This is a genomic window from Amycolatopsis sp. NPDC049688 (genome assembly GCF_040674975.1).
GTDB lineage: Bacteria > Actinomycetota > Actinomycetes > Mycobacteriales > Pseudonocardiaceae > Amycolatopsis.
Genome location: NZ_JBFANY010000001.1, coordinates 1238400 through 1293293, shown reverse-complemented (window position 1 = coordinate 1293293; position 54894 = coordinate 1238400). Strand labels below are relative to the sequence as shown.

Here is a 54894-nt window from a genome sequence, read left to right as displayed (position 1 = left end):
CCGCGGGCGGCGTGGTGCCGTACCGGATGGGCAACGCCCACCCGAGCGTCTTCCCCTACGAGCCGCTGCCGACCGCCGATGCCGACCTGATCGTCGCCGCGGCCAACGACGGGCAGTTCCGCCGGCTGTGCGAAGTCCTCGACCTCCCCGGCGTCCCGGACGATCCGCGGTTCGCCCGCAACGCCGACCGGACGGCCAACCGCGAGCAGCTGCGGCCGATCCTCGTCGAGCGGCTGGCGAAACGCGGCGCGGTGGAGTGGTTCGACGCGCTGACGAAGGTCGGTGTCCCGTGTGGACCGATCAACACGATCGACGGCGGGTTCGCGATGGCCGAGCGCTTCGGGCTCGACCCGGTCGTCGAGGTCGGCGACGGCGACCGCGCGGTCCCCACGACCCGCCACCCGATCCGGTTTTCCGCGACACCGGCGGGCTACCGGCTGCCGCCGCCGGAGCTCGACGAGCACGGCGCCGAGCTGCGGGCGTGGCTGACGGAGGCCGCCGATGGGTGAGCCGGTCTACGAAACCGCCCTCGGTTCGTCCACAAAGGACACCATCACCCTGCTCGGCCGGGACCTGGCCGAAGACGTGATGGGCACGGTCGGGTTCGGCGAACTCGCGTTCTGGCTGGCGACGCAGCGACGTCCGGCCGAAGGGGAAACCCGGGTCTTCGAAGCGGTGCTGGCCGCCTTGGCCGACCACGGCTTCACCCCGACGGCGATCGTGACGCGGCTGACCTACCTGTCGGCACCGGACTCGATCCAGGGCGCGCTGGCGGCCGGCCTGCTGGGCGGCGGGTCGCGATTCCTGGGGGTCACCGAGGACTGCGGCCGGTTCCTGCACGACGTCCTGTCCGAAGTGGACCCGCTGCCCGACGGCGACGAGGGCTGGGACGCACTCGCGCTCGCCACCGTCGAAAAGCGCCGCGCGGAAGGGAAGTTCATCCCCGGGCTCGGGCACCACGTGCACAAGGACGGCGACCCGCGCACGCGGCGGCTGTTCGCGATCGCCGCCGAGGAGGGCCTGCGCGGTCCGCACCTGGAGCTGTTCGCCGCGATCGGCCGGGTGCACCCGCGGGTGCTGGGCAAGACGCTGCCGCTCAACGGCGCCGGCGTCTGCGGCGCCGCACTGGCCGACCTGGGGCTGCCGCTGGAGCTGCTGCGCGGGTTCGCGCTGCTGGCCCGGACGGCCGGGCTGATCGGCCAGCTCGCCGAGGAGCTGCGCCACCCGGTCGCCAACGACATCTTCCTGTCGGTCGACCTGAACAACCGGCCGGTCCCGCCGGATCCGCACGCGTGAGAGGAACGCCGATGCAGCTGGTCACCGAGGACAACATCACCGAGCTCGCCGCGCAGCGCTGGGCGAGCGCGCACGATCCGCGGACGGCGGAGGTGATGGCGGCACTCGTCCGTCACCTGCACGCCTTCGCCCGTGAGGTGCGGCTGAGCGAGACCGAGTGGATGGCCGCCGTGCGGTGGCTCACCGAGACCGGGCAGATCAGCGACGAGAAGCGGGAGGAGTTCATCCTCGCCTCCGACGTGCTCGGCCTGAGCATGCTGGTGGTGCAGATGAACCACGCCTTCGACGCGAAGGCGACCCCGGCGACCGTCCTGGGTCCCTTCCACATCGAAGGATCGCCGGAGAAGGAGTTCGGCGGCGACATGTCCGACGGCCTGCCGGGGACGCCGCTGTACCTCACCGGTTCGGTCCGCGACCTCGACGGCTCGCCGGTCACCGGCGCGGTCCTCGACGTGTGGCAGGCCGACGAGGAAGGCGCCTACGAGTCGCAGATCCCCGACGTCGACGAGGCGCGGCTGCGCGCGAAGTACACCACGCGGGCCGACGGGTCCTACTGCCTGCGGACCATCGCGCCGAAGGGGTATTCGATCCCGATGGACGGCCCGGTCGGCGCGCTCATCCGCGGCACCGACATCAGCCACTTCCGGCCCGCCCACGTGCACTTCCTGATCAACGCCGCCGGGTACGAACCACTGATCACGCACCTGTTCCAGGAGGGCGCGCAGTACCTGGACAGCGACGTCGTGTTCGGCACCAAGCAGGAACTGGTCGTCGCCTTCGAGCCACGCGAGCCCGGGCCGACGCCGGACGGCGGCGAGTCGGCCGAGCCGTGGCTCGAGGCGCGGTACGACTTCGTCCTGCAGCCGGTGTGACCGCCGGTGCGCGCGGCTGAGATCCGCACGCCCGGGCAGCCGCCGGTGGTGGCGGGCCGGGCCGCACCCGAGCCGGGGCCCGGCCAGGTCGCCGTGCGGGTCACGGCGGCGCCGATCACCCCGCTCGATCTGCTCTGCGCGTCCGGCACGTCCTACTTCGGCGTCCCCGCGACGCCGTACGTGCCCGGCGTGCAGGGGGTGGGGGTGCTGGCGGGGACGCCGGTCTGGTTCGCGACGGCGGCGGGCATGCGGCCCGGCGACGGCAGCATGGCCGAACACGCGATGGCCGCGGCCGACGACGTGGTCGCCCTGCCGGAGGGGGCCGATCCCGCGCTGGTCGCGGCGCTCGGGCTGTCGGCCGTCGCGGCGTGGCGGTGCCTGACGGGCACGGGAAAGCTGGCCGGCGGCGAGACCGTGCTGGTGCTCGGGGCCGGTGGTGTGGTCGGGCAGTCGGCCGTGCAGCTGGCGCGGGTGGCCGGGGCCGGGCGGGTCGTGGCCTGCGCGCGGTCGGCCGCCGCGCTGGAGCGGGCCGGGCGGCTCGGCGCCGACGCCGTCGTCCGGCTCGGCGAGGACGACGTCGAATCCCTGGCCCGGCGGCTGGCGGACGCGGCCGGGCCGGTCGACCTGGTGCTGGACCCGGTGTGCGGGGTCCCGGCCGCGGCAGCGCTGCGCACCCTGCGCCCGGGCGGGCGGCTGGTCAACCTCGGCAGCGCGGCCGGCGAGGAGTTCGCGGTCCCGTCGGCGCTGCTGCGCAGCCGGTCGCTGCGGATCCTCGGCTACACGAACAACGAGCTCTCCGCCGACGAGCGCCGCGAAGCGCTCCTGACGGTCGTCGGGCACGCGATGGCGGGCGACCTCGCCGTCGGCTACGAGTGCGTCCCGCTGCACGACGCGGCCCGGGCGTGGGACCGCCCGGGCCGCGTCGTCCTGGTCCCCTAGTTCACTGGCCCCCAGGCCCGGGCTTCGGCACATCGCCGATGTAGGGACCGCTTCCCACCCCGCCGACGGGCGACGGGTCGCTCGGCGGACCGCTCACCGCGGACGCCGCGGGGGCGAGCACGGCGAGCGCGGCCGCGGTGAGCAGAGCGGCAGCTACAGCACGTTTCATCGATGGACTCCTTCGCGTTCCCCCGTATTGTGGCCGCCCCGGCTTCCAAACCGCTTCCGCGGTCACCGACCGGCACCGCCGCTCGTCCGTTCGGGTCCTGTTCGGGCGGATGCCGTGGTCGATGCCGGTCATCCTGTCGTTGGATGTCCGGGGACGAATCCGAGGGGGCCGGGGTGGAGGAACCGAAGTTCCGCGTCGTCGACACGCGACAGCGGTTCCTGTCCTGGTTCCTGCCGCCGGCCGGGGTCTTCGTGCTCGGGTTCGTCGCGCTGCTCGCCGCCGGGCACGTGACCGGGCCGCTGCAGCACATCACCGTGGTGCGCGCGATGATCGCGTCCAAACGGGACTTCTTCGCCGACGAGCAGGTCAAGCGGATCCTGCTGGGCCACGGTTACCGGGTGCAGGTGACGCCGGCCGGGTCGTTCGAGCTGGCCGAGACCGCCGATCTGGACAGCTACCAGTTCGTCTTCCCCTCCGGGCAGGCCGCGGGCGACCGGGTCTACGAGCGCCGCCGCGGCAAGCACGCCATCGGGTACAAGCCGTTCTTCACGCCCCTGGTGCTGGGCACGTTCCGCGACTACGCCCAGGCGCTGGTGGCGGCGAAGGTGGCCCGGCCCCAGTACCCCGGGGACAAGCCGCTGTACTACAGCGTCGAGGTGGACAAGCTGCTGGCGCTCGTCGCCGGCGAGAAGCGCTGGAAGGACTACGACCCCCGGCTGAGCGCGAACCGGCTGCTCGTCCAGTCCCCCGACCCGTGCCGCAGCTACTCGGGTGCCGCGTACGTCGGGCTGGTCGCCTTCGCGCGGTACGCGCAGCCTGCGGCAACGGAAGCCGAGGCGGTCGAGCAGGCCCACGGGATCAAGCCGATGCTGGACGCCGAAGGCCAGCACAGCGACGACATGGCGCCGAAGTTCTTCGTGCCGGAGGGCCGCAGTTTCGCGACGGTCGCCGTCATCTACGAGCACCAGTACCTCACCTACCAGAACCGGCGGCTGGACAACGGCGCCGGGCTCGACACCGACCGGGTGCTGCTGTACCCGAGCGCCCAGCACGAGACCGCGCCTGACCTGATCTCGTTCAGCCCGGAGGGCGACGCCATCGGGTCGCTGCTGATGGCCGACCCCGCGCTGCGCCGGCGGGCCGTGGAGCTGGGGTTCCACGTCTACTCGGCCGACACCGCCCAGTTCGACTTCGCCGGTTACCTGACCCAGCGGCACATCCCGGAGCCGGCGACCGCGACCACCGACACCGAGACCTGGCTGCCCAGGGACGCCCAGTTCCGCCGGATGATCGACGAGATCGGCGACTGCCGGTGGTGAGGGCCGCGCTGGTGCTGCTCCTGCTGCTCGCCGCGTGCAGCCCGGACGAGCCCGGCGGCACGAAGCTGACCGTGCTGGCCGCGAGCGAACTCGCCGACCTGGGCCCGGTGCTGGCCGACCTGCGCCGCGACACCGGCGTCGAGCTGGTCATGGACCACCGCGACACGCTGGCCGCCGAACCGGGCCACGACCTCGCCTGGCCGGCCACCGCCCGGTTCCTGCGGCTGCGCGGGACCGAACCGGGAACGGCGACGTCGATCATGCTCTCGCCGCTGGTGCTCGGGGTGAAGGCGGGCGAGGCGGCGAAGCTGGGCGCGCAGCCGACGTGGGCGGACATCGCCGATCGCGCCGCCGGCGGCGAGCTGCGGTTCGGCATGGCGGATCCGCACGTCTCCGGCAGCGGGATGGCCGCACTGATCGGCGTGGCCACCGCGGCGGCGGGGACCGGCGCGGCCCTGCGCCCGGAGGACGTCCGGTGCGACCGCATCCAGGGCTTCCTCGCCGGCCGGGCGTTCGGCGTGCCCGACGTCGGCGGGGAGTACGTGCGCCGCCAGCACGAGGCCGGCGGCATCATCGCGCCGGAGTCGACGGTGCTGGCGCTCAACGCGTCGGGGCGGCTGCGCGAGCCGCTTGCCGTCGTGTACCCGCGGGACGGGATCGTGCTCGCGGACTACCCGCTGATCCTGCTGAACGCGGACAAGCGTGCCGCCTACGACACGGTCGTGCAGTGGCTGCGCACGCCGTCGGCGCAGCGGGCGATCATGGACCGCACGTTCCGCCGCCCGGCCGACCCGGCGGTGCCGCGCACCGGACCGCTCGCCGCGCCGGTCGGGAATCCGCTGTACTTCCCGGACCGCCAGGAAGTCGTCGACCGGCTGCTGCAGGCCTACGACCGCGCGGGCACCAGCCGTCAGGTGATCTTCGTGCTGGACTACTCGCTGTCCATGGCCGGTCCGCGGGTGGCGGCGCTGCGCCGGGCGTTCGCCGCGCTGAACGGGTTCGCCCGGTTTTCCGTCGGCGAGCAGGTGACGATCATCCGGTTCGCCGGCGAGGTGCTGGAGGAACGCACGGTCACGGTGTCGCGCCGGGAGGACGCCGACGGGCTGCAGGCGGTGGTGGCGTCGGCGGACCTGCGGCCGCGCACGGCGATCTGGGCCGCGCTCGGGGAGGCGTACCGGATCGCGCGGCCGGGGGCGGCGATCGTGCTGATGACCGACGGCGAGAACAACACCGGCCCGGGCCTGGCGGCCTTCCTCGCCGGACGGCACGACGCCGGCCCGACGTACGCGATCCGGTTCGGCGAGGCGAACCCGGCCGAGCTGGGCCGGGCCACCGCCGCGACGGGCGGGCGGGTCGTCGACGGCGACGCGGAATCGTTGACAGAGGCGGTGAAAGAGCTTCGTGGATGCCGATAGGGCGATGCTGTGGTCGGTGCTGGGCTGGTGGGGCTGGGTCTGGGTGGTGACCGCGCTGGCCGCCGTGCTGACGCTGGTGGTGCTGGTGCTCGGCGTGCTGCGGCGCAGCCGTCCGGTGATCCTGCCGGGGCTGCCGTTCTACCTGGACGAGCCGCGGGTGATCGAGATCTGCCAGCAGGGCGGCTACGGCGACATCGCGGAGAAGACCATCCGGGAGTTCGTCAAGCGGAACACCGACGGCTCGTTCGGGTTCACCAGCCAGTGGTTCAAGCTCGGCCGCGGCGCCAATCGCGGGCACGAGACGGAGACGAGCTACGACGTGCACGTCACCGCGAACACCCTGTTGGGCCTGGCGCTGAAGTCCTTGGAGGCCCAGCACGGCGTCGTGCACGCGAACCTGCCGGCCGGGGTGGTGCAGGGCGACCGGGCGTGGCGGCGGACGCGGTCGCCGCTGCTGTCGGAGGTCCACGACGGGTACGTGGTGGTGCAGGGCCGGTTCACCGTCGCCGAGGAGTCCGGCGACGAGGTCGTGCTGCACGCGCGGATCGGCGCGCACGACGCCCGGGTGCGGGTGGCCTGTCCGGACGGCCACCTGCGCCGCCGGGAGGTGCCGGAGGGGCAGTTCAACGCGCGGTGCCTGGGCAAGAGCCAGGCGTGGCGGCCGGACACCGGTGAGCTGGTCATCCTGCCGGTCGCGGTGCTGCAGTAGGCCGTCCGTCCCCGCGGCGCAGGAGCTGGTCAGCGGCCGTAGCCTTCGGCGGCGAGCACCTTCCCGATCTGGTCGTAGACCGCCGGGTCCTCCGGGGCGACCGAGGCCAGGCCGTCGACGTACCGGTTGTACATGCAGAACGCGGCGGCGATCAGCACCGTGTCGTGCAGTTCGACGTCGGTCGCGCCTTCCGCGCGGGCCGCCGCGATCAGCTCCGGGGTCACCGCGCGGCCGGTTTCGCGGACCGCCAGCGCGATCCGCAGCAGGGCCTTGAGCTTCTCCCCCACCGGCGCGTCGTCGACCCCGGCGCAGGCTGCGTCGACCACCGCGCGGCCGCCGTCGAGGGTTTCGGCCGCCGCGGCGGCGTGGCTGCCGTGGCAGAACCGGCACTCGTTGCCGTTCGACACCACCGCCGCGATGAGCTCCCGCTCGCCGACGGTCAGGCTGCTCGGACCGCGCAGGAGGGTCTGCGCCAGGTGGTTGAGCGGGACGGCGGTCTCGGGCCGGAACGCCATCAGGGACCGGATCCCGGGCAGCTGCGGGTCGAGCGGGATGTGCGGCATCGGTTACTCCTCGCGGGGGCGGAAAGATCGTCCCCGCGCAGTCTTTCGGCCTGCGGCGGCCCGGCCAACCTCCGTCTTGCCCAACCGGGCCGCCGCCGAAAGTGCTAGCCGATCGCGAAATCGTCCGCGTAGACGGCACTTTGGCCGTACCAGCCGTGGACGTACACGGTCACCGCCCCCGATGCGCCGGTCGTGAACGGCACCGACAGCTTCGTCCAGCCGCTGCCGGAGGTCCAGGCGCTGGCCGTGGCGCCGCCCCGGACGCCGACGTAGGCGTAGCTGCCCTGCACCCACGCGGTGAGGGTGTACGTGTGGTTGGGGGCCAGCGTCACGTTCTGCGCGGCTTCGCCGGTCGCCGACGCCGAGGGCACGACCTGCAGCGCGTGGGTGCCCGAGTGCGCCGGGGAGGCGACGACCGCGTCACCGGGGGCGCTCCAGGGGCTCAGCGCGCCGGTTTCGAAGCCGCCGTTGACGACGCCGCCGGCGGGCGGGGTGCCCTTGACGGTGAGGGTGAAGGTCGCGCTGTGGCTGCCGGAGGCCGCGGCGCCGGTCACCGTCAGCGGGTAGACGCCGGGAACGGCGGCCGCGGTGGTGCTCACCGACAGGGTCGCGCTGCCGCCCGCGGTCACTGAGCCCGGGCTGACGGAGGCGGTGACGCCGGCGGGGGCGCCGGTGACCGAGAGCGTCACCTGCTGGGCGGAGCCGGACGTCACCGCCGTGCTGACCGTCGCGGAGGCCGAGCCGCCCGGGTCCACCGAGGCCGACGCGGGGTTCGTGGCGAGCGAGAAGTCGTTGCCGGGCACGGAGGTGCCGCCGGTGAAGGGTTCGAAGGCGTGGCTGAAGAACCAGGTGTCCTGGGCGATGCCGGAGCAGTTGTCCGCGGCCGCGCCGCCGGGGCAGCTGCCGTTGTCGCGCTGCAGAGCCCAGAACGACAGGGTGTTGATGCCCTTGGCCACGGCCCAGTTGTAGACCGTGCCGGCGTCGGCGGTGGTGAACGTCTCGGCGGGGCCGAAGTCGTCGACGCCGATCATCTCGGTGACCCCGACCATCGCCCACAGCTGCGCCTGGGTCCTGCCCGGGTAGAGGGAAGCGAGCTGGGAGACCAGGCCGCTCGCGGCGGTCTGGGTGTCGGTGGCCATCTGGTGGGCGGCGTTGTCGTAGTAGTCGAAGGTCATCAGGTTGACCACGTCGACGCGGGTGCCGTTGGTGACGGCGTTGCGCAGCACGGCCAGGCCGCTGTCGGCGAGGCCGTGGGTAGTGGTGGGCAGAGTGTAGGAGATCTGCAGGGAGCGGCCGGAGGCGGCGGCCCAGTCCTGGACCTTCTTGATGGCCTTGTTGCGGCGGTCGATCCCGGCGGAGTTGGTCAGCGAGTTGTCCTCGATGTCCATGTCGAGGCGCGGGACGTCGTAGGTGGTGAGCACCGATTCGTAGGCCGCGGCGATGGAGTCCACGTTGGTGCAGCTGTCGGCGATCTCGGTGCCGGTGTTGTCGGCGGTGTAGCCGCCGAAGGACGGGATGACGTCGCCGCCGCGGGAGCGGATGGTGGCGATGTCGGCGCCGAAGGTGCTGCCGGCGATCGGCATGCCGGTGTCGCCGTTCCAGTAGACGGTGCACGAGCCCTTGGTGGCGGCCTGGATGAACGCCATGGTCAGGTGCTTGGCCCCGGACTGCTGTGCCAGCGCGGCCGGGCTTTCGCCGGTCCAGGCTTCGAAGTAGGGCGCGAAGACGTGGGCGGGCAGCGGGGTGGCGGCCTGCGCGGTGCCGGCCGCGGCGACCAGCGAGCCGGCCGAAACGGCGGTCAGGGCCAGGAAAACGGACATTCGGGCGAACGGTCTGCGTCGACGCATCTGCGCTCCAGTGCCGGCGGGGAGCCGTGCGGCGGCGGTGCACGGCGGGTCGCCTTCAGGATTGGATCAGACCAATCTGTCCGTCAAGGTCTAGACCACTAAACCGGCCGGATGGCCGCCGCGGTTGGTCGGCGACGCAACCGGGGGCGAACACACGGGGTGAGCAACGATCGTGACAAAAACGTTCCAACTGTCGCGGCAGGCCGGTAGCGTCTGCGGCCATGCGGGTGAAGTGGGGGAAGATTGGACAACGCAGAGTGACCAAGCCGTGGCGAGCGGCCCCGAAGGCCGCCCTCTCCAGCCCGCTGACGCTGGTCGTGGCGGCGGTGACGTCGCTGCTGGCCTGTTTCCTCGGCACGGCGGCGGTCCTGCAGGCATCCGCGGCCGGCGGCGCCGCGGTGGCCTACCAGACCGGGATCACCTGCCCCGACAGCTACGGCCCGATGTTCGGCAAGGGCAACATCCCGGTCGCCGACATCCCGGTGCTGACCGGCGCGGTGCAGCGGCACGCCGCCGCACACGGGTTCGGCACGCCGGTGGTGAGCCAGTACACGAACGTGCTGCGTGGCACCGAGTTCAACGGCGACCCGCACTACAAGGTCCGGCTCGCCTACCGCGACCAGGCCGGCCTGGACAACCTGACGCTGCAGCAGGGCACGCGCGCGCCCGGGCTCTGGCTGGGCAACGTCGTGGCCGACGCCGAGCACATCGGAGTCGGGACGAAGCCGAGCATCGGGGGCGCGGCGCTGCCACCGGTCACCGGGATCTACCGCGACCTGCTCGACCCGCCGCCGCGGTGGTGGTGCTCGCAGCAGTCCGGCGCGGTGATCGACCGGCTGGTCGACGACCCGATCGACTCGATCGTGTTCGCCACCGACCGCAGGACCTTCGACGACGCGATCACCGCGATCGGCCTGCCGACGATCCAGTACTTCCACATCTCGTTCTACGAGCCGCCGCCGGCCACCCTCAGCGCCGCGGAGGACCTGCTGCAGCGCAGCCGCGACCTCGTCGCCGACGTCCGCGCCGACCTGACCGCGCAGGGCCGAGGCGCGCTGGTCGCCGCCGACGTCCCGACGTTCGAGCGCTCGGTGCAGATCGCCCGCCAGGCGCAGGACAACGTGTTCGTCTCGATCCTGCCGCTGGCGCTGATCAGCGTCCTGGTCGGCTGCGCCGGCCTCGGCACAGTCGCCCTGCAGTGGTACCAGCGGCGGCACGCGCAGCTGCGGCTGCTCTCCGCACGCGGCAGCGGCCCGGCGGCGCTCGGCGGCCTCGCCGTCGCGGAGCTGGGCCTGCCGATCCTGCTCGGCGGCGCGGCCGGTGCGGTCGCGGCGCGGCTGCTGCTCGGCGTCTACGGACCGCCGGGCGCACCCGATCCGGGCGCGGTGCTGCGCGCGGCCGGGGTCGCGGCGGGGACGCTGGTGGTGTCCCTGGCGTTGCTGGCGCTGGTCGTGGCGGTGCGGGTGCACCGGGAGTTCGAGCTGGGCCGGGTGCGCCGCGGCGCCCGGCGGGTGCGGCTGCTGGCGTACTTCCCGTGGGAGCTGGCGACGGCGGGGATGGCGTGGCTGGGCTGGACGCGGCTGGCGCGCTACGGCACGACGTCGCGGCTGGGCAACCCGCTGCCGCAGGTGGACCCGCTGGCCCTGACCTACCCGGTGTTCGTGGTGCTGACCGTGGGCCTGCTGACCGCGCGGCTGGCGTGGCTGGCGCTGCACGCCTCGCACCGGGCCCGGTTCTGGTCGCGCCCGGCGCTGCAGCTGGCGATCCGGCGGCTGGCCGGGGCCCGTGCCCCGGTGACCGGGGTGCTGGTGATCGGCACCCTCGCGATCGGGACGCTGGCCACCGGCATCGGCATCGCCGACGGCCAGGAGGAGGCGCTCGAAACCAAGTCGGCGATCTTCGTCGGCAGCAACGCCCGCCTCGACACCGACAGCCCGATCGGCATGGGCGACGTGGCGATGCCCGCGTCGCTGGCCGGCACCAGCACGGTGGTCGGCGAGCTGACCGGGACCGGCAGCGTGGTGCTGGTGGTCGACCCGGCGACGTTCGCCCGCGGTGCCGCGGTGGACCGCGTCCCGGACGGCGACCTGGCCGGGCTGCTGCGGAAGATCTCGCAGCCGGACCCGCGCGGCACGCCGGTGATCCGGGTCGGGCACACGGCCAAGCAGGACGCCAAGCTGCCGGACGGCCTGCCCGACGCGGTCGTCGCCGGGGACCTGCCGGTGTTCCCGATGATCGGCACCTCCCCCGGGTACGTCGTCTCCCGCACGGTGCTCAGCCGCGCGCAGCTGGACGGCATTCCGAAGTGGAGCGTGCTGACGACGTCGCCGATGGCGGAGGCGACCACCGCGTTGCGCGCGGCGGGGGTGTTCATCCCGAACCGGATCAGCCGCGAGTCCGCTTTGGACGGCCTGCCGTTCTTCGTGGTGTCGTGGACGTTCTCGTTCGTGGCGCTGCTGGGTGCGGTGCTCGGGGTGGTGGCGGTCCTGGCGCTGCTGGTGGCGGTGGAGGTCCGGCGGCGGCAGAACGCGCTGGCCGGGGCGCTGGTGCTGCGGATGGGCATGCGGCCGCGGACGCTGCTGGCCAGTCACCTGATGGAGCTGGGCGCGCTGAGCGGGCTGGCGATCGTCGTCGGGGTCGTGTGCGGGGTTTCGGTGGCGGGGCTGTCGGTGCCGCGGTTCGACCCGGCGACGTTCCTGGCGCCGCGCTCGGAGCTGCCGGATCCGCTGCCGTTCGTGCTGACCGTCGTGGTGATCGGCGCGGCGGTGGTCGCGCTGGCCGGCTGGATCGCGGTGCGCTCGGTGCGCACCGCCCGGACCGCGGAGCTGATCCGTGCCTGAGAAGCCCATTTTTTCGTTGCGCGGCATCGGGGTCGACTACCAGACCCCGGCCGGGGTGGTCACCGGGGTCGACGACGTCAGCCTCGACGTGCCCGCGCGCGGGCTGACCGTGCTCGCCGGGCCGTCGGGGTCGGGGAAGTCGACGCTGCTGCGGGTGCTGGGGCTGTTCGAGCAGCCCGCGCGCGGCACGCTGACGTTCCAGGGCGCCGACGTCCGCAAGCTGAAGCACCGGGAGCGGCGGGCGTTGCGGCGCCACCACCTGGGGCTGGTGTTCCAGAACCCGGCCGACAACCTGCTGGGCTACCTGAACGTGGCCGAGAACCTGCACGCCGCGGCCGAGGCCGCCGGCGTCGACTGCAACGCCGAGGACATCCTCGGGCAGCTGGGCCTGCACGGAACGGGCGGCTGGAAGATCTCCGCGTTGTCGGGCGGGCAGCAGCAGCGGCTGGCGTTCGGCTGCGTGCTGGCCGCGCAGTCGACGGTGATCCTGGCCGACGAGCCGACGTCGCAGCTGGACGAGGCGTCGGCCGACCTGGTCCTGGACACCCTGCGGTACCTGGTGGACCAGGACTTCGCGGTGCTGGCCGCCTCGCACGACGAACGCCTCATCGACCTCGGCGCGCGGGTGGCCCGGCTGCACAAGGGTTCGCTCGAAGGCGTCGAAGAACGGGAGCCGCTGCCATGACCCTGGTGGAAGCCGTCGGGCTGCGCCGCAGTTTCGCCCACCCCAGCGGGGACATCGAGGTGCTGCGCGGGCTGGAGCTGCGCGTCGGCGCGGGTGAGCTGGTGACGGTGTCGGGCCGGTCGGGGTCGGGCAAGAGCGCGCTGCTGGCCCTGCTGTGCGGGTTCGACTCCCCCGACTCCGGCTGCGTCCTGCTGGACGGCGTCCCGATCACCGGCGCGCCGCCGTGGCACACCTGCGCGGTGCTGCCCCAGGCGCTGGGGCTGGCCAACGAGCTGACGATCGCGGAGAACGTCGCCCTGCCGCTGCGGCTGCGTTCGGACGTGCCGCGCCCGTCGCGCTCGGCGATCGCCGAGCGGGTGACCGAGCTGCTGGAGGAGCTGGGCATCGGCGAGCTCGGCGACCGCTACCCCCTGGAGGTCTCGTTCGGGCAGCAGCAGCGGGTGGCGCTGGCCCGCGCGGTCGCCGGCCGGCCACGGGTGCTGCTGACCGACGAGCCGACCGCGCACCTGGACGCCGGCTCGACCCCGCGGGTCCTGCGGCTGCTGCGCCGGTGCGCCTCGGAGGGAGCGGCGGTGATCGTGGCGACCCACGACGAGGAGGTCCACCGCATCGCCGACCGCCGGGTCCGGCTGCTCGACGGGGTGCTCACCGCGCGGCCGGCCTGACCGGCTCGAACCGATCAGGAATCGAGAAGCGCTGGTCAGCGGGCCGGGAATAGCGTTGCCGACGTACCGCAGACCACGACTTCAGGAGCACCGAAGATGAGCACCCAGGGGATCAAGACCGTCCTGCACCCCGTCACCGACCTGGCCGCGGCCAAGGCCGTCTACACCGCCCTGCTGGGCACCGAGCCGCAGGCCGACGCGCCCTACTACGTCGGCTACGACGCCGAGGGCCAGCACATCGGGCTGGTGCCGAACGGCGCGCAGCAGGGCATGACCGGGCCGGTGACGTACTGGCACGTCGCCGACATCGAGGCGAAGCTCGCCGAGGTGACCGCGGCGGGCGGGAAGGTCAAGGACGAGCCGAAGGACGTCGGCAACGGGCGCCTGGTGGCGACCTTCACCGACCCCGACGGCAACGTCCTCGGTGTGCTGCAGGATCCGCAGGCCTAGGTTCTCAGCCGAGCGCGGTGGCCCGGCTGACCTCCTCCCAGGCGGCCAGGTCCGCCGCGAGGGCCTCGTGGTGGGCGCGGATCGCTTCGACGGCGTCCGCGCCCAGCGCGAGCCGCAGCGGGGCGTCGTCGTCCCCCACCGCGCGGACGATCGCCGCGGCCGCCTTGGCCGGGTCGCCGGGCTGCGTGCCGTCCATGTTCTCGACCGCTTCGCGGGTTCCGCCGGTCGACACGGCGTAGGCGTCGATCGTGCGGGAGCGGTGCATGCGGCCGCCGCCGAACTCGGTGCGGAACGCGCCCGGCTCGACGATCAGCACCCGCACCCCGAACGGCGCCACCTCCGCCGCGAGCGCCTCGGAGAGGCCTTCCAGGGCGAACTTCGCCGCGCAGTAGGCCCCGAAGCCCGGCATGGACAGCTGCCCGCCCATCGAGCTGATCTGCACGACCGTGCCGCTGCCCTGCGCGCGCAGGTGCGGCAGCGCCGCCTTGGTGACCGCGACCGCGCCGAAGAACATGACCTCCATCAGCGCGCGCAGTTCGTCCATGGTGAGTTCTTCGACCGCGCCGACCGAGCCGCTGCCGGCGTTGTTGACCACGACGTCGATCCGGCCGAACGCCTCGAGCGCGGTCTTCACCGCCGCGTCGATCTGCCCGGCGTCGGTGACGTCCAGTGCCGCGGTGCGGAGCCGGTCACCGCCGTGTTCCTGCAGGTCCGCCAGGGTTTCCGGGCGGCGGGCGGTGGCCAGCACGCGGTCGCCCGCGGCGAGTGCGGCCAGCGCGATCTCCCGGCCGAAGCCGGCGGAGCAGCCGGTGATCAGCCAGACGCGGCCGTCGGTGTTCGTCATCTTCGGTGTCCTCCCAGTGGTTTCTCCCTTCCATCCTGGGGACGATCACGGCCGGATGGCCAACACCGATGTCCTGCCGCGGCTACAGTCTGAGCCTGTGACCCCCGAGCTGCGGCAGCTTCGCTACTTCGTCGCCGTCGCCGACGAAACCAGCTTCACGCGCGCCGCGGCCGGGCTGCACATCGCACAGCAGTCGCTGTCCCAGCAGATCACCGTGCTGGAACGCGGCCTGGGCGCGCGGTTGTTCGACCGGGACGCGCGCGGGGCCCGGCTGACCGCCGTGGGGCGGCTGTTCCTGCCGGAGGCCCGCGCGGTCCTGGCCCGGGCCGAGGAGGCGGTCGCGACGCTCGGGCGGGCGGTGCGCGGCGAGATCGGTGACGTCCGGCTCGTCTTCCTCGCCACGACGGCGAACTACCTGCTGCCGCCGGTGGTCCGCGCGGTGCGGGAGCAGCTGCCCGACCTCGCGGTGACCACGGCCGAGGCGTCGATCGCCGAGCTCGTCGCCGGCCTGCGCGAGGGCCGCTTCGACCTCGCGTTCACCCGGCCGCCGCTCGTCGGGGACCTCGCGTCGGAGACGTTGCTGACCGAGGAGGTGTGCGCGGTGCTGCCCGCGGAGCACCCGCTGGCCGGGCGGGCGTCGCTGCAGCTGGCCGACCTGGCCGGCGAACCGTGGGTGCTGACCCCGCGCAGCAGCTGGGAGCCGTGGCACCGCACCTACGACGCCGATTTCGCCGCCGCCGGCTTCACCCCGCGGGTGGTGCAGCGGGCCACGACCGTGCAGGGCCTGCTGGGGCTGGTGGCGGCGGGGGTCGGGGTCACCCGGCTGGCCCGGTCGTCGCACAGCCTCCGCCGCACCGGGGTCGTATTCGTGCCCCTGGACGGCGACATCGCGCGCACGGAGCTGGTGTGGCTGCCGGGCAACGACAACCCGGCGGTGCGGGCGATCGCCGCCGTCGCGGCCGGGCTGGCGGCGGCCACGGACCTGACTCAGGCGGGCTGACCGCTTTCGGTGGGCAGCCCGTGGTCCGGAGCGCGTCGACGAGGACGAGGTCGCCGGCGGCGAGCCCGGCGCGGAGGGCGTCGCGGTCGATGGTGGCGGTCATGGTGGTTCCTTTCAGAAGGTCTTGGCGGTGTCGCGGGCGCTTTCGGCGGCGATGCGGCGGGCTTCTGCGGCGTCGCCGGTGAGGGTGGGGTGGAACCGGATTTCGGTGACGTCATCGAGGCCGGCCCAGTTCAGCCAGCCGGTGAAGAACGGGCCCTGGAAGTCGGTGCCGAACTCACGCCCGAGGCCGGGGGCCCACACCGCGCTGGTGTAGATGACCGCCACACGCTTGCCGCGGCCGGCGAGCAGGCCTTCGTACCCGGTCGCCGGGTCGAGCCCGAACACGAGCCCGGGCTGGGAGACGACGTCGATGAACTGCTTGAGCACGTACGGCACGCCCGAGTTCCACATCGGGACGCTGAACAGGATCCGGTCGGCGGCGTCGAACCGGGCGAAGGCCGCCTTCGCCGCCGCCCAGGCCGCGGCCTGCTCGCCGGTGGGGGTGCCGCCGCCGACGACGGTCATCTTGGCGCGGGCGGCGGCCGGGCCGAAGGCGGGCAGGGAGCCGTCCCAGAGGTCCCATTCGTCGATGTCCGCGCCCGGGTGGTGGGTGCGGTAGCTGTCCAGGAAAGCAGCTGCCAGGCGCAGCGATTCGGACTCTTCCCCTCGTGGGGACGCGGAAATGTGCAGCAGATCGGGCATCTCGGGGCTCCTCGGAGAGCGCCGGGCTTTCGCCGGGCGAAGAATCGGACTAGAGTCCGCTTATGTCCTCGAACCGTAGCGGACCGCAGTCCGCTTCGTCAACACCGGCCGAACTGCCGGTCCTCGGCGCGCCCGTCCGCGAACGGGCGGACGCCGCCCGCAACCGGATCCGGGTCCTGGAAGCCGCGGAAGCGCTCTTCGCCGAACGCGGGGTCGACGCGGTGACCATGGACGACGTGGCGGGCGCCGCCGGCGTCGGCAAGGGCACGCTCTACCGCCGGTTCGGCGACAAGGGCGGCCTCGCCATGGCCCTGCTCGACGAGCGGGAACGCGAACTGCAGGAACGGATCCTCACCGGCCCGCCACCGCTGGGCCCCGGCGCCGGGCCCGCGGACCGGCTCGGCGCGTTCGTCGAGGCCTACCTCGACCTGCTGGACCGGCAGCTGGACCTGGTCCTGCTTTCGGAGACCGCCACGACCGGGGCGCGGTTCCGGACCGGCGCGCACGCGCTGTGGCGGCAGCACTGCCGGCACCTGCTCGAAGCCGGCGGCGCCACCGGCGCCGAGATCGCCGCGGACGTCCTGCTCGCGGCGCTGGCGGCCGAGCAGGTCCGGCACTGGCGGCGCGACCGGGAAATCGACGCGGCCACCCTGGCGGAGTCCCTCGTCGGGCTGGTGCGGACGTGGCTGCCGTGACGCACCGTGTCCGCCGATCGGCCGGTCCGTAGAATCGGGGGCGATGCGACGCCTTCGGTGGTACTGGGGAGCCCTCGTCCTCGCGTGTGTGGCCCTGCTGGCCGGTTTTTTCGTCTTCTTCGGCTCCGAGAGCCAGCCCGGGCGCCCGCAGCCCCGGCAGGGGCCGCCCGGCACCGGCCCGCTCACCGTCGTCGCGATGGGCGACAGCACCGTGTCCGGGGAGGGCGCCGGGCAGTACACCCCGGACACCAACGGGCAGGGCGGCAACTGGTGCCACCGCTCCCCCAACGCCTTCGTCGGGAAGATCGCCGTGCCGGGCATCACCGCGCACGTGAACCTCGGCTGTTCCGGCGCGCCGGCCGAGCAGGTCGCGCTCGGCGACGTCAAGCAGTGGACGGAGGTTTCGCAGGCGCAGCAGCTGGCCGCGCTGGTGAAGGACCACCGGGTGGCCGCGGTGGTGATCGCGGTGGGTGCCAACGACGAGCCGAAGTTCTCCAGCCAGGTCACCGAGTGCTTCAAGGCGTGGTTCAACCCCGGCGGCCCGTCGTGCAGCGACGCGCTGAAGCAGACCTGGCAGTCCAAAGTGGACGCGATGGTGCCGAAGGTGGCGGCCGCGGTGTCGGACGTGAAGAAGGTGCTGGCCGCCGCCGGGTACGTGCCGGCGGACTACCAGCTGATCCTGCAGTCCTACGCGGCCCCGATCGGCCCGGACCTGCCGGAGGACCTGCGCAGTCTCAACGGCTGCCCGTTCCGCACCGAGGACCTGCGCTGGATCGCCCAGACCGGCATCGGCGTGCTGTCCTCGGGCCTCAAGGCGGCCGCCCAGCAGACCGGGGCGCGGTTCCTGGACCTGGCCAAGGCGGGGGTCAAGCACGAGGCGTGCAGTGGCGGCGCGAACCCGGCGACGGAGTGGTTCACCCGCCTGACGCTGCAGCTGGCCGACCTCGGCCAGGCCGAGCGGGCGGGCCACGCGCTGCAGGAATCGTTCCACCCCAACGCCGCCGGCCACGCAGCGATCGCCAACTGCCTGACGGAGTTCATCGCGGCCAAGGACGGCAACGCCGCCTGCCTGGCCGGCGCGGACGGCAAGCTCCACGCGGCCCCGGAGGTCGTGGCCCGCTGAGGTTCAGCCCGCGTACCCGGAGAGTCGGCTCACGTCCCTGGACGGTCGGTTCGCGTATCCGGAGGGTCGGCTCACGAACCGACCCTCCGGATACGCCATCCGACCGTCCGGGTACGTCGCCCGACCGTCGGGGTACGGGGTCAGAGGTCGAGGGCGGCGCGCAGGGCGATGTCGATGCGTTCCTGGACGTCCTGGTCGATCTCCGCGATCCGCTCGTCGAACCACGGGCGGTACAGGCGGGTCAGGTTGAGCGTCGACACCCAGTACCGGGCGTCGATCGCCACGCCGAGGATGTCCATCGGGTCGCGGTCGAGCAGTTCGGTGCCGAGCAGCCAGGGCCGCTCGGACTCGTTCACCCCGTCCGAGGACAGCAGCACCACCGTGCGCTGCCGGGCCGGTTCGGTCGGGGGGTGGTACGTCCAGACTTCACCCCTGCGCACGCAGATCCTTTTCCGCCGCGCTGCGCTCGGCCTCGTCCGATTCCGCGACGGCCGGTTCCGGCTTCTGCGGCGTGTAGCCCGTGCGGACCGCCTCGCGCCTGGCTGCCTTCGACAGCCAGGACGAGACCGAGATTCCGTGGGCTTTCGCGGCGCGTTCGGCGAATTCCAGAGCCCCGCTGTCCAGCGAAAGAGTCACCTTACGTGTTGCCATACCTTTTACCGTACCAGTGCCCCGGTCACCGGAGGGTGCCCCGGAGTCAGAACGTGGGCGAACGTCCCTCGAACGGCGTAGAGAGCACCACCGTCGTGCGGGTCGACACCTTCGCCGCCTCCCGGATCCGCCGCAGCAGGTCCTCCAGCGCCAGCGGCGACTGAACGCGCACCAGCAGGATGTAGGACTCGTCGCCGGCCACCGAGTAGCACGACTCGATCTCCTTGATGTGCTGGATCCGCTGCGGATAGTCGTCCGGCGCCGCCGGGTCGTTCGGCGTCAGCGAGATCAGCGCCGTCAGCGGCAGGCCGATCTGCTCGCCGTCCAGCCGCGCGGTGTAGCCGAGGATGACCCCGCGCTGCTCGAGGCGGCGCACCCGCTGGTGCACCGCCGACACCGACAGCCCGACCCGCTCGGCGAGGTCGGTGAAGCTGCGCCGCCCGTCCGCCGCGAGCTCCTGGACGATCGACTGGTCCAGCGGCTCCAGGCCGCCGGGTGTCATGCGTCCAGCACGACGAGCTCGTGCGGCTGGTTGTTGACCGATTCGACGCCGTCCGCGGTGACGATCACGATGTCCTCGATCCGGGCACCCCACCGGCCCGGCTGGTAGATGCCCGGCTCGACGCTGAAGGCCATCCCCGGCTCCAGCGGCAGCGCGTTCCCGGCGATGATGTACGGCTCCTCGTGCACGTCCAGGCCGATGCCGTGCCCGGTGCGGTGGATGAAGTACTCCCCGAACCCGGCCTCGGCGATGACGTCCCGCGCGGCGGCGTCGACGGCTTCGGCGGTGACACCCGGCTTCACCGCCGCGACGGCGGCCGCCTGCGCGCGCTGCAGCACCGCGTAGGTCTCGGCCACGTCGGCGTCCCGCGGCGTCCCCACGGCGTAGGTGCGGGTGGAGTCGGAGTTGTAGCCGGCCGGCAGCGGCCCGCCGATGTCGACGACCACGACGTCACCCTTCTCGATGACGCGGTCGGAGACGTCGTGGTGCGGGCTGGCGCCGTTCGGGCCGGAGCCGACGATCACGAAGTCGGCCTGCACGTGGCCCTCCTCGACGATGGCCGCGGCGATGTCGGCCCCGACCTCGGCCTCGGTGCGGCCGGGCCGCAGCCACTCGTGGACCCGGGCGTGCACCCGGTCGATCGCCGCGCCGGCCTCCCGCAGCGCCGCGATCTCGGCGGCGTCCTTGCGCATCCGCAGCTCCCGGACGACCGGGCCGGCCAGCGTCTGCTCGGCCTCGCCGAGCGCGGCCCGCAGCGCGAGCACGTGCAGCGCCGGGGTGAAGTCGCTGACCGCGACCCGCCCCGGCTTGCCGAGCCGGTCCGCGACCAGCTTGTAGGGGTCGTCGCCGTCGACCCAGGTGAGCAGTTCGACGCCGAGCTCGTCGGTGGGGACGTCGGCGTACCCGGGCGCCTCCAGCTTCGGCACGACCAGCGCGGGGGTGCCGTCGGCCGGGACGACGAGGGTGGTCAGCCGCTCGAACGAGCCACCGGCCTGCCCGAGCAGGTACCGCAGGTCGGAGCCGGGCGCGATCAGCAGGGCATCGGTGCTCGCGGCAGCCGCGGCGGCGCGGGCCCGGTCCAGCCGGGCACGAAGGGAAGCGGCATCGGGGGCAGGCGTGTGGAGGGATCGGCGCGACATGAAGCCGAGCCTAGTGGGGCGCCCGGGACGGCGGACGCGCCCGGGGCCACGACATGCCGGGCCGGGTGACCCCGGCTCCCCGCTCCCCCGCCCGGGCCGCCGGGGGCGCCCCCCGTTTTCCACGCTACCGGTCACCACCGACAATTCCGGGCCCCCGGAAGCCGAACCCGCTCAGCCCCGAGCCCGGACCGGCCCCCGCACTCCCCGGCAACCGCGCCGCGTGGCCTGCCCCTCCGCCAGGCCCCGGTCATGGCAGGCTGTGCGGGTGACCGGACCCCTTGCCCTGCTCGACTCCGCGAGCCTCTACTTCCGCTCCTTCTTCGCCCTGCCCGACTCCCTGCGCGCCGCGGACGGGACGCAGGTGAACGCCGTGCGCGGGTTCGCCGACACCATCGCCCGCATCCTCACCGACCGCCGCCCCGCGCGGCTCGTCTGCTGCCTGGATGCCGACTGGCGGCCGAAGTTCCGCACCGATCTGCTGCCCAGCTACAAGGCGCACCGCGTCGCCGAGGAAACCGCCGCCGGGCCCGACGTCGAAGAGGTCCCCGACACGCTCACCCCTCAGGTGCCGATCATCCTCGACCTGCTCGAAGCGTTCGGGTTCGCCACCGCCGAGGCCGCCGGTTACGAGGCCGACGACGTCATCGGCGCCCTCGCCACCCGCGAGCAGCACGACCCGGTCGAGGTCATCACCGGCGACCGGGACCTGTTCCAGCTGGTCCGCGCCGAACCGTCGCCCGCCTCGGTGATCTACGTCGGCAAGGGCTGGGCCAAGGCCGAAGTACTGGGCCCGGCCGAAATCGCCGAGCGCTACAGCCTGCCCAAGGACACCGCCGGGCCCGCCTACGCCGACATGGCCGCCCTCCGCGGCGACCCCTCCGACGGGCTTCCCGGCGTCGCCGGCATCGGCGAGAAGACCGCGGCGAAGCTCATCACGCAGTTCGGCTCCCTCGAGGCCCTCATCAAGGCGGCCGAAGCCGGCGACTCCGCCGTCCCGCTCAAGACCCGCCTGCGGCTCAAGGACGCCGCCGGCTACCTCGCGGTGGCCCCCACGGTCGTCCGGGTGGCCGTCGACGCGCCGGTCGAGCAGTCCCGGCCCGACACCGTGCCCGCCACCCCCGCCGACCCCGAGCGGGTCGCCGAACTCGCCGAACGCTGGAACCTCGGCACCTCCGTCGAACGGCTCCTGAAAGCCCTGCCCGGCACCTAGAAGTGCGTGCCGCACCACGGCGCCGTCACCGTGGTGAACAGCTCGTCGGCCCGCGCCACCGCACCCGCGTCGCGGACCTCGAGCCGGCCCGCCTCCGCCAGCGCCGTCGCGCTCCACTGCCCCAGGTACAGCATGCCGAGCGCGTCGACGTCGAGGGCCAGGTCCGCGGCGGCGTCGGTACGCCGGGCGCCGTCCGGGCCCACCTCGTAGCTCCCGGTGTTGGCCGGCAGCACGGCGTCGGTCACCCCGACCACCACCGGGCCCGCCGCGCGGTAGGTGCGGGCGGCCAGCGCCGCGGCGACGTCGACCGGCCGCAGCCACAGGTCGTCCTCGACGGCGAGGGTGCCCGCGTGCCGGTGGTCGGTCAGCATCACCGCCAGCGGCTCGTCGACCGGGCGGTGCCGGGCGTGCACCGCCGACACCAGGTCGACCGACAGCAGGAACCGCCACAACGCCGCCCGCGCCGCCGGATCGGCGCCGTGCAGGTCGTGGACGTCCAGCACCGCACCGTGGTCCGGCGACTCGAACGACCGCCGCCCGATCGTGGCGTACACGACGAACCCGTCGTCCCCGTCCGGTCCACTGTGGACCGCGACGAGGTGGTCGCCGTCCGGGCCCACGTGCCGGTCGTGCGAGATCGGCCACCACCGCTCCGGCCGCCCGATCATGCCCGCCCGGTGCAGCCCGATCCGCCGGTACAACGCGGGAATCTCCTTCACCGCCTCCGCGGGCGTCAGCATCCGGACGTCACCACCCGCCGGGACGCGCTCGCGGAACCGGGCCGCCGGCCGTGTCACCCGCACGGTCTTGCCCAGCGCAGCCGACCCGTAGCCGAACCTCCCGTAGATCGTGGGCTCACTGGCGTGCAGAACCGCCAGCGGCACCCCGCGCGCAGCGAAGTCCGCCAGCTGGGCGGCCATCATCGCGCTGAGCACGCCGCGGCGGGTCCGGTCGGCCCGGACCCCGACCCCCTCGACCGCAGCCACCGGCACCAGCCGCCCGCCGGGGACCGCCATTTCGGTGTCGAACGAGCTCACGATCCCGATCGGGGTCCCGCTCTCGAACGCGCCGAACTTGCGCGCGGCGGGCCAGGAATCCCCGATCCGGGCCCACACCTCGTCGGTGACGCGCGGCGTGTGCAGGGCGCGGCGCAGCAGGTCGAACGTGCTGCGCCGCTCGTCGTCGGTGATCGGGCGGACGTCGAAGGCGGTCATCCCCGGCGATCCTGCCACCCGCCGCCGCACCCGGCACCTCGTTTTCCCGCTCAGAAGTGACTGCCGCTCCAGGCCGCCACGCACGTGCCGAACAACAGATCCGCCGCCGCCGGCGCCGCCGGGTCACGGACCTCGATCCGCCCCGCCCCGGCCAGCGCCGACGGCCGCCACGTCCCCAGGTACACCATGGCCAGCGTCGCGACGTCCAGCCGCAGCCCCGCCGGCCGGTCCGTGCGCTCGGCACCGTCCGGCGTCACGCGGTAGCCACCGCTGTTGCCCGGCAGCAACGGGTCGTACACCTCCAGAACCACCGGCGCCGCGTGCCCGTACTCGCGGGCGCGCAACGCCGCCGGGACGTCGACGAGCCGGATCCAGTGCTCGTCCCCGATCCGGTCCACGTTCCCGCGGCGGTGGTCGGCCAGCAGCAGCTCGACCGGATCGTCCAGCGGCCGCGACTCGACGACGATCCGGTCCACCAGATCGATCCCCAGCAGGAACCGCCACAACCCCGCATACGCCGCCGCCGAGCCCGCGAACAGGTCCACCACCGACAGGTCCTTCGTCCACGGGTGCACCCGCAGCCCGTCGACGTGGTAGAACGCGAACCCGTCCGGCCCGCCCGGACCGTGGTGCACGGCCGCCTTCACCGGCGACGCGTGCCGCCGCAACTGCATCTCGTACAACCGCCACAGCACCTCCGGCCGGGTCATCATCCCCGGCCGGTGCTCCAGACCGGCGTACACGCCGGGACACACCTCGAGCGCCCGGTCGAGATCCAGCAACTCCACCGCACCGCCCGCCGGCGCGTCCGGCCGCAGCCGCGCCCGGTGCCGGTCGACGCTGTAGGCGCGGTAACGCGTGGCCAAGCCGTAGCCGAACCGCCCGTAGATCGGCGCCTCCGACGCCAGCAGGTTCGCGAACACCACCCCGCGCGCGGCGAACCCCTCCAGCTGCTCGGTCATCAGCGCCCGCAGCACACCCCGGCGCGTCCGGTCGGCCCGCACCCCGACCGACGTGACCCCCGCCATCGGCGCCCGCGCCCCACCGGGCACGGTCAGCTCCGCGTCGAAGAACCGCGCCGTCCCGATCAGCTCCGGGTCGAACGCACCCAGCGTCCCGCCCGGCTGGTAATACCGGGCCGCGAGCACCCACTCCGCGTCGTCGGCCGGCGGGAAGTGCACCGTCTCCCGGAACAGGTCGCTGGCCGCCCGGTGCTCCTCGACGCCCAGCGTCCGGATCTCGAACTCGCTCATCCCCGGATCATCTCCGGAGACGCCGGAGCCCGGCCACCGCAATTCACGACGACCGGGCCCCGGAACCGCGCTACTTCGAAACCGGCGGCGAAACCTCGTAGTTGCCGCCGTCGCCCTTCACCGTGATCGGCACCTGCTGCGGCTTGCCGGCGATCGTCGCCGTGCACTCGAACTTCGCCCCGTCCTCCACCTTCTGCTCGGCGGGGCAGGTGACACCGGTGACGCCGTCGATCTTGTACGTCTCGGTCAGCAGCTTCTGCACATCGGTCTGCATCTGCGTGTTGTTGAAGACCTGCGTCTTCAGGAACCCCGGCGTGACGAACGCGGTGAACAGGAACACCGCCACCACCGCCACCGCGACGATGACCCCGATCAGCAGGCCCTTCTTCGACTTCGCCGGCTTCTCCGCCTCCGGCGCACCCGCCCCGGCGTACTGCTGCTGGCCGTAGTCGTACTGCCCCGGCTGCTGCTGGCCGTACTGCGGCTGCGCCTGGGGCCCGCTCTGCGGGTAGCCCCCACCCGGCTGCTGCCCGTACTGCGGCTGCGCCTGCGGCCCGCTCTGCGGATACCCGCCGCCGGGCTGCTGCCCGTACGGCGGCGGCTGCTGCCCCCACTGCGGCTGCGGCGGCGGCGCGTACCCACCGGGCTGCTGCCCGTACTGGGGCTGCTGCGGCTGGCCCCACTGCTGCTGGTTCGGGTCGTAAGGAGGCTGCTGCGGCTGCTGCCCCCACTGCGGCTGCTCCTGCGGACCGCTCGGCGGGTAGCCCCCACCCGGCTGCTGCCCGTACTGGGGCTGCTGTGGGTCGTTGCCGCCATACGGCGTGCTCATCGTCTGCCTCCGCCTGCTTCGCTCATCTCTGTCCACCCCGAAACACCGGCAAGCCGCGCAAACACGGTGTCGCAGGCGATCCAACCACAGGTCGGACGCGAGCACACGTGCCCACGCTCACGGTCCCATCAGGGCTAACACCGAGTTCACGCGGCTCCCGCGGCCACCACGCCACGGCGCAGCGCCTTCACCGCATCGGCCGCCGCCGCGCCCACCGGATCCGCCTTGCCCAGCACGTCCCGGATCTGGTCCAGCAGATCGATCACCTGCCGCGACCAGCGCACGAAGTCACCCGCCGACAGCTCCTGCCCGTTCGCCTCCGCCGCCGTCAGCACCTTCTCCAGCGACTCGCCCCGCGCCCACCGGTACACCGGCCACGCGAACCCCGCGTCCGGCTCCCGCGTCCGGTCCAGCCGGTGCCGCCGCTCGTCCTCGGTCAGCTCCACCCACAACCGCGCCGTCTCCTGCCACGCCTCCGGCACCGCACCACCCGGCAACCGCGGCTCCCCCGCGGTGTCCCGGCGCGCCTCGAACACCAGCGTCGACACGACCGCCGCCAGCTCCGCCGGGTTCAGGTTGCGCCACACCCCGTGCCGGATGCACTCCGCCGCCAGCAGATCCGACTCGCTGTACAACCGCGTCAGCCGCCGCCCATCCTCGGTGACGCGATCCTCGCCGTCCCCGGCCGATTCCGGCCCCAGATAGCCGCGCTCACCCAGCAGCGCCAGGATCCGGTCGAACGCCCGCGCCAGCGAGTGCGTCGTCGCCGCCACCTTCCGCTCCAGCTGCTGCGTCTCCGCCGCGAGCCGCTGGTACCGCTCCACCCAGCGCAGGTTCGCCTCACGCTCGGCCAGCCCGTGGCACGGGTGCGCCCGCAACGCCCGCCGCAACGCCGCCAGCTCACCGTCCTCGTTCGCCCCCGACCGCCGCTTCTGCCGCCCCGGCAACGAAATCCCCGCGTTCCGCAACGTCGAAGCGATGTCCCGGCGCGTCCGCGGCGACCGCAGCTCGACGTGCTTCGGCAGCTTGATCCGCCCCAGCGCCTCCACCGGCGCCGGGAAATCCGCCACCGACAACGGCCCCGACCACCGGTCCTCGGTCACCACCACCGGCCGCGGCTCCCGGATCGGGTCCAGCCCCGGATCCACCACCACGGCCAGCCCCGCCCGCCGCCCCGCCGGCACCGCGATCACGTCACCCTTGCGCAGCTTCTCCAGCGACTCCGCCGTCCCGGCCCGCCGCGCGGACGTGTTCTGCCGCGACAACGCCTTCTCCCGCGCCGAAATCTTCGCCCGCAGCTCGACGTACTCCAGCATCTCGTCGAACTCACCGGTCACCGCGGCCGCATAGCCCTTCAGGGCCTCCTTGTTCCGCTCGATCCGGCGCGCCGTCCCCACCACCGACCGGTCCGCCTGGAACTGCGCGAACGACTGCTCCAGCAGCTCCCGCGCCTGGACCGCCCCGACCTGCGCCACCAGGTTGACCGCCATGTTGTAGCCCGGCCGGAACGACGACCGCAGCGGATACGTCCGGGTCGACGCCAGCCCCGCGACCTGCTTCGGATCCACCCCCGGCTGCCACGCCACGACGGCGTGCCCCTCGACGTCGATCCCGCGCCGCCCCGCCCGCCCGGTCAGCTGCGTGTACTCCCCCGGCGTCAGATCGACGTGCGCCTCGCCGTTGTACTTCACCAGCCGCTCGAGCACGACCGTCCGCGCCGGCATGTTGATCCCCAGCGCGAGGGTCTCGGTCGCGAACACCACCTTCACCAGGCCCCGGACGAACAGCTCCTCGACCGTCTCCTTGAACGCCGGCAGCAACCCCGCGTGGTGCCCGGCGATCCCGCGCTCCAGCGCCTCCCGCCACTCCCAGTACCCCAGCACCCCGAGATCACCCTCGGGCAGGTCCGCCGTCCGCTCCTCGATGACCTTCCGGATCTCCTCGACCTCACCCGGCCCGTTCAGCCGCAGCCCCGACCGCACGCACTGCGTCACCGCAGCATCACAACCCGCACGCGAGAAGATGAACACGATCGCCGGCAGCAACCCCGCCCGGTCCAGCTGCTCCACCACGTCCACCCGCGACGGCGGCCGGAACCGCGGCATCCGCGACGGCGCACCCCGCCGCCCCCGCGGCCCGCGGAACCCCGCGGGCGCGTACTGGCGGCCGATCTCCTCGGTCCGGCGCAGCAACGTCGGGTTGATCCGCAGCTCCGCGTCCGGGGCGTGCACGTCGTCCCCGGCGAACAGGTCCAGCAGCCGGTTCCCCACCAGCATGTGCTGCCACAGCGGCACCGGCCGGTGCTCGTCCACCACGACCGTGGTGTCGCCCCGGACTTCCACCAGCCACTCGCCGAACTCCTCGGCGTTGCTCACCGTCGCCGACAGCCCCACCACGCGGACGTACTCCGGCAGGTGCAGGATCACCTCTTCCCACACCGCACCCCGGAACCGGTCGGCCAGGTAGTGCACCTCGTCCATCACCACGTACCCGAGGTCGGTGATCGTCGACGAGCCGGCGTAGAGCATGTTGCGCAGCACCTCGGTGGTCATCACGACCACCTGCGCGTTGCCGTTGATCGAGGTGTCCCCGGTCAGCAGGCCGACCGCGTCGGTGCCGTACCGGGCCACCAGGTCGGCGTACTTCTGGTTCGACAACGCCTTGATCGGCGTCGTGTAGAAGCACTTGCGGCCCTCGGCCAGCGCCAGGTGCACGGCGAACTCGCCGACCACGGTCTTGCCCGCCCCGGTGGGCGCGCAGACCAGCACGCCGTGACCGCCCTCGAGGGCCTCGCACCCGCGGATCTGGAACTCGTCGAACTCGAAGGACGCCTCCGCGGCGAAGCGCGTCAGCTGGGGGTACTTCCCGCGGCGCGCGGAGGCCGCATAGGCCTCGGCCGGGGACGGAGAAGGGCTACTGGCCACCTCGTCAGGGTTCCACATCCCCCCGGCAGCCCGCACGCCGCGTGACCAACGGCGTGGCGCTCCCCGTCGTGGCGGTTTTGACCCATTGCGCTTGAGTTATTGATCTTGAAAATTGCCCTCGGGTATAGGTCGTTATACACTTGAGTGGTCGGAACCGGCCGGGGGCGGGCCGCGTCGGAGCGGGCATGACCGAACCGTGTCCGAGCTGCGGGTTGCTGGACCAGGTGCAGCACGTGCCCGCGGTGTACCGCGGCGGGCACTCCTTCTTCCGCGGCCACGGCCCCGCGGTCACCGTGCCGGCCGGCGATGGGTTCGTCACGACAAACACGCAGGTCAGCGGGGTTTCGGTGACCGCGGTCGCCCGGTCGCTCGACCCCTTCCCTCCCCCGCGCCGCGGCGGCGGCCTGCTGGCCGCGGCGATCGTGCTGGCGCTGGCCGGGAGCTGTTTCCTGCTGTTGCCGTTCTCGGCGATCGGTGACCCGCTGCCAGGCGGGGCGGCGGCGAAGGCGCTGGGCATCGCGGTGATCTCGCTGCCGTCGGTCTGCGTGTACGGCGCGGCCGGGGTGCTGGTCTGGCTGTACGGGCGGCGGCTGCGGGAGCACCGGAGGCAGCGGCGCGGCGTGCCGGCGGCCCAGCAGGTGTGGGAGCAGGGCTGGTTCTGCCACCGCTGCGGCGGCGTGTACTTCGCGGACGCGGGGCGGCTGCTGACGCCGGCGCACTTCCGTCAGCTGGTGGCGCGCGCGGGTGGCTACGACCGTTAGGCCAGCACCGTCAGCGCGCCCGGGACGCAGTCGACCGTCACCGGCACGGTGCCCTGCGGTTCGCCGTCGGCGTAGGCGGGCCAGGTGTTGCCGGTCAACGTGACCGAGCGGGCGCGCAGGGTGCGGACCGCGGGGTGGGTGACGTGGTTGCCGGTGCGCAGGCCGGGGAGCATCCGGATCAGGCCGCGGCGGGTGGCGTGGCCGATGATCGTGACGTCGAAGACGCCGTCCTCGGGGTCGGCCGTCGGGCAGATCGGGACGCCGCCGCCGTAGAAGCGGGTGTTGCCGATCGCCACCAGGGTGGCGTCGAGCTCGAAGCGCTCGCTGCCGGTGTCGACGGCCACCGGGCGGGAGCGGAACCCGGCGAGCTCGGCGAGGATCGCCAGGTCGTAGCGGCGTGGCCCGGACGGCCAGCGCATCCGGTTGGCGCGTTCGTTGACGCTCGCGTCGAAGCCCGCGCACAGCACCGTCGCGAACCAGGTGTCGCCGATGCGGCCGAGGTCGATCCGGCGGCGGGCCCCCGAGCGCAGCGCCGCGACCAGCGCGTCGACCGCCGGCAGGGGCTCCCCCGGGACGCCGAGGGCGCGCGCGAAGTCGTTGCCGGTGCCCGCCGGGACGAGCCCGAGCGCGACGTCGTTGTTGGCGCAGAACTGGACGCCCTGGTGGGCGGCGCCGTCACCGCCCAGCACGATCAGGACGTCGAGACCGGCCGAATGGGAGGTCCGCATCAGCTCGCGGGACTCCTCGACCGTGTTCGCGACGAGCACGTCGAGCCGGTCGACGGCCGTGCGCAGCCGCTCGGCGACCGTGTCGGCGATCCGGGCAGCCGCGCCGTGCCCCGAGGCCGGGTGCACGGCGAGCGCGGCGTGGAGCCCCACTAGGTGACGTCGTCGGTGCTCGACCGGCCACCGGAAGCGGTCGGCGTGGACGGTTCGTCGTCGATGGTGCTCGGCGTGTAGTCGAACGGCGCCGCTTCGTCGTCGGCGAGCTGGTCCCAGCCCTCGTCGTGGCGCTCGCGGTCCTTGCGGCGGTCGTGGATCCGGGCGAGCTGGACGGCGATCTCGAACAGCACCGTCAGCGCGCCGGCCAGGCCGAGCATCGAGAACGGATCGGAACCCGGGGTGGCGAAGGCCGCGAAGACGAACAGGGCGAACACGATGCCGCGGCGCCACTTCTTCAGCTGCACGTACTTCACGACGCCGACGCGGTTGAGCATGACCACCAGCAACGGCAGCTCGAAGCTGATCCCGAAGATGATCAGCAGCGACAGCAGGAACGAGATGTACTTGTCCGCGGTCAGCGCGGTGACGAACGCGTCCTGGCCGAAGCCCATGAGCAGCTGGAGGGCGTGCGGGAACAGGATGTAGGCGAGCACGGCGCCGCCGGCGAACAGCACCGACGCGAACCCGACGAACGTCAGCGCGTACTTGCGCTCCTTGCTGTACAGGCCCGGGGCGATGAACGCCCAGATCTGGTACAGCCAGACCGGCGAGAGCAGCACCGCACCGGCCGCGATGCCGACCTTCAGCTGCGTCATGAACGCCTCGAACGGCACGGTCTGCAGCAGCCGGCACCCTTCGGCGCTGTCGAGCCGCCGGTTCGGCGGGATCGCGCAGTACGGGTCCTTGACGAGGTCGCCGAGCGACGGGATCGGGCCGATGTGGGTACCGAACCAGAAGAACCCGAGGATCCCGCCGACCACGACCGCGAGCAGCGCGAAGCCCAGGCGGCGGCGGAACTCGTAGATGTGCTCGATGAGCGTCATCGTGCCGTCGGGGTTGGCGCGACGGCTGCGCCTGCGCCGCTTCGACCGGCGGCTGTCACCGTTTCCGGAGGCGGATTCCGCCACGGGTTGTTCCGTTCTCGTCGGAGTCCGCCGGAGCGCGCCGGGCGGGCGCGCTCCGTGGACCAGGGACCGGGTGTGGCTTCAGGCGCGTCAGCTGGCGTTCTTCTGCGGCTGGTCCGCGGCCTGCTGCTTCTTGAGTTCGTCGAGCTGCCGCTGCAGGTCGGCGACCTGCTGGTCGGTCGTGGCCGCCGGGGCGGGCGTCGCCGGGATCTGCCTGGTCTCGACGGGCTCGGCGTCCTCGTGCGAGGCGTTCTTGTCGCCCGCGAGGTCCTTGGTCTCGGCCTTGAAGATCTTCATGGACTTGCCGATCGACCGCGCCGCATCGGGAAGCCGCTTGGCCCCGAACAGCAGCACGACGAGCAGCACCAAGATGATCAAATGCCATCCTTGCAATCCGTTGGCGAACAAGATGGCCTCCTATCTGCGTCTGGTAGGGATGTTACTGGTTTTCCGGTTTCCGGCGGCGCTGCTCGAACGCGACGCGCAGCGCTGCCGTCCGGGCGCGGAGCAACCCCGCCCGGTCCTGGGTGTTCGTAGCCACCATGCTTGCGGTCTGCCGGAAACCACGCAAGACCTTGACCGTCCGCACCAGGAGGACCAGGAGCAGCAGCAGGCCGAGCGCGGCGAGCGCGATCGTGGGCAGGTACGGCACGGTGATCAGCCTAGTGGTCGCAGGTTGACGGAAGGTGACGGGCTCGGGCCACCGCGCCGGCGGCGCGGCGACCGACGTCCGACGCGAGGTCGGCCGGGCTCTCCACCAGCGCTTCTCCGCCCAGCCCCAGCACCAGGCGCACCATCCAGGACTGGTCGGCGTAGCGCATCCGGATCCGCAGCCGGCCGCCGTCGAGCTCGTCGAGCTCCTCGCACGGGTAGTACTCGGCTACCCAGCGTGCGTCCGGATCGAGGACCAGGACCGCCTCCCGCTGGTCGGGACGCTCGCGAAAGACACCCTCGGAGATGTCGGTGGGGTGGGCGTGCGCGGGCGGCCGGGACGGCTCGGCGAGGATCGTCAGCTCGTCGATCCGGTCGAGCCGGAACAGCCGGACGCCCTCGGCGCGGCGGCACCAGGCTTCGAGGTAGCCGACCGCCTGGACGATCAGCAGCCGCATCGGGTCGACCGTGCGCTCGGTGATCTGGTCCTTCGACGCGGTGTAGTAGCGGATCCGCAGCGCCCGCCCGGCCTGCAGGGCGCGGGCGACCTCCTCGCGGGTGCGCGCGGTCTTCTTGCCTTCGCGCACTCCCCCGCCGACGACCACGCCGGCCGGCTGGGCCTGCCCGGCGGCCGCCTCGATCTTGGCGATGGACCGGCGGACGGCGTCGCCGTCGACGACACCCGGCGTCTCGGCCAGCGCCCGCAGCGCCACCAGCAGCGCGGTCGCTTCGCCGCCGGTGAGGCGCAGCGGGCGGCTCATCCCGGCGTCGTGGGTGACGACGATCGTGTCACCCTCGAAGGACAGGTCGATCAGGTCGCCCGGCCCGTAGCCCGGCAGCCCGCACATCCACAGCAGCTCGAGGTCCTTGCGCAGCTGCTTCGGCGTGACGTCGAAGTCGTGCGCCGCGTCGTCGATGCGGACGCCCGGGCGCGCCAGCAGGTAGGGCACCAGCGCGAGCAGCCGCGGCATCCGGTCGGTCGACCCGCTCACAGCACGCTCCCCTGCCGGGCCACGACGGCTTCGAGCCGGTCCTGGACGCTCTTGGCCAGCACGTCGGGTTCGAACACGACGACGTCCGGGCCCTGGGCGGCGATCCAGTCGGCGGCCGACTCCGGGTAGAGCAGGCCGATCTCCACGAGGTCGCCTTCTTCGCCGTCGACGGTGGCGCGGCCGACCACGGTGCCGCGGCGGCGGACCCCGGCCGCGCGGCCGTCGGCGACCCAGACCCGGGCCGTGGTGACCGGCGCCGGTTCGCTGTCGCCGGTGGCCGTGACGAGCTTGAGCAGGTTGACTCCCTCGGGGCGGCGCACCTCGCCGGGCTTGCCGACGGCGCGGACCTGGCCGGTGACGCGGGAGAGGCGGAAACAACGAGTGGCACCGCGATCGCGGTCGTGCCCGACGACGTACCAGCGGGCCCGCCAGGACACCACGCCCCACGGTTCGAGGGTGCGCATGATCCGTTCCGGCGAACCGCTGCGGCGGTACTCGAACCGGACGGCCTGGCCGTTCTGCACCGCGGCCAGCAGCGGCCCGAACGCCGGCTCGGCGCGCACCCGCGGTTCGACGACCGTGGGCGCCTGGTCGTCGACCTCCAGCCCGGCGGCGCGCAGCTTCACCAGCGCGCCCTGCGCCTGCCCGGTCAGCTCCGGGGAGTCCCACAGCCGGGACGCGAGCGCGACCGCGGCGGCTTCGTCGGGCGCGAGGTCGATTTCACCGAGTTCGTAGTCGCGGCGGGCGATGCGGTAGCCCTCGATGGCGTCGAAGGCGGAGTTGCGGCCGGTCTCCAGGGGGATGCCGAGCTCGCGCAGTTCGGTCTTGTCGCGTTCGAACATCCGGAAGTAGGCGTCGTCGCTGGCCGCGTCGCCGTACCCGGGCACGATGCCGCGGATCCGCTCGGCAGTGAGGTACTGCCGGGTGGACAACAGGGCCAGCACCAGATTGACCAGCCGTTCGGCGCGTGCGGTGGACACCCGGTAGAGCCTAGCCCGCGCCGCCCGGCCCGATCGTGAGGTCCGGGGTGCGCGCGTCGTAATCGGTCCGGGCGGCGTCGACGGCCTCGAAGTTGGCCTCGGCCCACGCCTTGAACCCGGCCATCAGCGCGCGCAGCGATTCACCCAGCGGCGTAAGGGAATAGTCGACCCGGACGGGCACGGCGGGGGTGACTTCGCGGCGCACGAGACCGTCCCGTTCGAGCACCCGCAGGGTCTGGGTGAGCATCTTCTGGCTGACCCCGGCGATGCGCCGCGAAAGGTCGCTGTAGCGCTGCGGGCCGTCACCGAGCGCGACGAGGATCAGGCTGACCCACTTGCCGGCGATCTCGTCGAGCAGCTTCCGGGTCGGGCAGGCCGCGAGGTAGGCGTCGTAGGCGGCCTTTTCGGCTTGCCGCCGCTGTTCCGCCGTGCGCGTGGGCACCGGGCGAACCTCCTCCTGCGGTAGGCACCTGCAGGTGCGTACTTCCCGTCGGAGAGTAGCTCCCCATACGTTCGCGGGGAAGTGTTGCCCGGTGTGGAGGAGGGTTCGATGCGTGCGGTGGTGGTGCGCCGGTTCGGCGGCCCGGAGGTCCTGGAGGCGGTCGAGGTGCCGGAGCCGGAGCCCGGCCCGGGCCAGGTGCGGATCCGGGTGGCGGCGGCCGCGGTCAACCCGGTCGACGTCGCGACCCGGGCGGGGTGGCTGACGGAGGCCGGGGTGATCCCGCCGCGGGAGGTGCTCGGCGTGGGCTGGGACGTGGCGGGCACGGTCGAGACCCCGGGCGGCGGGTTCGCGGCGGGCGACGCGGTGATCGGCCTCCGGGACCGGATCGCCACGCCGCTCGGGGCCTACGCCTCGCAGATCGTCCTGGACGCCTCGGCGGTCGCACCGGCCCCGGCGGGTGTCTCGGCGGCCGCAGCCGCGACGCTGCCGTTGAACGCGCTGACCGCGGCCCAGGCCCTGGATCTGGTGGAGACCACGGGGACGGTGCTGGTGACCGGCGCGGCGGGGGCGGTGGGCGGGTACGCGGTGGCGCTGGCGCACGCGCGGAAGCTGCGGGTGGTTGCCGTCGCGTCGGAGGCGGACGAAGCGGAGGTCCGGCGGTTCGGGGCGGACGAGTTCGTGCCGCGCGGGCCGTCACTCGCCGACCGGGTCCGCGCGTTGGTGCCGGGCGGGGTGGACGCGGCCCTGGACCCCGCGCTGCTGGGGCTGGACGCCCTGGACGCGGTCCGCGGCGGCGGCGAGTTCGTGGCGTTCGCGGCGGGAGCGGCCCCGCTGCCGCTGCGCGGGATCCGGGTCGGCAACGTGTGGATCCGCGCGGACGGCCCGCGGCTGGCGGAGCTGGCCCGCTTGGCGGAGAACGGGACGCTGCCGCTGCGCGTGGCGGGGGTGATGCCGCTGTCCGAGGCGGCGAAGGCCCACGAGCGAATGGCCACCGGCGGCCTGCGGGGGCGGCTGGTGCTGGCCCCGTGACCGAGCGCGGCGCCCTAGCCTGGAGCGCATGGATGATCGTGTTCTCCTCGTCACCGGTGCCTCCCGCGGCCTGGGTGCCGCCACCGCGCGCCTCGCCGCCGCCTCCGGGTTCCGGGTTGCTCTCGTCGCGCGCAAAGCCGAATCCGTCGCTCCCCTCGCCGCCGAGCTCGGGGACGACCGGGCCCTCGCCCTCGGGGCCGATGTCGGCGACTGGCCGGGCATCTCCGCCGCCGTCGAGCGGACCGTCGGAAAGTTCGGGCGGCTCGATGCCGCCTTCGCCAACGCCGGGATCGGAGTCGGGACCTCCTTCTTCGGCGATGACGATCCCGACCCCCGCGCCTGGGAGCCCATGGTCCGCACCAACGTCCTCGGCGCCGCCTACACCGCCCGCGCCGCCCTGCCCGCGCTCCGCGAAACCGCCGGCCACCTGCTGATCACCGGTTCCGTCGCCGGCCGCTACATCCGCAACGCCAGCCTCTACTCCGTGACCAAGTGGGCCGTCACCGGGATGGCCGGGGCGATCCGGGAAGAAGCCGTCGGCACCGGCGTGCGCGTCACGCTGATCAACCCCGGCATGACCGACACCGACATCCTCAGCGACGAACAGCGCAAGAAGCCCACCCTGCACCCCGACGACATCGCCCGCGCCGTGCTCTACGCCCTCCAGCAGCCGCCGTCGGTCGACGTCAACGAGATCCTCGTCCGCCCTACCGGCCAGGTGCTCTAGCGGAGGCGGGCGACACGGCCCTGGGCGCCGCTCGCCCAGCAGGCCGCCCCGGCGCAGTCCACGGTGTCGAAACTGCCGGTGTCGAACCGCGTCCAGTGCCGGCCGCCGTCGGCGCTGAGGTCGCTGCCGCCCGGGCCCACGGCGAGGACCGTCCCGCCGCGCCACGCCAGCCCGGAGCGGTAGCCCGCCGGGTACTGCGGCGGCGTGCGCCAGGTGCGGCCGCGGTCGCGGGTCAGCGCGACCGCCGGGCCCGGCTCGTCCGGGTTCGCGAAGTCGCCGCCGATCGCGACGCCCTGGCCGGGGTTGCGGAACGCGAGCGCGAACACGCCGGCCGACGGGCTGCTCGGCAACGGCGTGTCCGACGCCGTCCAGTGGCGGCCGCCGTCACCGGAGTGCAGGACGCGGGCCGTCGCGCCGCCGCCGGTGGCGAGCCAGGCGTCGAACGGCCCGGCCGTCGTGACGCACTGGCCGCTGGCCGCGAACCCGGCCTCACCGGGCAGCGCGGGCGGGAAGCCGCTGTCGGGCACCGGGCGCCAGCTGCGGCCGCCGTCGAAGGTGGCCTGGACCCGGAACCGGCCGTCGACCGGGTCGCTCATCGCCAGCCCGCGCCACGGGTCGAAGAAGGCGAGGCAGTCGTAGAACGCCGCCGCGTCGGTGTTCTGGAACGTCTGGCGCCAGTGCGCGCCGCCGTCGTCGGTCCGGTAGACGCGGGAGTCGGTGCCGGGCCCGATCGAGAGGACCACGGCGTGGTCGGCGTCGAACGCCTCGATGTCGCGGAACTGCAGCGTCCCGGTCCCCGGCGGCCCAACGGCCTTCCAGGTGGCGCCGCCGTCGATGGTGCGCAGGACGGTCCCCTGCGTGCCGCTGACCCACGCCACCCGCGCGCTGACGGCCGAGAGCCCCCGGAACTGGGCGGTGACGCCGGTCGTTTCCGGCTCCCACCGCGGCAGGTGCTCCCCCGCCGAAGCCGGGACCGCAATCGAGACCAGCAGGGCGAGCACGAGCAGCACGACACGCATGCGGCCGATCCTGCCGGACCCGGGACCCGACTTTCGTCGGTCCCGGGTCGTTCGGGCCGGGCTAGAGGGAGCTGATCAGGCGTTCCACGCGCTCGTCGACCGAGCGGAACGGGTCCTTGCACAGGACCGTGCGCTGGGCCTGGTCGTTGAGCTTCAGGTGCACCCAGTCGACCGTGAAGTCGCGGCCCGCGGCCTGGGCGGCGGCGATGAAGTCGCCGCGCAGCTTCGCGCGGGTCGTCTGCGGCGGGGTGTCCTTGGCCGCCTCGATCTCGCCGTCGTCGGTGACCCGGCGGACCAGGCCCTTGCGCTGGAGCAGGTCGAAGATGCCCCGGCCCCGGCGGATGTCGTGGTAGGCCAGGTCGAGCTGGGCGATGCGCGGGCTGGACAGGTCCAGGTCGTGCTTGTGCCGGTAGCGCTCGACGAGCCGGTGCTTGATCGCCCAGTCGATCTCGGTGTCGATCTTGCTGAAGTCCTGCTGCTCGACCGCTTCGAGGGCCCGGCCCCACAGCTCGACGACGCGCTCGTTCGCCGCCGTCGAGCCGTTGTCCTTGATGTGCTGGACGGCGCGGGCGTGGTACTCGCGCTGGATGTCCAGGGCCGACGCCTCGCGCCCGCCGGCCAGCCGCACCTGGCGGCGGCCGGTGAGGTCGTGGCTGATCTCGCGGATCGCCCGGATCGGGTTGTCCAGGGTGAAGTCGCGGAACTGGACACCCGCCTCGATCATCTCGAGCACCAGGTTCGCCGAGCCGACCTTGAGCATGGTCGTCGGCTCGGCCATGTTCGAGTCGCCCACGATGACGTGCAGGCGCCGGTAGCGCTCGGCGTCGGCGTGCGGCTCGTCGCGGGTGTTGATGATGGGCCGCGAGCGCGTGGTGGCGCTCGAGACGCCTTCCCAGATGTGCTCCGCACGCTGGGAGAGGCAGTAGACGGCGCCACGCGGGGTCTGCAGCACCTTGCCGGCGCCGCAGATGAGCTGGCGGGTCACCAGGAACGGGAGCAGCACGTCCGCGATCCGGGAAAACTCACCCGCACGGGTCACCAGGTAGTTCTCGTGACAGCCGTAGGAGTTGCCCGCCGAGTCGGTGTTGTTCTTGAAGAGGAAGATGTCGCCGCCGATGCCTTCGTCGGCGAGCCGCCGTTCGGCGTCGACCAGCAGGTCCTCGAGGATCCGCTCCCCGGCCTTGTCGTGCGTGACCAGCTGGACGAGGTCGTCGCACTCGGCCGTCGCGTACTCGGGGTGCGAGCCGACGTCGAGGTAGAGCCGGGAGCCGTTCGACAGGAACACGTTGGAGGAGCGTCCCCACGACACGACCCGCCGGAACAGGTAGCGCGCCACCTCGTCGGGCGAGAGCCTGCGCTGTCCGTGGAAGGTGCACGTGACCCCGAACTCGGTCTCGATGCCAAAGATCCGCCGCTGCATTCCACCAGAGTAGGCGCTGCACCCCCTTCGACGGTGCGCCGTTCGGGCGTCGACACGCCCCCAGTACGCCACAGACGGTGAAATCTCCCCGAATCAGGCACGATTGGAGCACAGCTCTTGACGGCATGCGGAAGGCGGACTCCTTGTCACATCAGCTCATCCGGGCCTTCCGGCGGGTCGGCCGGACCGATCGCGCGCTGATGCGGCGCAGCGCGTCGCTGCCCGCCACCCGGGCCGACGACGCCCTGATGACCCTGTCCAGATCGGCGAACAAGTCGCGGCTGTGGTGGGGCGTGGCCGCGCTGCTGGCCACCCGCAAGGGCGAGACCCGCCGGGCCGCGCTGCGCGGGGTGGTCGCGATCGCGGGGGCCAGCGCGGCGGCGAACCTCATCGGCAAGCCGCTGTTCCCCCGCCGCCGTCCGGCCGAGGAGGAGACCCCCGTCCGCCGCCGCCTGCGGAAACGGCCCACGTCCTCGTCGTTCCCGTCCGGGCACTCCGCGTCCGCGGCCGCCTTCGCGACGGCGGTGGCGATGGAGTCGCCGCGGGCCGGGCTCGCCGTGGCCCCGCTGGCGCTGGCCGTCGCCTACTCCCGCGTCCACACCGGCGTCCACTGGCCCTCCGACGTCGGGGTCGGCCTGGGCATCGGCGTCGGCGTCGGCCTGGCCACCCGGCACTGGTGGCCGCTGCACGACGACGTCCCGGGCCGCACCGCCCACGACGCGGACGCCCCCGAGATGGTCGACGGCGAGGACATGCTCGCCGTCGTCAACCCGAACTCCGGCGTGGCGGGCCAGGACCCGACCGAGGACGTCAAGTTCGCCTGGCCCGCGGCCACGGTGCTCTACCCGGACCCCGAGCAGGACCTCCGCGCCCAGCTCGAGGCCGAGATCGACGCCCGCGGCACGATCCGCGCACTCGGCGTCGCGGGCGGGGACGGCACCGTCGCCGCGGTGGCCTCCGTCGCCGCCGAACGCGACCTGCCGCTCGCCCTCGTCCCGGCCGGGACGCTCAACCACTTCGCCCGCGACGTCGGCGTCACCTCCATGCCCGACGCCGACGCGGCGACCGAGGTCGGCAACGCCGTCTGTGTCGACCTGGGCGAAGTCGAGATCGACGGCGCCGGCGAAGCGGCCCACCGCTGGTTCGTCAACACCGCCAGCCTCGGCGGTTACCCGGAGATGGTCCGGCTGCGCGAAAAGCTGCAGGAAAAGCACCCCAAGTGGCCCTCGGCGGCGATCGCGCTGGCCAGGACGCTGCGGCACGCCCGGCCGCTGACCGTCCGGCTCAACGGCAAGAAGACGCAGGTCTGGCTGCTGTTCGTGGGCAACGGCACGTACGCGCCGAAGGGCTTCGCCCCGAGCCGGCGGCCGGCGCTCGACACCGGCCTGCTCGACATCCGCTACCTGCGCGCCGACCTGCCCTACTCCCGCGCCCGGTTCCTGCTGGCGATGATCACCCGCAGCCTCGCCGCCAGCCACGTCTACCAGGAGCTCGACCTGCCCGAACTGGACGTCGAGCTGCTCGACGGCAACCGCCGCGTCGCCACCGACGGCGAGGTCGGCCCGCTCGGCAACCGGTTCCGCTTCCGGTCCCGCCCCAGCGCCCTGACGCTTTACCGCCCCTGAGGTTGCTTTACCTTCTCTCAACGAACCCACAGGGACTTTTCGCTAGCTTCGCGACCGAGTTGCGGGCAACCCTGCCCGCGGCCGGGACGGGCGGGGTTGCATGGACGGGTACGGCCTGGCGAGCGTCATCCACCGGGCCGGGGCGGACCCGGTGCTGCCGGGGAACATCACCGCGCGCGCCCGCGACCTCGGCCCGCTCGAGTCGCCGCTGATCTGGCTCGGGCTCGCTTCGGCCGCCGTCGCCGCCCTCGCCGTCGTGGTCGCCCTGTGGTACCGCCGCCGGGTCCGGCGCTGGGGCTTCACCGCCTTCGGCGTCCTCCTGCTGCTGGCCGCCGTCACCGCGGTCAACAGCTACGTCGGGTACGTCCGCACCACCGACGACCTCGCCCGGCTGCTGCAGCGCGGCCCCGGCCCGGTCAACCTCGCCGGCCGCCTGCTCGACGACGGCAAGGAAGCCCCCGAACCGTCGTCGGCGGACGCCTCCGCGCCGGCCCCGCGCGCCGGCAAGGGCGCGGGCAGCGTCGCCGCCGGGCAGCGCATCGACGTGGTCAACCTGCCCGACCCCGCCCACGGCGTGCCCTCGGGCAGCAACTACGTCATCCTGCCGCCCGGGTACGACGCCGACCAGGCCCGCCGCTACCCGGTCGTCTACCTCATCCACGGCTACCCCTTCGGCGGTCCCCGCGACTGGCTGACCTCCGGCGACGCCCCGGGCACGCTCTCGGCGCTGCAGCAGGCCAACGTCATCGCGCCGATGATCGTGGTCAGCGTCGACCTGACCGCGGGCAACCCCAGCACCGACTGGGAGTGCCTGGACGTCCCGGGCGGGCCGCAGCTGGAGACCTACCTCGCGAAGACCGTGGTCCCGGCGATCGACCAGCGCTACCGCACCTACGCCGACCGCACCCACCGCGCCCTGGGCGGCATGTCCGGCGGCGGCTTCGGGGCGCTCAACATCGGCCTGCACCACGTCGACGAGTTCGCCACGTTGGTGATCGCCCTGCCGTATGACGACCTCAACGACTCGATCGGCATCCTCGGGGGGAACTCGGGCGCCATCGCGGCCAATACGCCGCGGAGGTACCTGCCGTCGATGAAGTTCAGCGCGCCGATCTCGGTGATGCTCGCGGTGGGAACGGGGGCTCCGACGGACGTGACGACGGCTCGGCGGATCGCCGCCGCGCTGCAGGCCCGGGGGCAGGATGCGGTGGTGCACGCCGAGCGGGGGTTCAACCACACCTGGCACACCGCCCGGGCGACGCTGCCGTACCTGCTGGCTTTTGCCGATCAGAACTTCCGGGCGTCTCCTGCCGCGTCCTGAAACCCGGTTGCCGGGTCCGAGATCCTGAAGCATGGACCTCGTCACGCATTACGGCACCGGGCCGGCCGAGCACGACCGGCTCGCGCGGACTCCGCACGGGCGGCTCGAGTACCTGCGGACCCGGGCGTTGCTCCGGCGCTTCCTGCCCGGGCACGCCCGGGTGCTGGACGTCGGGGGCGGGACCGGCGTGCACGCGGAGTGGCTCGTGGCCGATGGGCACTCCGTTCATCTCGTCGATGTCGTTCCGGACCATGTCGGGCAGGCTGTGAGGCTGCGCGGGGTGACTGGTGAGGTGGGGGATGCTCGCGACCTCGCCTCGCCGGACTCGGCGTTTGATGCCGTTCTGCTGCTCGGGCCGCTGTACCACCTCGTCGATGCCGCCGATCGGGCTCGTGCTCTGACGGAGGCGCGGCGGGTTCTGCGGCCTGGTGGGTTGCTGGCTGCCGCGGGTATCAGCCGGTATCTCTCGTTGTTCGAGACCGCTGCTGCGGGGACGCTCAGCTTGCCGCGGGTGGAGGGGATTCGGGCGGTCATCGAGACGGGTGCGTATGACGGGCATGTCGGGTTTGTGCCTACGCACTGGCACACCGCTGCTGAGCTGGGGGATGAGGTTTCGGGCGCTGGGTTTGGCGATGTTCGCGTTTACGGTGTTGAGGGTCCGGCTTGGGCTGCGCTGGATGTTGCTGGGCTTGGGCGGTTCGGGGAGCTGGTTGAGGGGGCTTTGCGGGCTGCTGAGATTGCTGAATTGGATCCGCGGGTTGTTGATGTCAGTGCGCATCTGCTTGCTGTTGCGCGGCGGGTGGGGTGATCTGCCGGGGGGGATCTCTGCCGCGGGGTGATCTGCCGGGGGGATCTCTGCCGCGGCCTTCTCTGCCGGGGGGTCTCTGCCGCGGCCGTCTCTGCCGGAGTTAGTGCCTCCGTATTGGCTCCCGCCGACCCGAACGCCGGATTGTTCAACGGCCGACAGGCCGTGTCAAGGCGGGAAAGCGTGCCTTGACACGGCCTGTCGGCCGCTGATGCGGCTGCGTATCGGGTTGGCTGGGGGGGTCTGGCCGAGTGGTTGCGTTTGCTGGTGCCCTCCGTGTGGGGCTTGCCGCTCGCTACGCTCCGGAAACTGTCGGTGGCTCCCGGTAAAGTGGAACTCGGGGGCCGGAGGCCAGCCCTCCTTGCCTCACTCCGCTTCTGGTTTGCCTTCCGGCTCTTCGCCCTTCGGGTCCGGGACCGGGAGGAGCGTGTCCAGGGCCGCTCCGGTCAGCCTGCGGAACGAGCGGCGGGGGCGGTCGCGGTCCAGGACCGCTACCTCCAGCTTGATCGGGTCCGCGTCTCCGTTGCCGTTGCTCGACGCGTTCGATGCTGCGGACGAGGCCGATGAGGTGGATGCCGGGGCCGGCTGGCTCGGGGCGCGCAACGCCGCCACCGCCACGCCCAGGGCCGCCTGCAGGTCCAGGCCGTCCTCGAACGTCTCCTTCAGCTTGGCCGAGATCTTGTCCGTCTGGCCGCCCATCACCACGTACTGCGGCTCGTCGAAGATCGAACCGTCGTACGTCAGGCGGTACAGCTGGTCTTCCGCCGCGGTCGCTGCCACCTCGGCCACGCAGATCTCCACCTCGAACGGCTTCAGCTGCTCGGTGAAAATGCTGCCCAGCGTCGCCGCGTACGCGTTCGCCAGGGCCCTGGCGCTCACGTCACGCCTGTCGTACTGGTAACCCTTCAGGTCCGCGTGGCGGATGCCCGCCACCCGGAGGTTCTCGAACTCGCTGTAGCGCCCGACCGCCGCGAAGCCGATCCGGTCGTAGATCTCCGATACCTTGTGCAGCGTGGCCGACGGGTTCTCCGCCACGAACAGCACGCCGCCCGCGTACTTCAGCACCACCACGCTCCGGCCGCGCGCGATGCCCTTGCGCGCCAGCTCGGAACGCTCCCGCATCAGCTGCTCGGGAGAGGCATACAACGGCATCGTCACGGTGTGTGCTCCAGGTCTTCCGGTGTTCCAACGTTCACTGGTTCAGCTCCGCGGTCAGGACAGCCGGCGCTGGTGGCGCTCGATCCGGCCCGCCACCACGGCTTCCGCGACCGCCGCCGCGTCGGCCGACGGCAGCTGCACGGCGCCGTGCTCCGCGGTGATCGTCACGACGGTCGGGAAGATCCGGCGCACCAGGTCCGGGCCGCCCGATGCCGTGTCGTCGTCCGCCGCGTCGTACAGGGCCTCCACCGCCGCGCGCACCGCTGCCTCGGCGTCCGAGTCCGGGTCGTGCAGCTTCTTCATCGCCGACTTCGCGAACAGCGAACCCGAGCCGATCGACGCGTAGCCGCCGTTCTCCTCGTAGCGGCCGCCCGCGGCGTCGTACGACACGATCCGGCCGGCGTGCTTCGCGTCCTCGGCCTCCAGGTCGTAGCCCACGAACAACGGGATCGCCGCCAGCCCGGCCATCGCCATCTCGAGGTTCGCCTTGACCATCCCGGCCAGCTTGTTCGTCTTGCCGTCCAGCGACAGCGAAACGCCCTCGATCTTCTCGTAGTGCGCCAGCTCCACCGCGTACAGCCGGACCATCTCCACGGCCAGCCCCGCCGTGCCCGCGATGCCCACCGCCGAATACTCGTCGGTGACGTGCACCTTCTCCATGTCGCGGCTCGCGATCAGGTTGCCCGACGTCGCCCGGCGGTCACCCGCGATCAGCACCCCGCCCGCGAAGGTGCACGCGACGATCGTCGTCCCGTGCGGCACGCCCAGCTCCGCCGCACCCGCCGCCACCCGGCGCTGGGGCAGCAGCTCCGGCGCCTGCTCCCGCAGGAAGTCCGAAAACGACGACGTCGCCGACGAAAAGTACGCCCCGGGCAGCGCGGGACCCGAGATGCCCCTGGTGTTGTCCATACGTGCTCAAAAATCCCATCTGTGCGGGCCGGAGCCCCGCGCGCAGGACGCCACGCGGAACCCCGGCCGCCGGCTGAACGGTCGGCAAGGGCGGAAAGCCCCGAGCGGCTACTCGCCGCCCTTCTGCACGTAGGCCCGGACGAAGTCCTCGGCGTTCTCCTCGAGCACGTCGTCGATCTCGTCGAGGATCGTGTCCACGTCCTCGCCGAGCTTCTCGCGCCGCTCCTGACCCGCCGCGCCGGTGTCCTCGAACTCCTCGTCGGAGTCACCACCGCCGTGCTTTTCGATCTTTTCCTGGGCCATCTCGCCTCCCGGTGTGGCTGATGTTTCCTAGCCTACCCAGCGCCCCCGACATTCGGGGTCACGCCGCGATCGCTGGTGCGTCCCGCCTAGTCCGAACCGGTGAGCGCCTCCACGAGCTCCTCCGCCGTCGCCGCGTTGTCCAGCAGCTTGCCGACGTGCGCCTTCGTCCCCCGCAGCGGCTCCAGCGTCGGGATCCGGACCAGCGACTCCTTGCCCACGTCGAAGATGACCGAATCCCACGACGCCGCCGCGATCGAGGTCGCGTACTTCTCCAGCGCCCGGCCCCGGAAGTAGGCCCGCGTGTCCGACGGGGGCGTCGTCACCGCGGCCAGCACCTCCTCCTCCGACACCAGCCGCTTCATCGACCCGCGCGTCACCAGCCGGTTGTACAGGCCCTTCGCCAGCCGCACGTCCGAATACTGCAGGTCCACCAGCCGCAGCCGGGGCGCGCCCCAGGCCAGGCTGTCGCGCTGCCGGTAGCCCTCCAGCAGCCGCAGCTTCGCCGGCCAGTCCAGCCGGTCCGCGCACTCCTGCGGGTCCCGCGCCAGCGCGTCCAGGACCTCGCCCCAGACCCGCAGGACCTCCTTCGACGCCTGGTCCGCGCCCGTGCGCTCCAGGTTCTGCGACGCGATCTCGTGGTAGGCGAACTGCAGGTCCAGGCCGGTGTACTTCTTCCCGTTCGCCAGCGCCACCTGCGTCTTCAGCGTCGGGTCGTGGCTGATCTGGTGCACCGCCTTGACCGGCTCGTCCAGCTTCAGCTCGTCGAACCGGATGCCCGACTCGATCAGGTCCAGCACCAGCGCCGTCGTCCCGACCTTGAGGTACGTCGAGTACTCCGACATGTTCGCGTCGCCGATGATGACGTGCAGCCGCCGGTACTTGTCCGCGTCCGCGTGCGGCTCGTCGCGCGTGTTGATGATCCCGCGCTTCAGCGTCGTCTCCAGGCCGACCTCGACCTCGATGTAGTCCGCACGCTGGGAGAGCTGGAACCCGGCCTCTTCACTCTGCTGGCCGATGCCGACCCGGCCCGAGCCGGTCACCACCTGCCGCGACACGAAGAACGGCGTCAGCCCCGCGATCACCGCCGTGAACGGCGTCGACCGCGCCATCAGGTAGTTCTCGTGCGTGCCGTAGCTCGCACCCTTGCCGTCGACGTTGTTCTTGTACAGCTGCAGCTGGGGCTGCCCCGGCACGGAGGCGGCCTTCATCGCGGCCTCCTCCATCACCCGCTCCCCCGCCTTGTCCCAGATGACCGCGTCGCGGGCGTTCGTCACCTCGGGTGCCGAGTACTCCGGATGCGCGTGGTCGACGTACAGCCGCGCCCCGTTGGTCAGGATGACGTTCGCCGCGCCCAGGTCCTCGACGTCCGGGTCGTGGCCCGGCCCGCCCGGGCCGGTCAGGTCGAACCCGCGCGCGTCGCGCAGCGGGGACTCCACCTCGTAGTCCCACCGCGCCCGCCGGGCGCGCGGGATGTCGGCCGCCGCCGCGTAGGCCAGCACGACCTGGGTGGAGGTGAGTACCGGGTTCGCCGTCGCGTCGCCCGGCACGGAGATGCCGTACTCGACTTCGGTTCCCATGATCCGCCGCATGTCACCACCCTACGGGGTCGCCCTAGTGGAACGATGCACCCATGCCAGGCAGTGACGAACTCGTTGCCCTCTATGACCAGGCCGGCGCGGTCGTCGGCCGCACCACCCGCGCCCGCGTGCGCGCCGAGGCCCTCTGGCACGCCGCCGGCGTCGTCCTGGTCCGTTCGGGTGACGGAACCGCGGTCTACGTGCACCTCCGCACCCCCGGCAAGGACGTCTTCCCCTCGACCTGGGACTGCTGGGCCGGCGGGGTGGTCGCCGCCGGCGAGACCCCGGCCGAGTGCGCCCGCCGCGAACTCGCCGAAGAACTCGGCGTCCAGGGGGTGGAACTGCTCCCCCTGTTCACCAAGGTCTACGACGACGGCCGCAACCGCTGCCACAACTTCGCCTTCGAGGTCCGCTGGGACGGCCCGATCCGCCACCAGGCCGAAGAGATCGTCGAAGGCCACTGGATCCCCCTGGCCGAACTCCGGGCCTGGGTCGACGACCCGGCCCCCGAACGGCCCTTCATCCCCGACGGCCGCGAAGGCGTCCAGGAATGGTTCCGCCGCTACGGCTGAGCCGCGAGCTTCGCCGCCATCGCCGGCAGCAGGCGCTTCGCCGCGTCCACCGCACGGGCCTCCGTGCTCGCCGAGACGGTCAGCCCGGACACGAGCCTTCCCTTCGCCAGCAAGACCGTGCACGTCTTGCCGTCGCACCACGCCCGCTGCCGCTCGACCCCGGGCTGGGCCGGGACGTTCACCGTCCGGCCCGCGCAGTCCGCGTCCGCGACGACCCCGGCCACCGCACGGTCGGGGTACACGGCGACGCGGTGGCTCAGCACCGAACCGCTGGGATAGCGCCAGGTCGCGGTCCGGCTGGTCGCCGACGCGTCCGTCAGGCACCCCGACGCCTCGCCGGAAGCGGGCTGCACGCCTTCTTCGGCGACGTCCGCATCGGACAGCAGCGCGCCCTGCGCGAGTTCGCCGAGATCGGGCGCCTTCGGCGTCGCCGGAGCCGCCTTCGCCGGGCTCACCGGGGCTTCCGTGACCACCGGAGCCGGCGCCGGGGACGTGGGCACCGGGTCGTCGTAGTACGTCTCGAGGTTGTTCGGGTCGGGCCCGTCGCAGCCGGTGAGGCCGACCAACGCGACCGCGGCCAAGGCGACCGCCTGCCGATGACGCACCTGCTCCGGCCTCCTGTCGTCCGTGGCGTGCCTGGGAAGGGTAGTGCAGCCGGTCAGTCCCACTCCAACGAGGACCGGTGTCGCCAGTACGCCCCGGGTTCCTCGGCGAGCGCGGCCAGCGCTTCCCGTTCCGCCGCGGTCAGGTCCAGGGCCGTGGCCCGCAGGTTCGCCGCCAGCTGCGCCGGACTCGCCGGGCCGATGACCGCCCGGTCCACCCACTCGTTGGCCAGCACCGCGGCCACCGCGACCGCGTCCGGACCGGTGCCGTGCGCCGCCGCGATGTCGCGCACGGCAGCCGGCACTTCGACCGCCAGCCTGCCGTTGGCCAGGGTTTCCTTGACCAGCACCCGCTTCCCGGCCGCGTGCGCCACGGCGAGCGCCGCACCCGCGGACGGCTCCAGGACGTTCCACGTCGACTGCACCGCGGAGAACACCGGCTGCCCGGCCACTTCCAGCCCGAACGCCCGCTCGATCGCGTCCGCCTGCGCCGGCCCCGACGTCGAAAACCCCACCGCGACCCCGTTCGCGGCCAGCTCCGCCAGCGCTTCGAGCAGCGGCTCGTCAGTGAACAACGGACTGTCCACAGTGAGCGAATGCACCTGGTACAGGCCCACCCGATCCCCGAGCAGCGTCAGGGTTTCCGCCCACTGCGTGGCGAACCGCGCGGCCGAGTGCTCCTTGACCTCGTGCACGTCCGCGTCGAGCCGCCAGCCGCCGACGTAGGCGTAGCCCCACTTGCTGGAGATCTCGACGTCGGCGGGCCCGCGCTCGGCGAGCCACCCGGCCAGGAACTCCTCGGACCGCCCGTACGACCGGGCGACGTCGACGTGCCGGACACCCGCGGCATAGGCGTCGTCGAGCACCGCGAAGGTCGCCGCGCGCATCGAAGCGACGTCCCGGACCGGGGGCAGCGCCCCTTCGCGGCCCAGGTTGATGTACGCGGGGCGGCCCAGCGCCGCCAGGCCGAGGGCGATGCGATCCGCGCTCATGCCGTCTGCTTGTGCCGCAGGATGGCCAGCCACTGGCTCGCGTTCTGGGCCTGGCGGTGGAGCTTCTCGAGCCGCGCGGCCGGCGCCCGGACGTAGCCCTTGCCGAAGACCGGGGCGATCTGACGCAGGCTGGCGCCGCCTTCCCGCGCCGCGAGCAGCAGCCAGTCCGACGCGTCGGCGCAGGCCGCGGAAGCGCGGCGCAGCTCGCCGAGCAGGTCGATGAGCTCCTGGGCGCCCACCTCCCCCGCCTCGACGGCGGCGGCCGTCGTCTCCAGCCAGGCGAGGACGTCGGATTCGGTGATCGGCGCGCGCGGCCGCGAGGTTTCTTCGCTCACGCCGTGCAGTATAGGTCGTTATACGCCGATATACTGGGAGCGACACATGACGACGCGCACCCGATCCCAGCCCGACGTCGAGCAGCTGCTCGACGTCTTCAAGGCGCTCGCGAACCCGGTGCGGCTGCAGGTGCTGCTGTGGCTGCGGGAGCCCGAGCAGCACTTCCCGGTCGACCGGGCGATCGCCGATCCGGTCGAGGTCGGGGTGTGCGTGAGCCACATCCAGGAGAAGCTGGGGCTCGCGCAGTCGACCGTGTCGGCCTATCTGGCGTCGCTGCAGCGCGCCGGGCTGGTCCGGGCCACCCGGGTCGGGAAGTGGACGCACTACAAGCGGGACGAAGACCGGATCGCCGAGTTCGTCGCGGTCCTCGGCCACTCCCTCTGATCCCCCTCCCCCTCACCCGGCACCCCCCGTCGACTTTCATATCGAAAATCTGCGATACTTCGATGCATGGGCATGATCGAGAACCTGCGGCTCGGCCGCTACGGCATCTGGACGTTCGACTTCGAGGACCAGCCGGCCGGCCTGATCCGGGATTCGGTGCAGGAACTGGAGGAACTCGGCTGGCCGGCGGTCTGGATCCCGGAGAGCGAGGGGCGCGAGGCCCTGACGCACGCCGGGTTCCTGCTGTCGGCCACCGAACGCCTCACCGTCGTCAACGGGATCGCGCAGATCTGGTCCCGCGAAGCCCAGTGGACCCGTGGCGCGGCCCTGCTGCTGGCCGACGCCTACCCCGACCGTCACCTCCTGGGTCTCGGCTTCGGTGCCGGAAAGCCCGGCGCGAAGCCGCTCCAGGCCATGAACGGCTACCTCGACGCCCTCGACGCCGACACGAAGGTCAACCCCGCACCGCGCGCCCCGATGCGCCGGATCCTCGCGGCCTACGGCCCGAAGATGCTGGAGCTGGCCCGCGACCGGTCGGCAGGCGCGCACACCTACCACGTCACCCCGGACCACACCGCCCAGGCACGCGGGATCCTCGGCGCCGGACCGTTCCTCGGCGTCGAGCACGCCGTGCTGTTCGAAACCGATCCGGCCAAGGCGCGGGAGATCGCCCGCGCCCACCTGCACCCCTACCTCACCACGCCGTACAACATCGCCAAGTTCCGGCGGCTCGGCTACTCCGAGGCGGACATCGACCGCGGCAGCGACCGGCTCGTCGACGACCTCGTGTTCTGGGGCGACCTCGACACGATCACCGCGAAGCTGCGCGGTCACCTCGACGCCGGCGCCGACCACGTCGGCGTCCAGGTGATCGGCGTCGAGCCCGGGACCAGCGCCATGCCTTACTGGCGCCGGCTGGCCGAAGCGCTGCTACCCGCGTAGCCCGAAGCGCGCGGTGCAGTGCCACACGCGCTTGAGCACCTGGGGGTCGTGCCGGCCGGCGCGGACGGCGTCCCCGATGACGCGGGCGTCCAGCCACCCGTCCTCGGCGATGTCCTCGCCGGCCCGCACGACGTCCTCGCCGCGGTAGTCCGCGTGCTCGGCGAGGGCCGTCACGGAGAGCCGGAACCCGTGGTGCCAGTACGTCGGGAACCGGAAGCCCGCGGCCGCCGCCTCGACGTCGGTACCCCGGAACGACGGGTCCAGCACCAGGGCCGCGACGTCGTCCGGCAGCCGGAGCGGGCCGTGGACGTGGGCCTCGATGTAGTCGTCGAGCTCGTCGGGGGCGTCCGCCTCGACGAGCGGGATCAGCGGCATGTGCGCGGCGGTGCCGAAGTGCGCCGGCTCGTGGAAGCTGTCCGGGTAGCAGAACGTCGTGCGGTGCCGGACTTCCCGCTTGAGGCGGAAGTGCGCGGAGCCGAACCGGACCGAGCCGCCTGCCGGGCGGCGGCGGTGGTTCAGCGAACCGTACTTCGGGCGGGCCGACGGCGGCAGCTCGTCGTAGATCCCGCCGAACATCCGGTGCTCCCAGTGCCACCGGGCGCCGCCGGGGTGCGCGGTCAAGCCGCCGTTGCCGGTGCCCGTCTCGAACTGCGAGCGGTACCGCCCGTCGGTCAGCCAATGCCGCAGCAGGGACACCTCCCCCACCAGCCGCTCCGGGTGGAAGTGGACCGTGACGTCCAGGTCCTCCGGCAACGGCGGCCCCTCGGCCCGGGCGGCGACGTACCGGACCGCTGCTTGCCATCTCTGCCCCATGGTATAGATCGTTATACACAACGCGGCGTCGGAAAACCACTGGCTTCCCGGGTGGCTCGCGGGCTTGACTGCGGCCATGCGACGGGCGGATTTCGGGGTCACGGTGCGGTTCGCGCTGCTGGCGATCGTGTGGGGTGCGAGTTTCCTGTTCATCAAGGTCGGTCTGGGCGGGCTTTCCCCGGCCCAGGTCGCCCTGGGGCGGGTTGCGCTGGGCGCGCTGGCACTAGGGGCGATCCTGCTGGTGCGCCGGCGGCCGCTCCCCCGCGATCCCGTGCTGTGGGGGCACCTCGCGGCAGTGTCGGTGTTGCTGTGCGTCATCCCCTTCCTGCTGTTCTCGTGGGCCGAGCAGTACATTCCGTCCGGGCTGGCCAGCATCTTCAACGCGACGACGCCGCTGATCACGATGCTGCTCGCGGCCGCGGCGCTGCCGGAAGAGCGGTTCACGCCGCCGCGCGTGCTCGGCCTGCTGCTCGGGTTCCTCGGGGTGCTGACGATCGTCGGGGTGTGGCACGGCATCGACGTGTCCCACCAGCTGACCGCCCAGCTGGCCTGCCTCGGCGCGACCACGTGCTACGGCGCGTGTTTCGTGTACCTGCGCCGGTTCGTCTCACCTCGTGGGACGGATCCGGTGGTCGTCGCCTTCGGCCAGACGGTGTCGGCGACGGTGATCCTGGGCCTGCTGGCCCCGGCGATCGCGGCGACGCCCGTGCACCTGGACCTGCCGGTGGTGGCGAGCATGATCGCCCTCGGCGTCTTCGGCACCGGCATCGCGTACGCCTGGAACACCCGGATCATCGCCGCCTGGGGCGCGGCCAACGCCTCCGCGGTGACGTACTTGACGCCGGTGGTCGGCGTGCTGCTCGGCGTGCTGGTGCTGGGCGAACCGGTGAGCTGGAACCAGCCGGCCGGAGCGCTGCTGGTGATCGCGGGAATCCTGGCGGCCCACGGGAAGTTGCGCCTTCGTCGCTCAACTTCCGCCGACGCCGAACTGATCCGCCGCTAGACACGCCGATGGGCGGCTGCCGCGGCAGCCGCCCATCGCGCTTTGCGAACTACAGGTACTGACCGGTGTTCGTGGCGGTGTCGATCGCCCGCCCCGAGTCCTGGTTCTTGCCGGTGACGAGCGTGCGGATGTAGACGATCCGCTCGCCCTTCTTGCCGGAGATCCGGGCCCAGTCGTCCGGGTTGGTGGTGTTGGGCAGGTCCTCGTTCTCCGCGAACTCGTCGACGATCGCGTCGAGCAGGTGCTGCACGCGGAGACCCGGCTGCTTGGTCTCCAGCACCGACTTGATCGCCGATTTCTTCGCCCGGTCCACGATGTTCTGGATCATCGCGCCCGAGTTGAAGTCGCGGAAGTACAGGACCTCCTTGTCCCCGTTGGCGTAGGTCACCTCGAGGAACCGGTTCTCGTCGCTCTCCTCGTACATGCGCTCGACCGTGTGCTGGATCATCGCGTCGAACGTCGCCTTGGCGTCGCCGCCGAACTCGGCGAGGTCGTCCGCGTGGATCGGCAGGCCTTCGGCCAGGTACTTGGAGAAGATGTCCTTCGCGCCTTCGGCGTCCGGACGCTCGATCTTGATCTTGACGTCGAGCCGGCCCGGCCGCAGGATCGCCGGGTCGATCATGTCCTCGCGGTTGGAGGCGCCGATGACGATGACGTTCTCCAGGCCCTCGACACCGTCGATCTCCGACAGCAGCTGCGGCACGATCGTGGTCTCGACGTCGGACGACACGCCCGACCCACGGGTCCGGAAGATCGAGTCCATCTCGTCGAAGAACACGATCACCGGGGTGCCCTCGGAGGCCTTCTCCCGCGCCCGCTGGAAGATCAGGCGGATGTGCCGCTCGGTCTCCCCGACGAACTTGTTGAGCAGCTCGGGGCCCTTGATGTTCAGGAAGTAGGACTTCCCGTCCGCCGCGTCGCCGCGGGCCTCGGCCACCTTCTTGGCCAGCGAGTTCGCCACCGCCTTGGCGATGAGCGTCTTGCCGCAGCCCGGCGGGCCGTAGAGCAGGACACCCTTCGGCGGCCGCAGCTGGTACTCCTGATACAGGTCGGCGTGCAGGAACGGCAGCTCGACCGCGTCCCTGATCTGCTCGATCTGCCGGGTGAGGCCACCGATGTCCTCGTAGCGGACGTCGGGCACCTCCTCCAGCACCAGGTCCTCGACCTCCGCCTTCGGCACGCGCTCGTACGCGTAGCCGGCCTTGGAGTCGACCAGCAGCGAGTCGCCCGGCTTGAGCGGCTGTTCGGCCAGCAGGTCGGAGAGCAGGACCACCCGCTCCTCGTCCGCGTGCCCGACCACGAGCGCACGGGGGCTGCCGCCCTCGACGTCCGGGGCGAGCACCTCGCGCAGTGCGCACACCTCACCGGTGCGTTCGAAACCGCCGCCCTCGACCACGGTGAGCGCCTCGTTGAGCCGCAGCGCCTGGCCGCGGCGCAGGGACGAGATCTCGACCGCGGGCGAAACCGACACCCGCATCTTCCGACCGGCCGTGAAGACGTCCACCGTGTTGTCCTCGTACGCCTCGACGAAGACGCCGTAGCCGGACGGTGGCTGGGCCAGCCTGTCGACCTCCTCGCGGAGGGCGAGGAGCTGTCCTCGCGCTTCGCGCAGGGTTTCGACCAGTTTGGTGTTGCGCTCGGTGAGCTGGCTCACCCTTTCCGAGGCCTCGGCGAGCCGCTGTTCGAGAACCCGGTTCTGCCGTGGCGAGTCCGTCAGTTTGCGGCGCAGCAGCGCCACTTCTTCCTCGAGAAAACGGATCTGCCGAGCCTGCTCGTCCGCCGTCGTCCCAGCTCCTGATGTTGCTGAAGGGTCGGCCTCCTCGCGCCGACCTCCGGGAAGGTCATGATGCATCGGGCACCTCCTCGGAGTGCTTTTCATTCCACGGTACCGGCGATCACCGACAAGAAAAGGCCTTTCCGGATCACAAGATCGGCGCGTCGCGGTTTGCCTGCCGCCCCCAGCACGGACATTCCCCCAGCGCAAGCGGCCATTTCGGTGCCGTGGCGCCGGTGTGTCGCGGGTCCGGCCGGGCCGGGATGAAGCAAGCACGTCGGGAGTACCCCGCCCACGGACGGCCCAACCCCGGCCGGGGAAGCGGGCAATTCCGGCCAGTTCCGCCCTAACCGCGCGGCAGGACGGGCCGGTGGCTAGCATCGGGCGACGCGCAACCCGGCCCCGACGGCCGGGCGCTTTCGAGGGAACGCTAGGGGGCACCACTCATGACCTACCCGCCGCAGCAACCGGGCGGCTACGGCCAGCAGCCCGGCGGCTACGGGCAGCAGCCCGGGCCGTACGGTCAGCCGCAACCCGGCGGATACCCCCAGAGCGGACCCCAGCCCCAGCCCGGCTACGGCGGCACGCAGCAGTTCGGCCAGCCCGGCCCGTACGAAGGCGGCACCCAGCAGTACGGGCAGCCCGGCGGCTACGAGGGCGGCACCCAGCAGTTCGGCCGGCCGGGGCCGTACGACCAGCCCGGCCAGGGCGGTTACCCGCCGCAGACGGGCTCTCAGCCCCAGCAGGGCTACCCCCAGTACGGGCAGCAGGACCAGTGGGGCCAGCCGCCGCAGGCCGGTTACGGCGGGTTCGACCAGTACGGCGGCGGCTTCGGCGACGCTCCCCCGCCCAAGAAGAAGAAAACCGGCCTGATCGTCGGCCTCGCCGCGGCCGCGGTGCTGCTCGTCGGCGGCGGCGTGACGGCGTTCGTCCTCACCCAGGGCAAGGACGACCAGACCGCCGCCCCGCCCGTGAGCAGCAGTTCCGCGGCGCCGACGTCCGCACCCAAGGCGTCGACCCCGAAGCCGAATACGACCGCGCCGGCCAGCCCGACGTCGAAGACGGGCAAGCCCGCGGGCGGCCCGGCCCCCGGCGGCAAGGGCAGTTCGCAGGAGCTGTTCGATTCGACGATTTCGGCGTACAACGCCGGTGACGAGAAGGCGCTCGGCGACGTCATCTGCCGGAGCGTCTACGAGGGCACGACCGGCCAGATCCCGAAGGTGACGGTCAAGCTGACCGGCGACCCGCAGGAGACCGGCGACAAGGCCACCGTCCGCTACTCGGCCACCGACGGCAGCAAGACGAAGGTCGGCACGATGTCGGCGCAGAAGGAATCCGGGCTGTGGTGCCTGTCCAACGTCAAGGCGGACGGCTCGTGAGCACCCGTCGGCGGTGAACCGCGCGCTCACCGCCGGGCTGGTGCTGCTCGGCGTGGCCGCCGCGGGCGTGGTGCTGGGCCTGGTGCTCGTCGCGCCGACGGGCGCCCCGCCCGCGGCCCCGAGCCCGCCGGCCGCGCCCCGCCCGTCGGCACCCGCCGCCCCCGATGAGGCCGACACGGCGGCGGTGGCCGTGCTGGCCCGCGCGATCGTCGACGCCATCACCCGCCACGACTCGGCGGCGTTCGGCAAGCTCACCTGCCGCCCGCAGAGCACCGAGGCCCTCGCGGGCCTGCAGCGCACGTGGGACGCGGCCGGCCCGGTCACGGCGAAGCTGACGGGCCCCCCGGAACTGCGCGGCGAGTCGGCGACGGCGAAGGTGCACGTCGAAGCGGCGGGCGGCACGAAGGACACGCCCTTCCCGCTGCACAAGGAGAACGGCCGCTGGTGCGTGCCGGGTTAGCGGCTCAGCCCTTGCCCTTGCTGGGCCGGCGCGACACGCGCGGCGACACGGTGCCGTCGGCCAGGCGCCGCGCGGTGAGCAGGAACGCCGTGTGCGCGACCATCCGGTGGTCCGGCCGCACCGCCAGGCCCACCACGTGCCACGGGCGCATCAGCGTCTCCCACGACTCCGGCTC

Annotated in this window: 59 protein-coding genes (2 of these 59 running past the window's edge); 27 read left to right on the top strand and 32 right to left on the bottom strand. The window is 72.6% G+C overall.

What is annotated here, in order from left to right:
• The 4 genes in view from AB0J55_RS05580 to AB0J55_RS05565 are tightly spaced (at most 11 nt apart) and all read left to right on the top strand, a layout consistent with a single transcriptional unit that may run on beyond the window.
• A protein-coding gene (locus AB0J55_RS05580; protein WP_364243199.1) for a CaiB/BaiF CoA-transferase family protein crosses the window boundary here: on the top strand, positions 1–509 show its 3' portion. 649 nt of this gene lie to the left of the window's left edge; 509 of the gene's 1158 nt are visible here — the last part of the coding sequence; its start codon lies beyond the left edge, outside the window; the stop codon is at positions 507–509.
• Positions 502–1296 carry a citryl-CoA lyase gene (locus AB0J55_RS05575; RefSeq protein WP_364243196.1) on the top strand — a complete coding sequence of 265 codons (795 nt, stop codon included), beginning with the start codon at positions 502–504 and terminating at the stop codon, positions 1294–1296. Before AB0J55_RS05580 ends, AB0J55_RS05575 begins: the two co-directional genes overlap by 8 nt.
• 11 nt (positions 1297–1307) lie before the next feature.
• Positions 1308–2168, top strand: coding sequence for a dioxygenase (locus tag AB0J55_RS05570; protein ID WP_364243193.1), 861 nt, complete (start codon positions 1308–1310; stop codon positions 2166–2168).
• A gap of 6 nt (positions 2169–2174) precedes the next feature.
• Positions 2175–3107 (top strand): zinc-binding alcohol dehydrogenase family protein, encoded by a 933-nt coding sequence (locus AB0J55_RS05565; protein ID WP_364243190.1) that lies wholly within the window; start codon positions 2175–2177, stop codon positions 3105–3107.
• Position 3108: 1 nt separating this feature from the next.
• Here AB0J55_RS05565 and AB0J55_RS05560 read toward each other — a convergent pair whose 3' ends face one another.
• Positions 3109–3276, bottom strand: a complete 168-nt coding sequence (locus AB0J55_RS05560; protein ID WP_156081289.1) for a hypothetical protein — start codon at positions 3274–3276, stop codon at positions 3109–3111.
• A gap of 143 nt (positions 3277–3419) precedes the next feature.
• Here AB0J55_RS05560 and AB0J55_RS05555 point away from each other — a divergent pair, with 143 nt between their 5' ends.
• Genes AB0J55_RS05555 through AB0J55_RS05545 form a run of 3 tightly spaced genes read left to right on the top strand, consistent with a single transcriptional unit; the run spans position 3420 to position 6719 of the window.
• On the top strand, positions 3420–4595 hold the full coding sequence (locus AB0J55_RS05555; RefSeq protein WP_364243187.1) for a hypothetical protein: 1176 nt from the start codon (positions 3420–3422) through the stop codon (positions 4593–4595).
• Positions 4592–6010: a substrate-binding domain-containing protein gene (locus tag AB0J55_RS05550; RefSeq protein WP_364243184.1), complete on the top strand. Its 1419-nt coding sequence runs from the start codon at positions 4592–4594 to the stop codon at positions 6008–6010. The genes AB0J55_RS05555 and AB0J55_RS05550 overlap by 4 nt, the downstream gene beginning before the upstream one ends.
• Positions 5997–6719 (top strand): hypothetical protein, encoded by a 723-nt coding sequence (locus AB0J55_RS05545; RefSeq protein ID WP_364243182.1) that lies wholly within the window; start codon positions 5997–5999, stop codon positions 6717–6719. The genes AB0J55_RS05550 and AB0J55_RS05545 overlap by 14 nt, the downstream gene beginning before the upstream one ends.
• Before the next feature lie 29 nt (positions 6720–6748).
• Here AB0J55_RS05545 and AB0J55_RS05540 read toward each other — a convergent pair whose 3' ends face one another.
• Together AB0J55_RS05540 and AB0J55_RS05535 are read right to left on the bottom strand one after the other, a co-directional pair.
• The gene (locus AB0J55_RS05540) at positions 6749–7282 is read right to left on the bottom strand and encodes a carboxymuconolactone decarboxylase family protein (protein WP_364243179.1); all 534 of its coding nucleotides are present in this window, start codon (positions 7280–7282) and stop codon (positions 6749–6751) included.
• A 104-nt stretch (positions 7283–7386) separates the two neighbouring features.
• Complete coding sequence (locus AB0J55_RS05535; RefSeq protein WP_364243177.1) at positions 7387–9102, bottom strand: glycosyl hydrolase family 18 protein; 1716 nt, start codon at positions 9100–9102, stop codon at positions 7387–7389.
• Between the two features lie 284 nt (positions 9103–9386).
• On the opposite strand from AB0J55_RS05535, the gene AB0J55_RS05530 reads away from it, so the two are divergent.
• The 4 genes from AB0J55_RS05530 to AB0J55_RS05515 all read left to right on the top strand — a co-directional run bounded on the left by AB0J55_RS05530 (position 9387) and on the right by AB0J55_RS05515 (position 13769).
• Positions 9387–11969 carry an FtsX-like permease family protein gene (locus tag AB0J55_RS05530; protein WP_364243174.1) on the top strand — a complete coding sequence of 861 codons (2583 nt, stop codon included), beginning with the start codon at positions 9387–9389 and terminating at the stop codon, positions 11967–11969.
• Positions 11962–12654, top strand: coding sequence for an ATP-binding cassette domain-containing protein (locus AB0J55_RS05525; protein WP_364243171.1), 693 nt, complete (start codon positions 11962–11964; stop codon positions 12652–12654). The genes AB0J55_RS05530 and AB0J55_RS05525 overlap by 8 nt, the downstream gene beginning before the upstream one ends.
• On the top strand, positions 12651–13319 hold the full coding sequence (locus tag AB0J55_RS05520) for an ATP-binding cassette domain-containing protein (RefSeq protein ID WP_364243168.1): 669 nt from the start codon (positions 12651–12653) through the stop codon (positions 13317–13319). The genes AB0J55_RS05525 and AB0J55_RS05520 overlap by 4 nt, the downstream gene beginning before the upstream one ends.
• Before the next feature lie 96 nt (positions 13320–13415).
• The gene (locus AB0J55_RS05515) at positions 13416–13769 is read left to right on the top strand and encodes a VOC family protein (protein WP_364243165.1); all 354 of its coding nucleotides are present in this window, start codon (positions 13416–13418) and stop codon (positions 13767–13769) included.
• Positions 13770–13773: 4 nt separating this feature from the next.
• Here AB0J55_RS05515 and AB0J55_RS05510 read toward each other — a convergent pair whose 3' ends face one another.
• Positions 13774–14613, bottom strand: a complete 840-nt coding sequence (locus AB0J55_RS05510) for an oxidoreductase (protein ID WP_364243162.1) — start codon at positions 14611–14613, stop codon at positions 13774–13776.
• A 97-nt stretch (positions 14614–14710) separates the two neighbouring features.
• On the opposite strand from AB0J55_RS05510, the gene AB0J55_RS05505 reads away from it, so the two are divergent.
• Positions 14711–15613, top strand: a complete 903-nt coding sequence (locus AB0J55_RS05505; RefSeq protein ID WP_364243159.1) for a LysR family transcriptional regulator — start codon at positions 14711–14713, stop codon at positions 15611–15613.
• A 114-nt stretch (positions 15614–15727) separates the two neighbouring features.
• Here the strand turns inward: AB0J55_RS05505 and AB0J55_RS05500 are convergent, their stop codons facing one another.
• Positions 15728–16357: an NAD(P)H-dependent oxidoreductase gene (locus AB0J55_RS05500; RefSeq protein WP_364243156.1), complete on the bottom strand. Its 630-nt coding sequence runs from the start codon at positions 16355–16357 to the stop codon at positions 15728–15730.
• 62 nt (positions 16358–16419) lie between these two features.
• On the opposite strand from AB0J55_RS05500, the gene AB0J55_RS05495 reads away from it, so the two are divergent.
• Positions 16420–17052 (top strand): helix-turn-helix domain-containing protein, encoded by a 633-nt coding sequence (locus AB0J55_RS05495; RefSeq protein WP_364243153.1) that lies wholly within the window; start codon positions 16420–16422, stop codon positions 17050–17052.
• Between the two features lie 43 nt (positions 17053–17095).
• Entirely contained in the window at positions 17096–18175 is a 1080-nt protein-coding gene (locus AB0J55_RS05490) for a GDSL-type esterase/lipase family protein (protein ID WP_364243150.1), read from the top strand.
• A gap of 140 nt (positions 18176–18315) precedes the next feature.
• Here the strand turns inward: AB0J55_RS05490 and AB0J55_RS05485 are convergent, their stop codons facing one another.
• Genes AB0J55_RS05485 through AB0J55_RS05470 form a run of 4 tightly spaced genes read right to left on the bottom strand, consistent with a single transcriptional unit; the run spans position 18316 to position 20467 of the window.
• Positions 18316–18615 (bottom strand): hypothetical protein, encoded by a 300-nt coding sequence (locus AB0J55_RS05485; RefSeq protein ID WP_003092405.1) that lies wholly within the window; start codon positions 18613–18615, stop codon positions 18316–18318.
• Entirely contained in the window at positions 18602–18826 is a 225-nt protein-coding gene (locus tag AB0J55_RS05480) for a hypothetical protein (RefSeq protein WP_206788328.1), read from the bottom strand. Before AB0J55_RS05480 ends, AB0J55_RS05485 begins: the two co-directional genes overlap by 14 nt.
• 46 nt (positions 18827–18872) lie before the next feature.
• Positions 18873–19328, bottom strand: a complete 456-nt coding sequence (locus AB0J55_RS05475) for an Lrp/AsnC family transcriptional regulator (RefSeq protein ID WP_003092399.1) — start codon at positions 19326–19328, stop codon at positions 18873–18875.
• Positions 19325–20467, bottom strand: coding sequence for a Xaa-Pro peptidase family protein (locus tag AB0J55_RS05470; RefSeq protein WP_364243145.1), 1143 nt, complete (start codon positions 20465–20467; stop codon positions 19325–19327). Before AB0J55_RS05470 ends, AB0J55_RS05475 begins: the two co-directional genes overlap by 4 nt.
• Positions 20468–20732: 265 nt before the next feature.
• Between AB0J55_RS05470 and AB0J55_RS05465 the strand changes: the two genes are divergently transcribed.
• Complete coding sequence (locus AB0J55_RS05465) at positions 20733–21677, top strand: 5'-3' exonuclease (RefSeq protein ID WP_364243143.1); 945 nt, start codon at positions 20733–20735, stop codon at positions 21675–21677.
• Here the strand turns inward: AB0J55_RS05465 and AB0J55_RS05460 are convergent.
• The 4 genes from AB0J55_RS05460 to AB0J55_RS05445 form a co-directional block, all read right to left on the bottom strand.
• Positions 21674–22891, bottom strand: a complete 1218-nt coding sequence (locus AB0J55_RS05460; protein WP_364243141.1) for a GNAT family N-acetyltransferase — start codon at positions 22889–22891, stop codon at positions 21674–21676. The genes AB0J55_RS05465 and AB0J55_RS05460 overlap by 4 nt on opposite strands.
• 50 nt (positions 22892–22941) lie before the next feature.
• Positions 22942–24144, bottom strand: a complete 1203-nt coding sequence (locus tag AB0J55_RS05455; protein WP_364243138.1) for a GNAT family N-acetyltransferase — start codon at positions 24142–24144, stop codon at positions 22942–22944.
• A 70-nt stretch (positions 24145–24214) separates the two neighbouring features.
• Positions 24215–24973 (bottom strand): DUF4333 domain-containing protein, encoded by a 759-nt coding sequence (locus tag AB0J55_RS05450; protein ID WP_364243136.1) that lies wholly within the window; start codon positions 24971–24973, stop codon positions 24215–24217.
• Between the two features lie 146 nt (positions 24974–25119).
• Positions 25120–27897 carry a DEAD/DEAH box helicase gene (locus AB0J55_RS05445; protein ID WP_364243133.1) on the bottom strand — a complete coding sequence of 926 codons (2778 nt, stop codon included), beginning with the start codon at positions 27895–27897 and terminating at the stop codon, positions 25120–25122.
• Positions 27898–28082: 185 nt separating this feature from the next.
• Here AB0J55_RS05445 and AB0J55_RS05440 point away from each other — a divergent pair, with 185 nt between their 5' ends.
• Entirely contained in the window at positions 28083–28658 is a 576-nt protein-coding gene (locus tag AB0J55_RS05440; protein WP_364243130.1) for a hypothetical protein, read from the top strand.
• Here the strand turns inward: AB0J55_RS05440 and AB0J55_RS05435 are convergent.
• The 7 genes from AB0J55_RS05435 to AB0J55_RS05405 form a co-directional block, all read right to left on the bottom strand.
• The gene (locus tag AB0J55_RS05435; RefSeq protein WP_364243127.1) at positions 28655–29536 is read right to left on the bottom strand and encodes a YegS/Rv2252/BmrU family lipid kinase; all 882 of its coding nucleotides are present in this window, start codon (positions 29534–29536) and stop codon (positions 28655–28657) included. The two genes, AB0J55_RS05440 and AB0J55_RS05435, sit on opposite strands and share 4 nt — an antisense overlap.
• The gene (gene tatC, locus AB0J55_RS05430; RefSeq protein WP_364243124.1) at positions 29536–30507 is read right to left on the bottom strand and encodes a twin-arginine translocase subunit TatC; all 972 of its coding nucleotides are present in this window, start codon (positions 30505–30507) and stop codon (positions 29536–29538) included. Before tatC ends, AB0J55_RS05435 begins: the two co-directional genes overlap by 1 nt.
• Positions 30508–30594: 87 nt before the next feature.
• Positions 30595–30912, bottom strand: coding sequence for a Sec-independent protein translocase subunit TatA (gene tatA, locus AB0J55_RS05425; protein WP_364243122.1), 318 nt, complete (start codon positions 30910–30912; stop codon positions 30595–30597).
• Between the two features lie 31 nt (positions 30913–30943).
• Complete coding sequence (locus AB0J55_RS05420) at positions 30944–31156, bottom strand: bacteriophage holin (protein WP_003065084.1); 213 nt, start codon at positions 31154–31156, stop codon at positions 30944–30946.
• 10 nt (positions 31157–31166) lie between these two features.
• On the bottom strand, positions 31167–32147 hold the full coding sequence (locus tag AB0J55_RS05415) for a WYL domain-containing protein (protein ID WP_364243119.1): 981 nt from the start codon (positions 32145–32147) through the stop codon (positions 31167–31169).
• Positions 32144–33127 (bottom strand): WYL domain-containing protein, encoded by a 984-nt coding sequence (locus AB0J55_RS05410; RefSeq protein WP_364243116.1) that lies wholly within the window; start codon positions 33125–33127, stop codon positions 32144–32146. The genes AB0J55_RS05415 and AB0J55_RS05410 overlap by 4 nt, the downstream gene beginning before the upstream one ends.
• Before the next feature lie 10 nt (positions 33128–33137).
• Positions 33138–33569: a helix-turn-helix domain-containing protein gene (locus AB0J55_RS05405; RefSeq protein ID WP_003065074.1), complete on the bottom strand. Its 432-nt coding sequence runs from the start codon at positions 33567–33569 to the stop codon at positions 33138–33140.
• Between the two features lie 108 nt (positions 33570–33677).
• Between AB0J55_RS05405 and AB0J55_RS05400 the strand changes: the two genes are divergently transcribed.
• Positions 33678–34598 carry an NADP-dependent oxidoreductase gene (locus AB0J55_RS05400; RefSeq protein WP_364243113.1) on the top strand — a complete coding sequence of 307 codons (921 nt, stop codon included), beginning with the start codon at positions 33678–33680 and terminating at the stop codon, positions 34596–34598.
• 28 nt (positions 34599–34626) lie between these two features.
• Positions 34627–35325: an SDR family oxidoreductase gene (locus AB0J55_RS05395; protein WP_364243110.1), complete on the top strand. Its 699-nt coding sequence runs from the start codon at positions 34627–34629 to the stop codon at positions 35323–35325.
• Here the strand turns inward: AB0J55_RS05395 and AB0J55_RS05390 are convergent.
• Both AB0J55_RS05390 and pafA read right to left on the bottom strand, forming a co-directional pair.
• Positions 35322–36344: an oxidoreductase gene (locus AB0J55_RS05390; protein ID WP_364243107.1), complete on the bottom strand. Its 1023-nt coding sequence runs from the start codon at positions 36342–36344 to the stop codon at positions 35322–35324. The genes AB0J55_RS05395 and AB0J55_RS05390 overlap by 4 nt on opposite strands.
• Positions 36345–36405: 61 nt before the next feature.
• Complete coding sequence (gene pafA, locus AB0J55_RS05385) at positions 36406–37764, bottom strand: Pup--protein ligase (RefSeq protein WP_364243104.1); 1359 nt, start codon at positions 37762–37764, stop codon at positions 36406–36408.
• A gap of 143 nt (positions 37765–37907) precedes the next feature.
• On the opposite strand from pafA, the gene AB0J55_RS05380 reads away from it, so the two are divergent.
• The 3 genes from AB0J55_RS05380 (at position 37908) to AB0J55_RS05370 (ending at position 41518) form a co-directional block, all read left to right on the top strand.
• A complete protein-coding gene (locus AB0J55_RS05380; RefSeq protein ID WP_364243101.1) occupies positions 37908–39389 on the top strand; it encodes a phosphatase PAP2 family protein in 1482 nt (493 codons plus the stop codon).
• Positions 39390–39489: 100 nt separating this feature from the next.
• On the top strand, positions 39490–40710 hold the full coding sequence (locus tag AB0J55_RS05375) for an alpha/beta hydrolase-fold protein (protein ID WP_364243098.1): 1221 nt from the start codon (positions 39490–39492) through the stop codon (positions 40708–40710).
• Between the two features lie 31 nt (positions 40711–40741).
• A complete protein-coding gene (locus tag AB0J55_RS05370) occupies positions 40742–41518 on the top strand; it encodes a class I SAM-dependent methyltransferase (RefSeq protein ID WP_364243096.1) in 777 nt (258 codons plus the stop codon).
• Between the two features lie 363 nt (positions 41519–41881).
• On the opposite strand, the gene prcA is transcribed toward AB0J55_RS05370, so the two are convergent.
• The 4 genes from prcA to dop all read right to left on the bottom strand — a co-directional run bounded on the left by prcA (position 41882) and on the right by dop (position 45474).
• Entirely contained in the window at positions 41882–42673 is a 792-nt protein-coding gene (gene prcA, locus AB0J55_RS05365) for a proteasome subunit alpha (RefSeq protein WP_364243094.1), read from the bottom strand.
• Positions 42674–42727: 54 nt separating this feature from the next.
• Entirely contained in the window at positions 42728–43582 is an 855-nt protein-coding gene (prcB, locus tag AB0J55_RS05360; RefSeq protein WP_364243091.1) for a proteasome subunit beta, read from the bottom strand.
• A gap of 108 nt (positions 43583–43690) precedes the next feature.
• Positions 43691–43885 carry a ubiquitin-like protein Pup gene (locus AB0J55_RS05355; protein ID WP_003075646.1) on the bottom strand — a complete coding sequence of 65 codons (195 nt, stop codon included), beginning with the start codon at positions 43883–43885 and terminating at the stop codon, positions 43691–43693.
• Between the two features lie 86 nt (positions 43886–43971).
• Complete coding sequence (dop, locus tag AB0J55_RS05350) at positions 43972–45474, bottom strand: depupylase/deamidase Dop (protein ID WP_364243088.1); 1503 nt, start codon at positions 45472–45474, stop codon at positions 43972–43974.
• A 41-nt stretch (positions 45475–45515) separates the two neighbouring features.
• On the opposite strand from dop, the gene AB0J55_RS05345 reads away from it, so the two are divergent.
• On the top strand, positions 45516–46034 hold the full coding sequence (locus AB0J55_RS05345) for an NUDIX domain-containing protein (RefSeq protein WP_364243085.1): 519 nt from the start codon (positions 45516–45518) through the stop codon (positions 46032–46034).
• On the opposite strand, the gene AB0J55_RS05340 is transcribed toward AB0J55_RS05345, so the two are convergent.
• Genes AB0J55_RS05340 through AB0J55_RS05330 form a run of 3 tightly spaced genes read right to left on the bottom strand, consistent with a single transcriptional unit; the run spans position 46025 to position 47963 of the window.
• Positions 46025–46639, bottom strand: a complete 615-nt coding sequence (locus AB0J55_RS05340) for a hypothetical protein (protein ID WP_364243082.1) — start codon at positions 46637–46639, stop codon at positions 46025–46027. The genes AB0J55_RS05345 and AB0J55_RS05340 overlap by 10 nt on opposite strands.
• A 53-nt stretch (positions 46640–46692) precedes the next feature.
• A complete protein-coding gene (locus AB0J55_RS05335) occupies positions 46693–47628 on the bottom strand; it encodes an aldo/keto reductase (protein ID WP_364243079.1) in 936 nt (311 codons plus the stop codon).
• Positions 47625–47963: a hypothetical protein gene (locus AB0J55_RS05330; RefSeq protein ID WP_364243076.1), complete on the bottom strand. Its 339-nt coding sequence runs from the start codon at positions 47961–47963 to the stop codon at positions 47625–47627. The genes AB0J55_RS05335 and AB0J55_RS05330 overlap by 4 nt, the downstream gene beginning before the upstream one ends.
• A 46-nt stretch (positions 47964–48009) precedes the next feature.
• Between AB0J55_RS05330 and AB0J55_RS05325 the strand changes: the two genes are divergently transcribed.
• Both AB0J55_RS05325 and AB0J55_RS05320 read left to right on the top strand, forming a co-directional pair.
• Positions 48010–48348: a metalloregulator ArsR/SmtB family transcription factor gene (locus AB0J55_RS05325; protein WP_364243073.1), complete on the top strand. Its 339-nt coding sequence runs from the start codon at positions 48010–48012 to the stop codon at positions 48346–48348.
• 66 nt (positions 48349–48414) lie between these two features.
• Positions 48415–49290, top strand: coding sequence for a TIGR03620 family F420-dependent LLM class oxidoreductase (locus AB0J55_RS05320; protein ID WP_364243070.1), 876 nt, complete (start codon positions 48415–48417; stop codon positions 49288–49290).
• On the opposite strand, the gene AB0J55_RS05315 is transcribed toward AB0J55_RS05320, so the two are convergent.
• The gene (locus AB0J55_RS05315) at positions 49279–50103 is read right to left on the bottom strand and encodes a DUF3626 domain-containing protein (RefSeq protein ID WP_364243068.1); all 825 of its coding nucleotides are present in this window, start codon (positions 50101–50103) and stop codon (positions 49279–49281) included. The two genes, AB0J55_RS05320 and AB0J55_RS05315, sit on opposite strands and share 12 nt — an antisense overlap.
• 76 nt (positions 50104–50179) lie before the next feature.
• Between AB0J55_RS05315 and AB0J55_RS05310 the strand changes: the two genes are divergently transcribed.
• Complete coding sequence (locus AB0J55_RS05310; RefSeq protein WP_364243065.1) at positions 50180–51106, top strand: DMT family transporter; 927 nt, start codon at positions 50180–50182, stop codon at positions 51104–51106.
• 49 nt (positions 51107–51155) lie between these two features.
• Here the strand turns inward: AB0J55_RS05310 and arc are convergent, their stop codons facing one another.
• A complete protein-coding gene (gene arc, locus AB0J55_RS05305) occupies positions 51156–52958 on the bottom strand; it encodes a proteasome ATPase (RefSeq protein WP_176169477.1) in 1803 nt (600 codons plus the stop codon).
• Between the two features lie 368 nt (positions 52959–53326).
• On the opposite strand from arc, the gene AB0J55_RS05300 reads away from it, so the two are divergent.
• Both AB0J55_RS05300 and AB0J55_RS05295 read left to right on the top strand, forming a co-directional pair.
• Positions 53327–54259, top strand: a complete 933-nt coding sequence (locus tag AB0J55_RS05300) for a hypothetical protein (RefSeq protein WP_364243062.1) — start codon at positions 53327–53329, stop codon at positions 54257–54259.
• Between the two features lie 13 nt (positions 54260–54272).
• Positions 54273–54719, top strand: a complete 447-nt coding sequence (locus AB0J55_RS05295; protein WP_364243059.1) for a hypothetical protein — start codon at positions 54273–54275, stop codon at positions 54717–54719.
• 4 nt (positions 54720–54723) lie between these two features.
• Here the strand turns inward: AB0J55_RS05295 and AB0J55_RS05290 are convergent, their stop codons facing one another.
• On the bottom strand, positions 54724–54894 hold the 3' end of the coding sequence (locus AB0J55_RS05290) for a tRNA (adenine-N1)-methyltransferase (protein ID WP_364243056.1). 660 nt of this gene lie beyond the right edge of the window; the window shows 171 of its 831 coding nt (coding positions 661–831); the start codon falls outside the window, past its right edge — the gene reads right to left on this strand; its stop codon occupies positions 54724–54726.

Excerpts from the sequence above, each read along its gene's own strand:
- arc (WP_176169477.1), bottom strand. The coding sequence starts at position 52,958 with ATGCATCATGACCTTCCCGGAGGTCGGCGCGAGGAGGCCGACCCTTCA.
- AB0J55_RS05450 (WP_364243136.1), bottom strand. The coding sequence starts at position 24,973 with ATGAGCACGCCGTATGGCGGCAACGACCCACAGCAGCCCCAGTACGGG.
- AB0J55_RS05535 (WP_364243177.1), bottom strand. The coding sequence starts at position 9,102 with ATGTCCGTTTTCCTGGCCCTGACCGCCGTTTCGGCCGGCTCGCTGGTC.
- AB0J55_RS05475 (WP_003092399.1), bottom strand. The coding sequence starts at position 19,328 with ATGACACCCGGCGGCCTGGAGCCGCTGGACCAGTCGATCGTCCAGGAG.
- prcB (WP_364243091.1), bottom strand. The coding sequence starts at position 43,582 with ATGGACAACACCAGGGGCATCTCGGGTCCCGCGCTGCCCGGGGCGTAC.
- AB0J55_RS05335 (WP_364243079.1), bottom strand. The coding sequence starts at position 47,628 with ATGAGCGCGGATCGCATCGCCCTCGGCCTGGCGGCGCTGGGCCGCCCC.
- AB0J55_RS05440 (WP_364243130.1), top strand. The coding sequence starts at position 28,083 with ATGACCGAACCGTGTCCGAGCTGCGGGTTGCTGGACCAGGTGCAGCAC.
- AB0J55_RS05455 (WP_364243138.1), bottom strand. The coding sequence starts at position 24,144 with ATGAGCGAGTTCGAGATCCGGACGCTGGGCGTCGAGGAGCACCGGGCG.
- AB0J55_RS05310 (WP_364243065.1), top strand. The coding sequence starts at position 50,180 with ATGCGACGGGCGGATTTCGGGGTCACGGTGCGGTTCGCGCTGCTGGCG.
- AB0J55_RS05515 (WP_364243165.1), top strand. The coding sequence starts at position 13,416 with ATGAGCACCCAGGGGATCAAGACCGTCCTGCACCCCGTCACCGACCTG.
- AB0J55_RS05570 (WP_364243193.1), top strand. The coding sequence starts at position 1,308 with ATGCAGCTGGTCACCGAGGACAACATCACCGAGCTCGCCGCGCAGCGC.
- dop (WP_364243088.1), bottom strand. The coding sequence starts at position 45,474 with ATGCGGCGGATCATGGGAACCGAAGTCGAGTACGGCATCTCCGTGCCG.
- AB0J55_RS05390 (WP_364243107.1), bottom strand. The coding sequence starts at position 36,344 with ATGCGTGTCGTGCTGCTCGTGCTCGCCCTGCTGGTCTCGATTGCGGTC.
- AB0J55_RS05495 (WP_364243153.1), top strand. The coding sequence starts at position 16,420 with ATGTCCTCGAACCGTAGCGGACCGCAGTCCGCTTCGTCAACACCGGCC.
- AB0J55_RS05395 (WP_364243110.1), top strand. The coding sequence starts at position 34,627 with ATGGATGATCGTGTTCTCCTCGTCACCGGTGCCTCCCGCGGCCTGGGT.
- AB0J55_RS05320 (WP_364243070.1), top strand. The coding sequence starts at position 48,415 with ATGGGCATGATCGAGAACCTGCGGCTCGGCCGCTACGGCATCTGGACG.
- AB0J55_RS05490 (WP_364243150.1), top strand. The coding sequence starts at position 17,096 with ATGCGACGCCTTCGGTGGTACTGGGGAGCCCTCGTCCTCGCGTGTGTG.
- AB0J55_RS05400 (WP_364243113.1), top strand. The coding sequence starts at position 33,678 with ATGCGTGCGGTGGTGGTGCGCCGGTTCGGCGGCCCGGAGGTCCTGGAG.
- pafA (WP_364243104.1), bottom strand. The coding sequence starts at position 37,764 with ATGCAGCGGCGGATCTTTGGCATCGAGACCGAGTTCGGGGTCACGTGC.
- AB0J55_RS05460 (WP_364243141.1), bottom strand. The coding sequence starts at position 22,891 with ATGACCGCCTTCGACGTCCGCCCGATCACCGACGACGAGCGGCGCAGC.
- AB0J55_RS05520 (WP_364243168.1), top strand. The coding sequence starts at position 12,651 with ATGACCCTGGTGGAAGCCGTCGGGCTGCGCCGCAGTTTCGCCCACCCC.
- AB0J55_RS05500 (WP_364243156.1), bottom strand. The coding sequence starts at position 16,357 with ATGCCCGATCTGCTGCACATTTCCGCGTCCCCACGAGGGGAAGAGTCC.
- AB0J55_RS05325 (WP_364243073.1), top strand. The coding sequence starts at position 48,010 with ATGACGACGCGCACCCGATCCCAGCCCGACGTCGAGCAGCTGCTCGAC.
- AB0J55_RS05345 (WP_364243085.1), top strand. The coding sequence starts at position 45,516 with ATGCCAGGCAGTGACGAACTCGTTGCCCTCTATGACCAGGCCGGCGCG.
- AB0J55_RS05370 (WP_364243096.1), top strand. The coding sequence starts at position 40,742 with ATGGACCTCGTCACGCATTACGGCACCGGGCCGGCCGAGCACGACCGG.
- AB0J55_RS05510 (WP_364243162.1), bottom strand. The coding sequence starts at position 14,613 with ATGACGAACACCGACGGCCGCGTCTGGCTGATCACCGGCTGCTCCGCC.
- AB0J55_RS05555 (WP_364243187.1), top strand. The coding sequence starts at position 3,420 with ATGTCCGGGGACGAATCCGAGGGGGCCGGGGTGGAGGAACCGAAGTTC.
- AB0J55_RS05470 (WP_364243145.1), bottom strand. The coding sequence starts at position 20,467 with ATGTCGCGCCGATCCCTCCACACGCCTGCCCCCGATGCCGCTTCCCTT.
- AB0J55_RS05315 (WP_364243068.1), bottom strand. The coding sequence starts at position 50,103 with ATGGGGCAGAGATGGCAAGCAGCGGTCCGGTACGTCGCCGCCCGGGCC.
- AB0J55_RS05355 (WP_003075646.1), bottom strand. The coding sequence starts at position 43,885 with ATGGCCCAGGAAAAGATCGAAAAGCACGGCGGTGGTGACTCCGACGAG.
- AB0J55_RS05560 (WP_156081289.1), bottom strand. The coding sequence starts at position 3,276 with ATGAAACGTGCTGTAGCTGCCGCTCTGCTCACCGCGGCCGCGCTCGCC.
- AB0J55_RS05540 (WP_364243179.1), bottom strand. The coding sequence starts at position 7,282 with ATGCCGCACATCCCGCTCGACCCGCAGCTGCCCGGGATCCGGTCCCTG.
- AB0J55_RS05375 (WP_364243098.1), top strand. The coding sequence starts at position 39,490 with ATGGACGGGTACGGCCTGGCGAGCGTCATCCACCGGGCCGGGGCGGAC.
- AB0J55_RS05480 (WP_206788328.1), bottom strand. The coding sequence starts at position 18,826 with ATGGCAACACGTAAGGTGACTCTTTCGCTGGACAGCGGGGCTCTGGAA.
- AB0J55_RS05300 (WP_364243062.1), top strand. The coding sequence starts at position 53,327 with ATGACCTACCCGCCGCAGCAACCGGGCGGCTACGGCCAGCAGCCCGGC.
- AB0J55_RS05575 (WP_364243196.1), top strand. The coding sequence starts at position 502 with ATGGGTGAGCCGGTCTACGAAACCGCCCTCGGTTCGTCCACAAAGGAC.